Genomic DNA, 57,671 nt, shown 5'->3' on the forward strand with positions numbered 1-57,671 from the left:
TAGTGTATCGTCTAAATCCAGTGCTAAACATTTTTTGTTCAACCCTAACAACGAACGGGAAAGCTTTAATCCCTCCTTGGCAATAGCAGCCAACATTTCATCACTCATACTCATGCTGGCATAATGCATAAACCTCGGATCACGGTACAGAGAAATGTCTTGCATTAATATGCTAAGATCCAGTGTGACCACTTGTTTATAATGGTCCGAAAGCTTTAATAATTTCGCTTCAAATAACCGCCATTCTTTGCTTAAATTTGCTTTCGATTTATAGTCAATAATCGATGCGTGTTGGTCTTGGGGAAAAGGTATAGTATTTGTCACAAACACCCCATTGCAATAACGTTGAAATGTTTCGATTAATTGCTTCAATTCCCTTAGCTTGTTTTTGGTGCTCTGTTTAACATCAGCTATTGTCCAATCATCTTTCCGACATTCTTCAAAGACCAATACTTCGTCCAATAAGCAAAACGTGATGTCTGGTTGAAAACGGAATAAATTGCTGTTTTCATCAATAAGTTCATACACATATTGGTTATATGGAGCAACATAGAATTCCTGCCATATCCCTTCTTGGATAAGCATAGCACGCAAATATCGATCAATAGAGTCCGAAGTGAAATTACCGATGACCGCGATTTTTATTGGGGTTAGGCCAATCTTTTCTGCTTCCGCCCAGTCTTCATAACACATATCCCGAAGAATATATCCGGCTTTTTCGATAGACGAAGTTGAGGATAATTGGTTCATCCATTGGATAACTTGAGGCAAAGACTTCCCTAGCTTACTCTCTTTTTTCATTTGCTTTAGGGCAACAATGATTTCTTTTTCATCCATCAATCTAAGAGCCCCCTTACTCTTTAATTAGCGCAATTCCGGTTTGAATCCATTTAGATGATTCAATGGCAGCACCTACTGCTCGCTCTCCTGATTTCATTTGTTGCGATAAAGCCTGCAATTGGATGTAGGGAAGGGCGTTCCCATTGTTTCCGGTTTCGGCTACGCAATTAATCGCTTTCAAAGGATCAATTTCAAGTCCCTCTACAATTTTATTTGTCATATTTCCGGAAAGTTGCGGTGGCAAAAAATAATCAACTTCCCCCTTAATCCAATCTTCAGCTTGTAACTGACCGTCTATTACTTCTTTTGACATTACAGGAACATGTTCTTCGATAGCCTTGTAATCTTCTTTTGCCGATTGAAATTTTTTACGCTGCTCTCTTTTACCCATGTCAGAAACATTTTCCGGAATGAACCCAAACCAATTCATGACCTGACCTGGTTTTCGGTCTAATCCAACAAATTCATTTATTATATTTTGAATTTTAATTCCGTCACAATCGGTCTGTGTTGATAACACAACCGCCCCGGCACCATCTCCAAACAGTGCATAGTTAATCAGTTCGGATGATCGCAGTTTTTTAAAATCACGGTTTAAATCCATATATTTATTACAGACATCTCCACCGATCACAAGGGCATTTGAAAAGGCACCACTCTTTAAAAATCGATAGGCGACTTCAATCCCTTGTATCGCTCCCGAACAACCAGCCTGTATTTCATATGTCGGAACGCCATTTAAACCTAACTGATCCGCAACAAGATTAACCGTTGCAGGCATCAAATGGTCTGGTGTTGCTGTCGACATTACCACCAAATCAATTTGCCCAGGTTCTATCCCTGACTGTTCCAGTGCTTGAGAGGCAGCCTCTTTACAGAGATCCTCCAATTGAAAAGTCACTTGTTTTTTAGAAAAATCAATTGCGAAATGACGTGTTTTCGTACCAATTAATTCATCGATCCAATCTTCACGGATGAATAAGAATTCTTCCATATCTGCATTTGTAACAGGCTTACCAGGTAAATATGTACCAACTCCCAAAATGTTTACATCCACGTTTTTTCCTCCCTCTATATAATTAAAATATCTTCAAAATGCTCTTGTTTTCTTAGAATTTCTCAACCACCAATTTAGGAGTATTACAGGGGGAAGGGGGGCATAGCTCAGAATACTGAAGATTCTAACATCCTCTAATCCATCCTAACGACTAAACTGGTAGTATTTGGTTAAAATAGGTATAACCATGCTTTACTTCTCCACACTACTTATGATCGCTCACCCTCCCATGTATCACGGGATTTTAATCCATACATTCCCTCGTCCTGCGTATCCACAAGGTGGAGGTCGGAAAAGCTCCTTAACTGGGTCGTTTGCCCGAATGGAATAAATAAGCTCCGACTCTGCATTATTGGTGTTTGTTGATTCCAGAAATCAAGTACATTTATTCATACATCTTGTTCAAAAAGCTTAAGCAGCCTGTAATGAATCGCTTTGCGATATACCCTGTAATAACTTACTCCCATCAAATTCACATTGTTTTTGTCCGATGGCGAACAATACACGTACTAACTTTCCACACAACGCAATAAGTGATTGCTGTTTCTTCAATGGACGATCAGGGCGGGTTGTGTAATGCGAATGCAACGCCTTAAACGTTGGGTTTTTGGCGACTAATGGCCGCACAGCCAAATATAAGGCTTTTCGCAGTTTCTTTCGTCCACGTTTGGTTATTTTCGTTTGGCCTTTAAATTTGCCGGAACTATGCTCCCGTAACGACAGTCCTGCCATATTTACGAGTTGTTGGGGGTGCTTGTATTTCGTGATATCCCCAACTTCTGAGAAAAAGGTGGCAACTGTCGTTGCTCCAAGACCTTTAATGGCTATCATTTCTTTAGCCCCTGGTATATCTTCCATTAGATCCGCTATTTCCTGTTCCAGTTCTTCCAACTGGTCATGGTACAATCGATATTGCTCCAAAAGGCTGTTTAATTCCTTCCTGGCAAAGCGCAACCCAATTTCAATACCAATGCTTTTGTTGGCTTTATCAACTAGATTTCTTGCTCTCTTAATTCCGACCCCAGCTTTCACGACGGTTTTCCATTGAGCTAATACTTCTTCCGGTGTCATGTCACGAATATCAGAAGGAAATGGAAAGTGACGTAATGTGAAAAAGGCTGTTTTTCCATCCCATTCTTTAAAGACATCGTCGAACTCCGGGAAGTATCGCTGAATGCTGTTCTGAATGCGTCCTTCAATGATCATAAGCTGTTTGGTTAGTTGATCTCTTAATTTTATTCCTTCTCTTAATTCGGCATAAATGCCTTGGAGAAGGTTCGGTACAGAGTATCTACCATCCTTCACAAGCTGTGCGATAACGCGCGCATCCTTTGTGTCGTTCTTGGTTGGGGAATTGTCATCGAGCTCTTTGGACTTCTTCACGTGCATGGGATTGACCAGCACAAAATCATTGTCCTTGGCTATAAGATAATAGGCTAGGCCTAGCCAGAAATGCCCGGTTGGCTCCGCCCCAAAAATGACATTCGTTTTTTCATTGTCCTTCTGAAGTCTGAAAACCCAATCTAGTAACTGTTGAAAACCATGTATTCGATTGTCAAAGACCAGTCTTTTGCCAAATTCATACCCTCGATCATCCTGGGCGCGTGCCACGTGTTTGTCCTTGGCAATGTCAATTCCTACAATTAATGTAGATGGAGTGATTTGCGATATTTTGCGATTTTGATTATAATTCATGTCGAGTCCTCTCCTTGGTATTTATCTATTTCGGGGTCAATGCGCATTGACAGCCCGTACTATACCAAGAGGGCTCTTTTTTGTTCAATCCTCAAATTTCTTCATTACAGGAATGCTCCTTATAAGCTCGTTTCAATTCCGGTACCAATATGAAAATTTTCTCCTCCAATATTTTTTACAGGTGGATTGATAAGTATATCCAAGGCTGGAATCATCTCTTTTAAATGAAGAAGCGCCGGTTTCAAACTAAATATTTCGACCATTTTTTTTGTTTTTCTTTTTTGCAATCGATCCGACTCTTTTTCATGATATCCAAATGTCATGACATTCACATTGATCTTAAAAGCGGATAACTCACGGGACAAACACTTCATCATCGAAATTTTCCCTTGATTTAATACTGGAGAGCTTGCATAGTCCGCATAGTATAAGGGATCATAGATCAACGGAAAGATAATTTCACCCGACTTTGCCCTTATCATCAATTCCGCAGCCATCTTATTAAAAAGATAAATCTGTTCGAATTGAGAAGAAATACAATCTCCGAAAGCTAAATCGTTATTTTCAAGCCATTGCTCTTCATTAACCATTTCATTTCCATGAATCAATATATCCAGCCCATCCATCCTATCTTCTATGGCCTTTTGAATCTGCGATAACGATTTTTCATTGGTATCTGGAATAATCATTGGGTGGTATCTTTCTTGCCATTCCGAATGAATAGAAGAAAAATACTGATCACTAACATCTTTGTTTTCAAAACATGTCATGACCTGATGGCCTTGTTCTAGTAGATACGATACGATCAACTGGTTAAACGGCTTATCTCCCTCCGTAATCATCACTCTTTTTTCCAAAGCATTCTCCTCCTTATCGTAAAAATCCGCCATCCACTTTTAAAACGGTATCATCAAGGTACCCACATAAATCTGATGATAGGAATAAAACCGCATTCGCCACTTCCTCTGGTTCCCCTAATCGTTTTTCGTTTGTAAATCGTAAAAAGTTATCAATTTTGCTTTGCGGGACATGTTTAATCATTTCCGTATTAATCATGCCAGGTGCAACGGCATTAATTTTCAACCCTTTACGTGCATACTTCCTTGATAAAAGGCGTGTCAACCCCATGATAGATCCCTTTGACGCGCCGTAGTTACTTTGAGCCTCTCGCCCAATCACTCCGGTTGTCGAAACGAGATTAACAATATTTCCTTCATTTTGCTCTTCCATATACGGAAGAACCGTTGTCGCGCAGATATATGTACCGAGAAAGTTCGTATCGTATACGTGTTTCCACTGTTCATTTGACATTTGAGTAATGAAGCTATCACCTGTTACTCCGGCATTATTGACGAGTACATCAATTTTGCCGTAACGTTCATTAACACTGTTCATAAGACCTTCAATAAAACTGCGGTCTGTAACCGAACCTTTGTATAATGATCGCTCGATCCCTTTTTCGTTTAAATCCCTTTCAATTTCGTTCGCTGCTTGATCATTACGAGCATACACACCTACAACATTGGCACCCTCCTCAGCTAATCGATAAAAAATCGTTTTGCCAATACCACGTGTGGCGCCAGTAACAATCACCGTTTTATTTTTTAATAACATCGCACGTTCTTGCATCTTGTAACCATCACTCCTTTCAAAGGAGTGGCCTAAAGAGCGAAAACTCTTAGACCACTCTTTTTATTTACATAGACACAGCATGTTGGGAAACTACAAAACTAGCAAGCGTTTCAACAGAATAAAAGTGTTCACGAGTTTCTTCTTCACTCATTCCTTGGAGTTTCACGTCAAACTCTTCCTCGAGTCCTGCAACAACATCCAGCGCTTCTACAGAATCTAATCCAATTCCATCACCAAACAATGGCTCTTGATCTTCAATTTCTTCAGGTGACAAGTCTTCAATTTCCAATCTTTCAATTAAAATGTTCTCTTTGATAATTTGCTTGATTTCTTCCATATTTTGCATGGAAAATACCTCCTAAAATGTTTTATAATTTTATTTTAACTATCATAAATGATAGTTAATTCACATCTCCAACAACCATTGCTATAAAATTACCATTAACGGATGAGCTGACAACTAACCCTTGATTTAACCCCTTATTGAGGGGGGGGCTTTCTATTGAAGCCGCTATTTCCCTAGAACAATTTGGGACATGCAAACCAGAATAAATACATTCAGCAGCAAGGTATAAGTGATTTAAAGCACTCGTAGATTCACCGTATCCGGTGTGGCGATTAAAGCAGATAACTTCATTGTCACTAAAAATTTCGGATAACCCTGTTTGCATGTTTTTCATTTTTTTCTGCCGCCCATCATTATTGTAAAAAACAAAATTAATCTCATCTTTCGTCGTACCAGCTCGATCCAAGGCTTGGTCAATCGACGCCTCTAACGGTTCATTACTAAATCCATCTTTCCTGTCGTCAAAAGCGAATCCAACCCCTTTAAGTTCAGCATAAATCTTGCTACCAGATGTTTCGGCTTCATTCAAACTGGCTAAGGTTAGGAAAGAACTTCCCTCCGTGAGTGGGAATTCACTATTGTCAAGACCGTATGCCTTATCAATTGCACTTGTTAACTCCGAGTGTTCATCCCCAGCGCCGACAAGACAATGATTATGAATCCTGTTTTTTACAATCTCATAACCATAAAAGGCACTCATAAGTCCATCATTTCCTCCAGTACTTAACGAACTGCTATAGCCTTTAATTTTAAGTTTTTTACTAATCTTTCCGGCCGTCGAGTTCAAAACCATGTCCGGGAAATATATTCCACTCGCGTGTGCCGGCGAATTTTTAAATATCTTATCTCAATACTTTTCGGAGCTTTGTAATGTTCCTCTTGATGTTCCATAAACCAGCCCAACCTTATATTCATTTTTCTCTGACATCACAACATTTGCATCTTTTAAAGCAAGATCGGCAGCACCAATACTAAATTGTGATAATCGGTTCATTCGGCGCTGGTACAGCGATTTATCGTATTCTTTCAAGGAAAAAGTACATTCATCAACGGGATCCATAGAACTGATAATACGTTCTAATGCCCCTCCTTGAATCTTTTCCTTTCCATGGACCATTCCTAATCCGGTAATGACAACCCGCTCTTCCTCATGACTTTTTGTAGAAGTCCTAGACTGACTTTCTTTCCAGTTTCGCGACACAACAGAGACATTATGGCCACCGAAAGCGGAATTATTGCATAGGAAATAAGCTGGCGAAGCCTTTTTCATCTCGTTCGTGATTAAATTATCATGGTCGCAACCCTCTCTAGGAGTTTCAAAGTTCACAGTTGCGGGTAATAACCCTTCCTGCATAGCAAGTAATGTAGTTACATACTCAATGACCGCTGCAGCCCCTAAATTATGGCCAAAATATGCCTTACTGGAGCTAAAATAAATAGTTGAAAACAAGTCTTCACCAAACAGTTTTTTCAACCCATTTAGTTCAGCCACATCATTTGCTTTTGTTCCAGTACCGTGCGTATTAACATAGCCAATTTGCTTTTTGTCTACATTCGCATGTTTTAGAGCTGAACTAGCAGCAAAGCGGATTCCTTCCCCTTCTGGATCTGGGGCTGTTTCGTGATACGAATCATTACTTAATCCATAACCACATATCTCTGCATAAATAAATGCATTCCGTTCTAGGGCTTTACTTAGCGGCTCAAGAACCAAAAAAGCAGATCCTTCCCCAAGGCTTAATCCGAATGCATTGTTATAGGGAGAACATGGCTTGTCATTCAACGATTGCAACACATTGAATCCTGCATATACAGTCGATGACATTGAATCTGCCCCACCAGCCAACATCGCATCCGCATACCCCTGTGTGATCATGTCATGGGCAAAGCCAATTGCATTACCACTTGCAGCACAAGCGGTATTGAGTGTATTTACCGGACCATTCAAATTGAAATATGTTGCGACATCATCACCTTGCTGATAAAAGGGATAACGCGCGGTATATTCATTATCTAAATGATGAACATCACCTTGCTGTTCAATAGAGTTGATACCGCCATTACAAGTTCCAAATGCAACGCCAATTTTTTGCCGTTTATTTTCTTTCAGGTTTAAGTAACTATCCGTTATCGCTTCTTTAGCAGAGATAATTGCATATTGCGCACAACGATCATACTGTTTTTGTTCCGTCTGGGAAAAATACTGATTCGGGTCGTAGTTTTTTAGTTCTCCTCCCATTTCACTCATAAATTCATCTGTCTCGAATCGAGTGATTTCTCCGATCCCTGTAAGACCTTTTTTCATATGGTTGAGAACTTCTTTTTTATGGTTTCCTATTGAACTTAAAATCCCGATTCCCGTGACTACACATCTTTCTTTTCTTTCCAATTAACCCACTCCTTGTTTAAAGTTCGAACCTTCCTTTTTACTATCTCAACTGTTAATAACCATCTTAAAGTCCATTTAAAAAATAACATCTTGCTTTTTTGTTGACGCATCACACTTAACGGAATATACTTCTGAATTTCTCCCATATGGTGTGGGGATCCATGTACATCATCAAACTCGATGAGTTCCAACTGTGACACATTACGTTTTAAATATTGCTTCTCAGAGCTGGGAATAATTTCATCACGTTCACTGAATATGTAATGCAACGGGATTTTTAATCTTTTAATTTCCTTATTATCGATGGCAAAGGAACGAATCGTATGAAACAAACAATCCGTATTGACCTGGCATAAATGAGCTAGTGTATTTTTCGTTGTATCAGGAACATTTTCAAACCAACGATCATTGGTATAAAAATGATTAACGGGAGCTCCGACGGTCGTAATTCCCCTGATACGGTCGTCTTGTAGAGAATATTTAATGCCGAGGTGTCCCCCAAAACTCATCCCAACAAAATAAGTTTGATCAACATCCGCACAATCAGCGAATGCATTTAATATGGCACCAATCATATGTTGGGATTGTTCATCATACGTTAGAGGATTCTCTCCCACCCCCGGGCACTCTGCAACAACAACAAAGAAGCCAAGTCTTGGACATTCGAGTAAAAATTTGTACCATTGCTCTTTAATGGAGACAATCCCTCCGATGACAATTAACAATGGACGTTTCTTACGGTCAAATCCAGATGCATATACTGGAATTTTTTCTTCTCCAAAACGGATATTCCGTTTTTCAATTACCTGGTTTTGTTCCATTATCCATTGTTCAAACACATTCACACATTTTCGATAAGCTTTTTTACGTTCTTTAGAGTTTACATAAGGAAATCTTGCAAAGTTGTAACACTGTATCGCATGAAGTTTTTTGTTGTCACGTAAGTACTGGTCGCCTAAAGCCGTCCATTCATAGACCCAAGAACCAGGAACATCTCCCTCTTCGCTTTCCATTCGGTTCATGACAGATTGTATTCTTTTCGCATTAAAGTTTTGGGATTGGACATGAAGGCCGACTAAGTCTTTCAATTCATTTAAATAATCGCTCATTGTAAGACCCCCCTTTCCACTGATCACACCATGGGCCCATAACTTGAATCAATCGAAGCTTTTGGCTCCAGCATCTGATTAATAATTTCTACGATTGTATTCACATGCTGTTTAATGAAAAAATGTCCTCCACTAAAAGTATGGATCGTACATGTTTTAGAGGTGATCGATCGCCATTTTTCCAAGTTATTTGTAACAAGTTCATCCTGATCCCCATGAAAAATGGAAATATCAGTATCTAACTTTGCATTATATTTGCTGTAGTCGAAGTTTTCCGACATCAAAAGGTCTGAACGCAACACAGGCAAAAACAGATTTAATAGCTCGCGACGTTGTAGAAGTTCCTTCGGTATCCCGCCCAATTTGAATAATTTTTCATCTGTCCATTTACTGTTAATCTTCTTATCATTTTTTTTGGTTGCAGTTAATGGAGCATTTACTCCTGAAAAATAAATATGAACCGGACTCTTCATACCCATACATTGCATACGATGTGATAATTCGTAAGCCATCATGCCTCCCATACTATGACCAAAAAAGGCATACGGGGTATAATTGTCTAAGTTTTCTGTTATAATTCCGTATAAATCATCCACCGCTTCTTCAAATGTTTGGTAAAGAGGCTCGTTTGCCCTACTCCCTCTGCCAGCAAGTTCTATTGGATACAATTCAACGAAATCTTTGATTTTTTTTTCCACGGTGTAAATACCCTGGCGGCCCCTCCGGCGTAAGGGAAACAAAAAAGCTTAATTTTTTTCATTATCTCCCCCCCTAACCGTTACAAATTAAAAGTTCCTTTTGGATAGTGAAAGAATTAGGTTTATATATGCAATTGTTCTCTTAACCAATCATATTGTTTGTGTGGGTAAGTCACCTCATTTCCATGACAAACACACAATCTCTCGGGTTTTAGATTTTTAATGATTTCCCCGCTTTTTATCGCCTGAGTCATATCAGCTGTAAATATTGACATTGGTTTTTGAATACGGTGTTTTTTACTTGTGAATAGATCGCCGCCTAGTAAAACGTCATCTTTTTGATGGTAATAAACGACATGTCCTGGTGAGTGTCCTGGTGTGTGGTAGGGTAGAAGATCTCCAACCTGTTTTAATTGATCTCCATTTTGTTCTAATGGTTTTACAACAGAAGGTTGTATTAAAGTTTGTGCTTTTTTTCTACGGGGATATGGTAACTTACCTTCCATATACGGTATTTCTTCCGAATGTACATAAATAGGAATATTTCGTTTGGATCTTATCCTTTTGATTGAACCAACATGATCAGCATGACCATGTGTTAATAGAATACGTGATAATGGCCCAATATCTAACTTATGAATCGTCTTTAAAATGCCATTGGCCATGTTTGGCATGCCGGCGTCAACCAGAGTCACGCCATCTCTATCCTTGACTAACCAAACATGTATAGGGATAATCATCCAAATTTTGATGCTCCAAATATGGCCTGAAATTTTTCTAACTTTCATCTTGGTCACCTCCTACGTCCATTCCTGCAATAAGAAATGCAACTGATTTTTCTAAAATCGGCATAACTCTTTGGTATAACTGATCAATCGACTCCTCTTTATAAATATAGGTCATGATCAGCCCATGCAGATTAAAGAAAAATATTCTCGAACAAAGCAGTTTTTCATTTTCATCTGTAATCTGAAGGCAGTTTTTCACTGCAGTCTCTAAGTGTTTAAAAAGTAAATTTCTCGCAACATTCATTTCAAGATTCGGATTGACATCAACACGTTCTGCACCAATAGTAATCAATATAGAATACATACTTCGGTTATTTAATGCAAAATCTACGAAATCTTTACAAACGCCTTTTAATTTTTGTAACGGTTTTAAATATGGATCCTGCAGGGTTTCTTCCATTTTCTTGCTTAATCTCAAAAGTGGTGGCAAAGTCAATTCTTGTAATAAATGCTCCTTATCTTTGAAATAAACATAAATGGTTGAGTGGGAGTATCCTGCCTTTTGAGCAATATCCCTAATCTTAACAGACTCATAACCTTTGACAGAAAAGAGTTCTTCAGCCGCCCTCAGAATTACTTTTTTTGTGTTTTTTGCTTGTTGTTCTTTTTTATTCATTTTGTCATTTCCTTATATTAACCATTGGTCATCAATTCATGTCTTATGATAACCAATGGTTAATGGTTTGTCAACCTCTCGTTCGACAAACTTTTACTTTATAGCGATTTTTTCCCCAATCCTCGAAAAGATACATTCCAAAACATTAAGAACTAAATTATACTCTGTCAAAGTAATGGCAGTTGCCCTAACGATTAAGTTAGGGCTTTTGTGTTTATGGTTGTTCCCACTTTGGACAGAAGGTATTCTTTTATACTTAGAAGTATATAAAAGTAGCAGTGATAAAACTTAAGTTGAAGTGTTAATGATGTATTGTTTAGATTAAAGAAGGGGAAACATCAACCCAGGCTAACTGGTAATCATCTTGGCAGATCAGTTATGTCTTATTCTTGAATAAGATGGAATTTGCCTCGATGATATAAACGGAATTGAAGTGACAAACGTATATTCATATAGCAGATATGGGGGCTACTATGGAAGGAGACAATACATCAACATTATATTTCTATCCATCAAAGGTCAAAAATTTCTTTTTGTTTGTGATGGGATTGGCTTTTATAGCGTTCGGCGCTTTGGTATGCGGCGCCGCTTTCTACGAGGGGGATTATGGTGTTAGTGTGGTTGGCGCATTATTAGCATTGTTTTTTGGCATCATGGTCTTTGCTATCGGTAAAGGAATACTAAGTTCTAGACCTTATCTTATTTTAACGAAAGAAGCATTAATAATTAACGCTGTAGCTAAAAACAATGCATTTTCCATTGAATGGGATGACATCATAGGGTATAACATTCGAGATGTGAATTTTAGTAAATTTATAGGAATCATACTGTATGATGAGGAAAAATATCGTGCTCGTAGTCATTCACGTGAAGAAAATAATCGTTCTAATTCGCTAGACTTGGGGCTGTTCCTCCACTCCCATTACAGGAGATTCGTCAGTCGTACCCCTACCTTCGCAAGGACAAATGTATTTTAGCTTTCGCCTTATTACAAACGTTTCAGATGACAGTCCTTATTTCAACGTTCCTTACTTCCCAAGTACCTTACAACGTAGCTATCCATTCCAGACGTAGGTGCTTTCCTTTAAGCCTGCGAGCTTGATACCGCCATTGTCCGGTATAGCGTATTTCAGAGGGCGCAGTTTTACTTTACACCACTCGCCCCAACGTTAGTTGGGACATAGCTTTACACTATGTTGAATCTTTAGACCCTTACATTCGGAAGTTTGTCAGTTCGCTTCTAATGGAACATTCTCACCATATCTAGTTTTTCAGCCATCCGGCATATCAGTTAACATACCTTTTCCAATAGGAATGGCTTTAGCCTTCCTTCTGCCGACTCTACCTGTGCTTCGTACCCCATGAACTGTCATTCATGACGCACGCAGGAATATTGATGGGATAGTTTCAGAAAACTTGGTTCCATCATTCCTATCCTCCGTTGCAAAGTTAGAATCTATCAGAATGAATTCCCTGCATTTCACGCTGTGAAGCGCTTATAGCAGAACTTGTCGCGCGCGCCCTATTCTTGAATAAGGGAATATCGGATGTACTTTTCTAAGAAATGAATCGGAACTAACATTAGAAGTGATATACAGATTGATATAACTAAAGGTGCATACAAGCTTTTGATCATTAAAATCATAAACAATGCAGTTGGTATAACAATCATATAGTTTCCCAATGATTCCTCTGATTCCCTATGTTTAAAAATAAGACTTACCCATACAATCTGAAACAACGCAAGGATAGACCCATAAAAAATATATTCCGGTTCCCAAAGACTCAATCCCCATAACGTTATAGCCAAGCCAATGGTTAAAAATATATACGCTAATAAAGACCATTTTTTAGCATTCATTTTACGTGATTTTTCCATTTTCGTACCTCCAATGTTTAAGAGAAAGATGTTCCATATTCTGGTCCTATTATGGCACAACGTTGTACGACAATTGTCAGCAATAGGTAAGCCTTTGAAGTTATCTCCAGCTTTTCCCCTGCTCCACACAGAGCGTGCAGGTTTCCCCGCACTCCGCGTTCCATCTACCAAAATTACTCGATTATAAGTTCCTCGTTACTTCATATTTGAGATTTTCACACGGATTCAAGCTTACACTTTTCGCGGAATCGATTGACCTTTTGAATCATTCCGCTAGTAAGTTGAAATTTCCTTTTGAGTTCATCAATCATCTCTTTATCCATAGTATGAATCAATCGATGCACGTCTTCATGGATAATGCGAAGGTTATTAAATTGATCACTTCCTCCAAAATTTAGCGGCAGGTAGTGATGACAATGGACATCTGAAGCAGGTAGCTCCATACCTGTAATTTCGCATTTACCCATTTTCATGCTGTACCGGCTGATTCGATTATCCAAATATTCAACGCTTCGGTTCGGAAGTGTTGATTTCATCAACTCACCAACTTCCCGTTGGATATCCGGGCGCAACTTTTTGTGTATTTTATCCCTGCCTTCTTTGGTAAAAGGAGTCATTTCCGGACTGAATCCCATGGTGTTAACCGTTTTAACATCCGCTAGCGGGAATAAATATACACCAGCGATTTGAAATGTTTTAAAGCTACTGTGATACAGCTTTTTATAAGTTGGCGGTGGATTAGCCGGACGACCGTATTTACCTACTGGTCTGAGATGATTATATATGAACGCTCTTAAGTCATAGGCAAGACGTGAGAACTCCAGATTGACCTTAGTAGCCCTTTTGAAATAATAATGTATTCCCAGAACAAAACTGTTAAAACGCAAAGCATTAAGAGCCGAAGGCGACGACCTGATTCTGCGAATCAGCTTCCGTGCTTCTTCCTTGATTTTACGCTTTTTATCCGGTTTAATACCGGTACGTGCGACTCGCTTTTTACGCTTTTTATTGGCACGAATAGTGAAGCCTAGAAATTCGGATTCCCGTTTCCGAAGATTCACGATTTGTGATTTTTCCGGCGATATATCCAATTTCAAACGGTCTTTAAGGTAAAGCCTTACAGCGTGGTACCATTTCTGAGCTGTTTTGCCGTCCTTACAAAGTATTTTAAAATCGTCCGCGTAGCGGACGAGATATCCTTCTTTTAGGTTCGTTCGTTTCTTGGCATGCCTTGCAGAATCATCTGAGCTATATGGATTAGTAAGAGGAAACGTCTCCCATTGTCCAGCAACCCATTGGTCAAGGTCATTGAGCACTATGTTTGCCAATAACGTTGATAATAATCCGCCCTGGGGTACGCCCCCTGTAGGTATGCCTTCCCCATCAATTTCAGCTTTCAGCATTTTGTCAATGCAGGCTAATACCTTCCGGTCTTGAATCCCCATGTTCCACAGTTGCTTTATAAGCAGCGTATGGTTAATATGGTCAAAGAAACTTTTAATATCAACGTCAACCACAAAGTGAAAGTGGGATAGATTAATAAGTTGTTGAATTCTTGCCATCGCATGGTGCGTCGAGCGGAGAGGCCTAAATCCATAACTATGCTTATAGAATCTGGCTTCCGCGATTGGTTCAAGTACCTGTTTAAAACTTTGTTGGATAATGCGGTCTAGGATACAAGGAATACCTAGAGGTCTCCACTTTCCATTGCCTTTATCTACCCATTTCCGTCTGACTTTCTTTGGGCGATAATTTTCTAATTGCCTTCGAATTTCCATTACTAGTTTTGTTTCAGGCCACTTTTTCATGTCATGGATAGTATTCCCATCGGTTCCAGGTGTTTTGGAACCCTTATTCGATTTAATGGTACGATAAGCTAGTAAAATATTTTCTCTTGATGTGATAATGCCGTAAAGATGAGAAAAGGGTTGTTGTTTTAAGCTTTTATCGTACAAGTCTGAAAATGTCTCCGTCATTTCGTAGTAATCCCAATATCGTAAAGCTTGCACTGTGGCACCTCTCCTTTCGGAGTGATGTTCCCACGTTCTTACCCGACCGGTGCAATACACGAATGGAAAATAATCTTTCAATTTCGCTAGACTTGGGGCTATTCCTCCACTCCCATTACAGGAGGTTCATCAGTCATGCCCCTACCCTCAAAAGGATAAATACCTTTCGGCACAAGCCTTATAGTAACCGTTTAGGGTGACAGCCCCTGTTACAACGTTCCTAGTTTTCCAAGTCCCTTACAACCTAGCTTTCCTTTCTGAACTTAGGTGTTCCCCTGTAAGCCTGTGAGCTGGATACCGCCTTTGTTCGGCATAGCGTGTTTCAGAGGGCGCATTTTTACTCCACACCACTCACGTCATCGTTAGATGACCTATAAGATTTCCTTATAGTCAATCTTTAGACCCGTATGTTCAGTTGTTCGTCAGTTTCATTCCGCTGAAACCATTCTCACCTTATCCAGTTTTTCAGCCATGCGGCATATCCGTCAGCATACCTTCTCCTTGGGAGTGGCTCCAGCCTTCGTTCTGCCGAATCTACCTGTACTTCAGACCCCATAACCTGTCAGTTATGACGCATGCAGGAGTATTGATGGGATGGTTTCGGGAAACATGGTTCCGTCATTCCCATCCTCGGTTGTAACGTTTAGATAATAATCTTGTATAATCTACTGCCTTTCACGTTTGAACACGTTTATAGCAGAACTTGTCGACCGGCGCCCGATTGCTTAAGATTGTATTAGTATGATCACTATCCCTAGAATACTATTTTGAAAACAATTCTTTTACAAAGTCCTGATGTTCTTGCGGAATCCATTTTTCAATCTGCTCATTGGATGGTGCAGCAATCACCTCATAAGCCATATTATGCTTTAAGGCTATTTCATCAATTCTTTCAATACTATCAAAATTGCCGTCCAATGAATTTTCCCAGATTTCAACATGCTTACCATCCGAGAAATGAAAAGTGTACATTCCACTAAAATTATCAGAGGTGTCACCCTTATCAAAATAACTATAATCCAGTGTGATCTTTTTGACACCTTTATCCCAGCTATACTTACCATCGCCTACCGTCCAATATCTGGAGTATCCAACCCCTTCTTTTGTAACAGAAATATAATTGTCCGCAGCAAAAAACATAAATGGAGATGAGACAATTACAAGCGCTATAAAGCCATATAGCACCCCCGAACCATACTCTTTAAATTCTGCGAAATGATACTTTTTAAAAAGTAAGTTTTTAACAAGAATCAAAAAAATTACGGTAAGAATCCCTAATCCCATCGAAAAAAATATGACTGTCATTGCTCCACCCATCGGAAGACTAAAATAAACAACACTTTCATCAGTATGTATAACCTTCATAATATACCGTATAATTCCGATCCATCCAAAAATACAACCTAAAACGAAAGCTACTAAGAAAGCAGTATTAAGTTTTGATTTCCAACCACTAGTCTTATTATTTTCTTCCATTTCCATTTCGTTTTTCTCCACATTGTCCCTCCTACGATTTAAAGTAATTCAAAAACCCCTGCCATTCATTACAATAATTTTTGTATTAGCTATTTTCCTTTATTATAATACTTTGGTAGATTAATTCACGTTAAAAATCTGACTCCCACAAATGGTTATACGGATGTAGGATATCTGTAGTTTCAAGATATTATTTTACTGTACCCCGCGTTATACATAAGTAATTATTTCAAAAAATAAGAGATAATCCGGTCGACTCAATTAACACAAAGGACGCTTCCTCTATTAAGGATTAGCGCTCCGTTTGCTTAAACCATAATCAATACAAAAATTATAAAAACAATTACTGGGAAGATAATAAAAAACCAGTTTAGGCACTGTAGCAACCATAACAAAAACTTATTCTTTTTTATTGCATATTGTCTAATGTAAGAAAAAGAAATTAAACCAAACACAGGTGTTAAGAATATTAGTGGTCCACCGTAGTTTGGAGGAGAGGCGTCTATTAATTCCTCAACCATAAAACCCACTGAAATAATGTTAAGGCCCAGTAGCAATAATGGGATCCATAAACGAAACTTTTTCGAGTTGTTAGGCATAAAAATGCTCCCATTACCCTTGTGTATTAAACGGACGCTACTCTTATTCAAGAATGGCACCCGATTGCAGCATACTCAACTCACTTGTTTATAAGTATTTTTCGCGTTAAAACTTCCGGCCCTTCTTCCTTAAGAATAGTATTGTACTATCCTTAAGACGCAAAAATTTGGTAACCGAAAAACATAATAATGAAAAAGCTAAAAGACATAATCAAATTCAAAATGGTTAAGATAACACTCTTACCCAAAACGCCTAGGGCCATGCCGATTGGACCAACAATATAGACTAACATCCAAAAAGGACTGCTGATTTGGAAAACGACATTAGGGATCCAAAGTAAAAGGCAAATAATGAAACAGAGTAATGACCACTTCTTTAATTTAGGATTCACTCTAAATCAACTCCATTCCTATGGTGTAACTTTAAAGCATCTATTCAAAAAAACCGAATACAGCTGCCAATGAAATGATGGTAAACGCAACCTACAACGGCTAATTCATATTATCATCTTGTTTATAAGTTGAACTTAAGGGAAAGGATCCAGTTCAGAAGCACGCTTTCTTATTATAGTGATAGGTAAGCCTTTGAAGTTATCGCCAGCTTCCCCCCCACCTCACACCGCACGTGCAGCTTTCACCGCATACGGCGTTCCAACTAGTCCAATTTCAATTAATCATCGGCACTTTGTGTGCCTCAATTCTTCCGTTTCAATAAGTCGGTGCCGTCCAGTGGAAGGTGAACCTCTATTAGTCTTACAGGAACCTTATTGTCCGTTAAAGATTTGCCTTGCATGATTAAATGTTTCTTCATTAGTCTAGTGGCTTTCCCTCCATGTTAATTAGACATTTCATTAGTACTATGCCACCTCTTTCACCGATATAAAGACAAGTTATACAGTCACTATTATCATGAATGCTTTCCTTGTCACCGTTTCAATGGCAGTAAGTCCTCCACGTTATCAGCTTACCACGTTGAATATTATCTGTTATGGAACAGACTTAGGCGCTTCCTATGAGCCTGTTAGCATTGCATGTGCCTATAACACAGGATGGACTTTTATATTCCGGATTCTTACTCATCCATAGCTAACCCTACATTTGGTAGTATATACATTTCTGTATAACGCGCATCTAGACCCGTACATTCAGAAGTTCGTCAGCAATACATTATATTGTATTTAATTTGCATCCTCGCCTTACCAGTTCAACCCAAGCACCATGATTTACACCACCCCATCGGGTAGGCTTTCAACAGCCGGACTGTTACGGTAAATTCTCACGCCTATTAGTCGAGCTTATAACACGCGTTTCCTTACTTAACCGCGTGCTATTCGACGCAGGGGAAGCCTTTCAGAGCGTTACCTCCTCATTCGACTTCTCGACATAATCCTTCAGTAAATTAAAATTAAACTGCCTGACCTTTACCGAAATTGTGTAATCACATTTCATTTGAGTCAGGAACGTTTCACACCCAGTAATGCGCCCGATTCAAGAACACCGTTCTCCCTAACAAATTACGATATGCCCTCATTCTGATTACTTTCCCGTTCATTTCAGGGCCGATTTCATTCATACCCATTTTACGATAAAACCATACTGCAGAGACAATAGTCGGGGAGACCCTTAGATGGTATTCACCAACATTATTTCTTTTAAAAAACTGCTTTGCATAATTGTATAATTCTTGCCCCTTATCCTTTCCACGCTTATAAGGAGTTAGGTAAAGATCGCCTGTTTGTTCAGTTTTAATCTATCGTCTTTCAGCTGACGGAGAACGGCCAAATAACTTATGGGCCCTTATAGTTTATCAATCCTTGAACATCAATGGTTCCAGCTATACTAATGATGCATCAAATAAATGAAAAAAAGAATCCGTTTCTGTTAAGTTTTTTCCGTTTTTTACAAATCCGCACGCGAAATAAATTTGGGCATCAACAATTCTTGAACTTCTGGCGCAGAACCATGAAACGGTTTGATTTCGACCAAGCAACTATGGGCGGTTGGCCCTTGCGCTAGTGAAGAAGTACCTTTGTCGGCTGTCAAGACATTCGGGTTGCCGTGGTACTCCAGGCTATTAGATCCCTCGGTATCGTCTGGACAATACCATGCGCCTGTAGGCAAACTAACGACACCTTGCATAATGTCGTCTGAAAGTCTCGCTCCTGTCAAGCAAGCACCTCGATCATTAAAAATCCGTACAAGCATTCCGTCCGTTATCCCACGCTTACATGCATCAGCAGGATTTATAGTAACCGTCTCCCTCCCCGCTGTTTTATCCTTATGGCTGAAAGCTCCGAAATCGAATTGACTATGAAGTTTATTCCGTGGTTGATGAGAGATCATGTGTAATGGAAAACTACTTGCCCGAGGCGCTCCTAACCATTCATTTTTATCAAACCATTTCGGATGCCCGGTACAGTCAGCATATTTAAAGGATGCGATTCTACTCGAGAAGATCTCGATCTTCCCGGAAGGTGTCGACAGCGGCTGGGCCTTAGGATCGTTGAGAAAGCGTGACATAAAGTTATTTCGTCTCGGCTTCATCTTAGGCTCTGCATATAAAGGCTCGCCCGTCTCCCAAAACTCATCAAAGGGAATCAATTCGGCACCTGCCTGTTTGGCGTTATTCCTACTAACTTTATAAATGTTTTTCAGCCACGCCATCTCATCGCGACCTTCTGAAAAAGCTTCAAGCACACCCAGTCTTTCAGCCAACCCGCAGAAAATTTCATAATCAGTTAGAGATTGCCCGTAATTCTCTAGCGCCTTTTTCGACGGAGTAATATGATAATCATCTTTGCTGCAAATAACATCATTACGCTCAAGGAAGGTGTTTGCCGGGAATACGATATCCGCGTGACGTGCTGTAGCTGTCCAAGTCGAATCATGAACAATCACGGTTTCCGGCTTCCTCCAAGCACGGCGGAGTTTGTTCAAATCTTGGTGATGATGAAATGGATTACCGCCAGCCCAATAGATTAGTTGAATATCAGGATAGGTTCTATTTTCTCCATTGTATGCGTAAGGGCTACCTGGATTCAGCAGCATATCAGCAATTCGGGCAACAGGGATCGTCTGCTTGATTGGGTTCCGGCCTTGCGGAAGACTGCCCCATGAAAAAGGGTTTTTATGATAGTAACCTGAACCATTACTACTCCCCCATCTAAGTCCAAAACCGCCACCTTTCTTTCCTATCGATCCCAGCATAGCGGCAAGCACGATGGCGAGCCAGAAGGGTTGCTCGCCATGTTCTGATCTTTGTAGTGACAGGCTGACCGTTATTAACGGACAACGTGCATTGGCAAGTTTTTCAGCGAGACGTATAATATCTTGTGAAGGAATATTAGCGATGGAGGATGCCCATTCTGGATCCTTCATAACACCGTCAGACTTCCCCAGCAGATATTCCTTGAACTTGTCATATCCGACTGTGTAACGATCAAGGAACCTAACGTCGACCTTGTTGTTCACTTCAAGGTAATGGGCAATTCCAAGCATAATAGCAACGTCTGAGCAAGGTCTTGCAGCAATCCATTCAGCCGCAACATCCCTTGGTATATCGGATTGAATGGGGCTGACCGAGATGACTTCGGTTCCCGATGCCGCAATCTCTTCTATCACATTTCTTTCGTGGTGGTCAGTGACCCCACCTGGTTTTACTTGGTTATTATACTGATTCAAACCTCCGAAGGCAATGAGCAAGTCGCAGTTCTCGATGATCTCGCCATATTCTACCACATCGTCTGCAGTTCCATAATCCACACCAATTACATGGGGAACAATAACTTGGCAAGCGGCCGCAGAGTAATTGTTCACCGATGCGACGTACCCGCCGATAGTGTTCAAGAATCGGTGGATCTGACTTTGGGCATGATGGAATCTCCCGGCACTGCCCCATCCATACGATCCACCATAGACTCCGGAATTTCCTGCCTTTTCCTTTATGTCCTTTAATGCGGATGCTGCCAGTTCAAGTGCTTCGTCCCAACTTACCGGTACAAAAGGTTCTTTTCCGCGGGATTGACGATGATTTTGATCACCTCGTAAATATCCAGCTCTAACCATAGGTTGAGCAATACGGAAACGGTTATCCATCGCATCATACAATAGTTCTCCAATGGGGGATGGATTAGAGTCCGTCCGCGCAGGCTGTACATCAACAATAGCACCGTCAGTAGTCTCAACTTGATAGATTCCCCAATGAGTACCAACCATCGCCTTTTTGTTCTTTTGCATTTAAAGTATCATTCCTTTCGCTGTGCTCAGGGCACAAAAATGTAATGAGAGAAACTCTCCCTCCAATCCAGAAGACTAGTGGAGAACTACTGTTATTCGAGAAGGCTTATTTTAAGTACTATCGCTCGATATCATAATGCGGAACCATTCCACAATACCCTGTCACACTAACTCCTGCTAAACAAAATAAATCGACCAGAATACACCGCTAACAACAAATAAATGTACAATAGTGAGACCCCGGTAATCGGCAGCAGACAACTGAAGACTGCGATAGCTGGTACGGTTTTTCCCTTTTCCATATACACGCGAGTCAATCGCTTCCGCAAGTGTTTCCGCTCGTTGAATTAAAGAAAAAAGCAGCGGAATTAGCATGGGTAAATACAAGAACAACCTTTGAATCAAGGAGCGCTCTTTGACATCGATCCCTCTTGCTTTTTGCGCAAGTACAATACGATCAAATTCGCTCACAATCGTCGGGATGAAACGAATTGCAATTGTAACCATCAGGGAAAACTGTTCAACAGGAATACCCAAACGGGATAATGGCTTGAGCAGTCGCTCTAAACCGGCAGTTAACGATAGTGGCTTTGTGGTGAATGTAAGTATAGATGCCATTAAAATAAGCAGTACAATCCTCCATGCAAACCGGATTCCCTGATATATTCCTTCCTGTGTTAAATGGAAGACAGACCATTCCCACAGGACAACCTCTCCTTTAGTAAGAAACGCATTGTACATAGCTGTAAACAAAAGAATAAACAGAATTGGACGTAAACTTTTCCAATAGTATCGTATCGAAACATTTGAGATGAACAGAAGGAAAAAAGTAAAGACCGTGGCCAGCATATACTCCATCACTGACTGAATCACGACAAACCATACCATGATACTGACCATCGAAACTAGCTTTGTACGCGGATCAAGCCGATGAAGTATCGATTCCTTTTCAATATACTGCCCCAGAATAATTGCTTCAGACAAATTGTGCACCTCGCTTGGCCACTACTTTGCGAACCGCTGCTAAAATATCCGCTTCTCTGCAGCTGGTGATATCTACATATTCTTTCGTCAGTTTTTCTACGCAATCTTTCAGCTGAACAGATGGCGGAAGAATCATCCCGCTTTCTTCCATAAGATTTCCATAATGCAAAAACAAAGCTGTCGCATCCATATGTGTGACAATTCTGCCACGCTGCATAACGATCACACTATCTGAATACTCGGCAACATCCTCCATTTGATGGGAGACAAAGATAACAGTATTGCCTTCTTCTTGCCAGCGTTTGATTCCTGCTACTATTTTCTTTCGACTTATGGGATCAAGCGCTGCTGTTGGTTCGTCTAACAGCATAATCTTCGGTTTAGTTGTCATGACGGAGGCAATCGCAAGTTTTCTGCGCTGTCCGCCACTTAGTTGAAATGGGGATTTAGCAAGAAATTCCTCGGACAGATCAAAAAGCTGCAGTATTTCTGAGATGGTATCATTTATCTTTTTTTTCGAGTACTTTTTTTGTTTTAAACCTAGCGCAAGTTCTTTATATACTGTTGTCTGGAAAAATTGATGTTCAGGATATTGAAAAACATATCCCACTTCGGAAATAAATGTCGTACCAATACTTTTTTTTCGTACAATCTGCCTATCGTCGAAAAAATATTCTCCACTGTCGATAGTAACTAATCCCTTTAGCGTTTTAAGCAATGTTGATTTTCCTGAACCGGATGTTCCAATAACGGAAATCCATCTCCCTCTAGGAATAGAACAGGTTATATTATGTAAAATTTTTTCTTTACCGATACAAACATTTATATCTTTTAATGTAAAAATCATAAAGATTCAACCAACTTTCTCCAATCCAGAGAGGAATCGACAGGTGTATTTAGTGTCTCGGATGCACGGAAGACAAAAGGTTTATCCAGTCCGTAGTCAGTTACGGGAATAGTTGTAAAAAATTGGAATGGAGAACCGTCAAATCGCAGTTCACCCTTGTGAACAAAAAGAATACGTTTCGCTTCTAATGCCTCTTCCATATGATGGGTAATATGAATAATCGTTATCCCAAGTTGATTCAACTGGCGCATTATGGCGAGTATATCTTGCCTCCCCTTTGGGTCAAGCATAGATGTCGCCTCATCAAAAAGAATATAGCTCGGTTCCATAGCCAAAATAGCTGCAATGGCAATCTTTTGTTTTTGCCCGCCGGATAGGTATTGGGGCATCGCATACCTGTATGACGACATTCCAACCATTGCTAGGGTCCTGTTAATACGCTCATCCATTTCCTCTTTAGGAACCTGAATATTTTCCAGACCAAACACGATTTCATCTAAAACAGATGTCGTAATAAACTGATTTTCCGGATTTTGAAAAATATATCCAACATGCTTTCGAATAGATTGAATATATGAATTATTAGCTGTTTTCATTCCAAAAACTTTAACAGACCCTTTTTTGGGAGTAAGAAGACCATTCATCAATTTTGTAATGGTTGATTTTCCACAGCCATTTTGACCGACAAGGGCGACATATTCCCGTTCTTTTATGGAAAGATTGAGATTGGAAACAATCGGATTGTTATTTTGATAATAAAAGCTAACCTGATCAAACATAATCATAAAATATCACCTTTCTGCTGGTCGCAAATTCATAACCGTGTAACATCTAAAACACCTTTTGCCAATAGCTCGGAATCCTCGCCTGTCACAAAAATCTCAATGCAATCCTTCGTCTCCACAAAATCAAACCATACATTAGAATCAACATATACCGGGTTATGAAATGTCATAGTGCAAGATTTTGCCCACTTCCCCGCGTGCTTCATGCTGTACAATGACTGTGCGAGTCCCATGATATACGCTCCATGGGCAATAGCTTTTTTAGTGGTGCTTTTATTGTCTCCGATTTCTTGTATATGAATAGAGGCATTATCTTTTGAAACATTTGCATAATGCTGAACTGCTTCTCTCGTAATCTTTCTTTTTTCCATATTACTCACCTTGTATCATTAATGTTGTCTTAGCGGTCGCTATAACTTCATGTTGATAGAAACAAGTTAAAAGATAAACTTTATATTCATCCGAACCAACTTTTCTTTGTTTTTGTAAGGTAAGCGTACAATCCAGTGTCATATCGGATGTAATTGGACAAACGTAATGATATGTCTGTTTCACATGCAAAAGGACTCTATCTTCCTGCTTCCATGTATCAAAAAATTGCCAAAACAGCAGAATCATCGTTGGCGGCGCAATGTATTTACCATTTACTTGTGTTAATGGTGCATCAATAGATTGTGCATATTGCCTAACCCATTCCGCTGACATAACAACTTTACGGGGTTCATTCACTCATATCGCCTCTACTAGTACTGCCAGTCCCATTCCCCCGCCTATTCCAAGGGTTGCAAGACCTCTATTATAGTTTCCGTACTTCATCTCTGTCATTAATCGTGTCATCAAAATAGCTCCGGATGCCCCGTATGGATGTCCTAATGCTATAGCCCCGCCATTCACATTCACTTTTTCTTCCGGTATTTTGAGTTCTTTGAGTGATGCAAGCACTTGTGAAGAAAATGCTTCGTTAAATTCGACGATATCAATATCCTCTATCGTTAATTGTTGTCGTTTTAATAGTTTTTTCACCGCTGGAACAGGACCAATGCCAAGTAAGGCTGGATCTACCCCTGCCACTGCAGCATCCACAAAACGCACAGCCGGTACCAGCCCAAGTTCTTTGCATTTTTGGCTCGACATTGCTAGCACTAATGCTGCACCATCATTAACCGGGCAAGCATTTCCGGCCGTCACACTTCCGTCTTTGTGAAATAATGGAGGCATTCGTCTCAGGATTTTCTCCAATTTTGAGTGATCACGTGGACATTCATCTGCGCTCACCAGTTGCCCTATAACTTCCAATGGAACAATTTCATCCGAAAAACGCTTTCTCCTTATAGCATTAATCGCTTTTTTATGACTTTTTCCTGCGTATTCATCTTGTGCTTCTCTTGTTATCTGATATTTTTTCGCAACATTCTCCGCAGCAACCCCCATATCAGGATCACCATAAGAAGATGGTGTGAAAGGGGCACGCTCATATAATGTGGGTGTGCCTGACATATGCTTTGGTCTTGCCAGTTTCCACGGTGCCCGACTCGTGCTTTCTGTACCGCCCGCCAGATAAATATCACCCGCACCGCTTTGAATATGACGTGCTGCAACTTGAATTGCCTCAAGTCCGGACCCACATTGCCTATCAATTGTTACACCCGGTACAGTAACAGGCAGCCCGGCATTAAGTAATGAAACGCGGGAAATGTTTCCCCCTGGACCTACCACATTCCCAGCAATGACATCAGCTACTGATTCAGCAGCTAGTCCACTTTCAGTCATGATTCTCTCGATGAGTGGCGATAGAAGGTTTTCCGGGTCAAGTGACTTCAGTACTCCTCCTTTTTTGCCGATCGGGGTTCGTTTAGCTGTAACAAAAACACATTCTGTCATGTTAGTACATCCTTTATTCGGTCTTCCATCACCTTACGCGCTACCTTCCCACCGCCTGTATAGACAAATGAATCAACCGTCACTACTTTTTTCGGAATTTTATAAGTTGCCAAAAACTCAGAACAATATTTTCTCAAACTAACAGAGGAAAGTTTCCTTTCACCTTTCCAGGAAACAACAGCAACAACTCTCTCACCCCAGTGCATATCGGAAATGCCAAACACCATAGATTCCTTAATTTCCGAAAGTTGCTTAAGAACAGTTTCCACTTCTTCAGGAAAAACATTTAACCCGCCCGTAATAATCATGTTCTTCTTTCGTCCGCTTAGATATAATTTATTATTTTCATCCAGATAGCCATAATCTCCTAATAAAAGCCAGCCATCATGAAAAACAGCTTTAGTCTCTTCAGGCATATGATCATAACCAGTGAATACCATCTCACTTTTTATCTTTAGTTGTCCGACTTCCCCTCTATCGCGCTCCCATCCATTTTCATTACATACAGAGATTTCAACACCAGGAAAAGGTTTCCCTGCAGAATGTAAGTCGGTTTCTTCTGATACAGTAAGATAGCTAATATAACTTGCCTCCGAGGTACCATAGAACTCAAATAACTTTGTTTTGCCAAATCGTTTAATAGCCTGCTTCTTCATAGCTGCAGTCCACTTCGAACCCGAACTGATTAATCCCTTAATATCCGCTTCATTTATTGTACTCTCGATTAATGATTGAATCATCGTAGGAACAACAAATAAAATAACCTCTTTGTACTGATTGCATATAGCAGCCACTTTTTCCGCATTGAATTTTGAAACCACATGAAACGTGCCGCCTAGATATAAACTCTGTATGAGCACAAACAGTGACAAAGAATGAGCAAAGGAACCCGGCGCTATAAAATGATCGTTCTCTTTAAACCTGAATATGTCTATACCTGATTCAAAACTTTTAATCCATGATTGGTGACTTCGCATAAACCCTTTTGGTTTCCCGGTTGTTCCAGAGGTATAGCCTATGAATAACATTTCATTCGTTTCCATGACAGTGTCTTCTTTTTGTGAAGCTACCCATGTACTATAGGAAGTGATATCCTTATCTTCTTGAAAAGAAATCTTTGTTTGCATGGTTTTATCAGGGATTTTCATAAGCTTATATTTGTCCCCAAAAAGAAGTGAAGGATTGTTATTGTCTAATACTTGAATCATTTCTTTTTGACTCCATTTGGGATCAAGCACCACTGGGATACAGCCGGCATAGATTGCACCAAGGAATACTTCCGCATACTCTATACAATTATTGGACATAATCACAACTCTGTCATTTACTCCTTTATTTTTCTTTAACCCACAGGAAACTTTTCTCACTTGATGAAGAAGATCGGCATATGTACATGTTTTCCCTCTTTCACAAATCGCAATTTTGTCAGGTGATTTTTTTGCTTGTTGAATAATAGCATCCATTACATTCCATGATTTCATTTGCATACTTACACTCCTTGGGTTTTCTCTTCAATTGGACTGACCGAATTTAATTGCACTGCAATGAAAGCAGCAATAACTGCTTTCAGGCAGTCCCCGGGCAGAAACACCGTTGCGCCAACAAGCCCTGCCCATACAGAAGTACCTGTAATAATTGCCATAACAGGCGCACCAATTAAACTGACAAGTATCACACCAAAAAAAATGTTAATAGCAATTACCTTCCACACAGCTAATTTACTCCAAATCTTTTCAACAAAGTAACCAATTAGATAAGCTGCAATTGGCCAGCTGAGAATATAACCGGCAGAAGGACCGACCAGCACAGAAAAACCTCCACGTCCACCTGTTAACAGCGGTAAGCCAATCGCAATTAAAACAATAAATAACACTAAACTTAGCGCTCCCATTTTCCTTCCTAAAAAGCAGCCTGCCAGCATGACACCCAAAGTTTGTGCAGTAATTGGCACAGGAATAAATCCTAGCGGAATCGGTGGAATTATACCCAGCACACCAATCAACGCGGCAAATAACGCTATGTAAACCATTTCTTTTGTAGACATATCTTCTCCCCCCATTTAGAATATAAAAAGATACTATCTATTGTATTTAGTAATCACCCATTTGTAAACCCATTATTTAATGTGGTTTACAAATGGGTGTTATAAATGCTTTAGAAGACTCGTGAAAAACTACTGTTTTAATGGAGGTACACAGTGCCTGCTCCTACATGCAGTCCGGCCCTCTGCTGTTGGCACGGTCTAGCATCAGCGAAGCCATGTTCACGCTGAACACGCTTGTTCTGGATGTCCTAGTAGTTGCCGTCAAAGTGGGATAAATTGATAAGTTGTTGGACTCTTGCCATGGCATGGTGTGCCAAGCGGAGTGGTCTAAACCCATAACTATGGTTATAGAAACGAGCTTCCGCAATCGGTTCAAGCACCTGTTTGAAGCTTTGTTGGATAATGCGGTCCAATATACAAGGAATGCCAAGCGGTCTAAATTTTCCATTCCCTTTATCGATTCATTTTCGCCTGACTTTCTTGGGCCGGTAATTGTCGAGTTGCCTTCGGACTTCCATCAATAATTTTTTTCAGACCACTTTTTAATATCGTTAATCGTTTTCTTATCGGTTCCGGGCGTCCCGGAACCTTTATTTGATTTGACAGTAGGATAGGCTAACAAAATATTTTCTCTAGAAGTTATGACATCATAAAGATGAGAAAAAGAATGATGTTTCAAGCTTTTGTCGTACAAATTTGTGAAAATCTCGGTCATTTCATAGTAATCCCAATATCGCAAAGCTTGCACTGTGGCATCCCTCCATTTGGAGTGATGTTCCCACGTTCCTACCCGATTGGTGCAATACACGTTTGGAAAATAACCTTTCATTCCGCTAGACTTGGGGCTTTTCCTCCACTCCCATTACAGGAGGTTCATCAGTCATCCCCCTACCCTCACAAGGATAAATGCCTTTCAGCTTAACTTTATAGCAACCGTTTTGGATGACAGTCCTTATTTCAACGTTCCTTGTTTTCCAAGTCCCTTACAACCTAGCTATCGCTACTGAACGTGCAAGGAGGTTGATGAGTGGACCAGGGAAGGTAAGGTTCCGCCAAGGTATATCGGCGACTTGCGGCATGTAGATTACCGGAACGTGCTGAAATACAGTGTCAGGACAGGCTGCCATGGTTCGCATATGTCACATTTATTTAGTGATGCAGCGGATGTCATTGACTGGAAAGACGGGTTTGAGATAGTTGCCCCCGGTGTTTCCAAATGGGCTGCCATTCAAGTGCTTATTAGAGTGTTTGGCATTAATCCGGAAGAAACAGCAGCCATCGGTGACGGCCAGAACGATATCCAAATGCTGCGTTATGCCGGAATCAGCGCCGCAATGGCAAATGCTGACCAAGAAGTGAAAGCGGCCGCAGATGTTACAACCGGTCATCATGAACAGGATGGTCTGGCTGAATTTATTGAAAAATACCTCGTTCAGTCATTTGTCGTCTGAGGTGTGACTGAACTAAAAAACGATAAACGCGAAGAAATCATTTAGCAGATGATCATTCCCATATAGGTGGTCCTCTTTGTACAACCTCCAATCATTCTCCCTAAACCGAACCACATCAGTCTAATCGTCATGATTGAATGCTATATTGCTAATTATCATACCATTTGTATTAGATTCTTTGTTAAGCTAACGAGCGCAAGAATGGAATAATATACGACTTTTCTTGGCTTCTCAGGCCATTAAATACTATTGATTATGACATCCAAGTTGAAGAAAAAAGGAGAGAATGCTATTTGATAAGTCTTTGCAGCCGGCGTTGATTTTAGGAGTTAACTTTACAAGCAATACCTTTGGATGTTGTAGATGATTTTGATATGATATACGATGTTAATGTTTTTTATCACTACCATTAAACGTGGAAAACGTTTGGAAAATACACAATAGACTCAGGAGTGAATAGACATGCTGCTACAACATTTTTCCAATGGTTATGTCGCAAAAACCCTTTTTCAAAGCAGTTTGCCAAAGGTGCAAGATGATGACCAGGCTGCAACGCAATTTAAAGAAGGCTTTAAATTGTCCAGAAAGACAATGAAGTTTGCAGGCCTTCTTGAATTGATTGGTTCCATATTTCTATTTATCTCAATAATATCCAAATCCGGGAAAAAATTTACGAGAATCGGTGCGCTAATGATCAATATTGTTCTTGGCGGCGCCATTTTCAAACACCTTGAAGCCGGACATGGCGTGGATGGCTCAAAAAAGGCATTAAAATTGTTCGGTTTAAATACGCTTAATTTTATAGAAACCATGCGTAAATAAACTATTCATAAGGATGCAGAAATCACCTACTTGAACGAAATAAGTGGGTGATTTTTATTGAATTCTATTCATTATACTTTCATCAATCAATCGAGCGCACTAATCGAATATGATACGTAAGCAAACTGAGTCTGATGCCGATTTAAAAAGTTCAGGGGGAACAGATTTCTTAATAGTAAATTTTGAATGGTATGTACTTCCTTTCGTGGCTCATCGGGGCCAAATAATGAAATAATGTCTTGTGAAAATAGTGTGTTTATATGCTATAATTGGTACCAGGTAATAATATTAACTCTTAATTTGAGGTGAATTACATGAAAGGGGCAAGGGTTACAGCTATTGGAAGCTATGTACCAGAGAAAAAACTAACAAATTTTGAACTTGAACAAATGGTTGAAACAAATAATGAGTGGATTGTCCAAAGAACTGGAATTCAAGAACGCAGAATTAGCCGTCCCGATGAATTTACAAGCGATTTATGTGTATCTGCTGTAAAGGATTTAATGCACAGATATAATAAAAATATTGAAGATGTTGATATGATTATTGTGGCAACAAGCACACCAGATTTTCCATTTCCATCAGTCTCAAGTATCATTCAAGACCGATTAAATATATCACAATCAGGGGCTGTGGATTTAAGTGCGGCTTGTGCAGGGTTTGTTTATGCGTTACATACAGCACATACCTATATCGCATCCGGACTTCACAAAAAGATACTTGTTATTGGTGCGGATACGCTATCAAAAATCACTGATTATACGGATAGAAGTACATGTATTTTATTTGGTGATGGGGCTGGTGCAGTTTTAGTTGAACAAGATGAACAATCAAAAGATTTCATCGGATTCGATTTAGGAAGTGATGGAAAAGGGGCGCAACACGTATATCGTCTTGGACTTTCAAAAAAGGTCAATGGAATTGAGCTAATCGATACTCAATATCTTGTTCAAAATGGCAGAGAGGTTTTTCGATGGGTTATAAGGAATATTCCTGATAGTATTAAACGAATTTTAGGAAACACGCAAACGAGTTTAGAAAATGTTGATTGGTTTATCCCCCACAGTGCTAACTTGCGAATGATAGAACCAATTTGCGAAAAGTTAGAATACCCGATGAAAAAAACACTATATAGCTTGGTCAAGTTTGGAAATACCTCGGCTGCAACTATTCCACTAGCTCTGGACCTTGGAATCCGTGAGGAATAGTTAAAAATGGAGAGAGAGTTCTTATGCACGGTTTCGGATCCGGTTTGGTTTATGCAGGCCAACTTTTAGAGTTGAATTTTGACGAACAAATTAATAATCCTGCACCGTTGTAGAATAAGATTGTGAAACAATATAAATTAACAGGCGCATTTACGGAACATCATAAGCCTAATTCCTCACTTAAAACACGGAGGGATTAGGCTTTTTATCTTCGAAGGCCCTTAATTTTATATAAATGGTAAATAGAGTTACAATCGTTGGTAAAAACATTCCAAAAGGGGTACATTCATATGACCATTTTAAAGATTACGGTAACGATTCACACACTTTCCTATCTCCGTCCGTGCCATCCAATCGGTGCGGGTCTTGTTCGGGACCACCTGCTTTTTCATAAAACTCCTGTGCTGCAGCTTGCGTATCAAAGTCACTGCAGTCCCTATCAGGTCCGTTGGGATCAAACCCCGAAGACGCTCTTTCTGACTGCGGAGATTTGGTTGTATCTGTATCGCCTGCATCCTCCGGTTGAGAAACGTAACCATCCGATGTCACGTAACCCTCCATACTCCAAATTCCCAGCTGATTGTTCCGGGCAGAATCCTCAGCTTTTTGCAACGCCTCTTGATGCGTGTACGGTGGATCATATACATATGCGTATCGGGCCAGCCCCTTTTTTAACAGCTGCTTATTAAAATTCTTGCCGTCATCCCAAATATAACCGAGTAGCCTGTCGTAATGGTCACGTTTCGGCCCATCAAATTCAATATAAACTGTTTCGCCTTGTTCCAATTTCTCTTTGGCAAAATTCGATGCTTCTGGACCAAACGGTTGAACCGGTTTTGACGGATGAACAGTTTCCGGTGTATCAACAAGAAGCAGTCGAACGTCCTCAACAGATCCATTATAATTGATTTCTATCGTATCACCGTCCACCACCCGATTTATTGTTGCCTTTTCAGCGTGATCAGGGGCGCCTTGGCGCACCTGCTTCTTTTCTTTATTCCGATTACTGTTTGGTTGTTCATTTGAACTTTCATTTTCTTTGTTGCTTTTGACCTCGGATTGGGCTTCATTTGGTTCTTTAGCTTCAATGTCTTGATTAACATTATTCGATTTCTCCATTTGAACCGCTTGTGTTTCTTCTTTTTGCTCTTTAGATTCAGTGTTTTCTGCTGAGCAGCCGATCAATGTAAAACCAATAATCATAACCAGTGGGATAAGTTTGATTGCTACCTGTTTCTTCACCAAGATAAACGCTGCCAACATTATAAAGCTAATCAATAATATGGTTTCCAATATGCTATGAATCCCCCTAACTACTAACATACATTTTTGAATTAGGTTTACACTATTACACTGATTCAGTACATCCATTCAGGATTAAAATACTATTAATCTCTCACAATAACAAAAAACATCGCACAGATTACACTACATGCGATGTTAAGACATTACTATTATTTTTCAAACATTCCCAAGCGAATGGACAATGACGGCATAACTTTGAAGGATGGGCTGGAAATAGCATTCCAGCATTATCGGGATGCCTTTTTAATAAAGCTAGTCTACCATTTATCTCATTGGCAGTATCTAATGCCCATTGCTTTGCTTGTTCCATGTCTTCTGGTGTGAACACATGGCTTCGTTCTTGACGAAAACGTAAAAAGTAATAACTACCCTCTACACTTTGTAGTCCTTTTAATTGACTGACTGCCCAAGCATAAAGGGCTAACTGGTGATTATCCAGTGTCTTATAAGGAACACGATTCGTTTTCCAATCCGTAATTCTGCCATTGGGCTGAATCAAATCAATGAATCCTTGTAGCTGCGGTGCATTGGCCTCGTCTGCCAACTCCAACTTAAAATACGTTTCGGTGTCCCCCATACCTTGATGGATTGGCGCTTTTAGCACTAAATTATCTATTTCCGACTGCGTTAATTTTTCATAAAAATTAGCCTCTGCATAACCGTTTAATACCGCTTCACGATGAGGTATGCCATTAATTTTATCCTCAATTGCCTTATGAACGGCTTTTCCTAGAGCAAGTGGCTGTGTCATTGGTTCGTCTTTTTCAAGTACATACTTGTTATAAAACCGATACGGGCATTGTTTATATAGGTTTAACCGACTGAACGAAAAGATCATCGTTTCACCTGCTTTCTTCATGTTTTTAAAAAAAGAGAGATGAGCCCATGCCATCTCCCTTCCTAGCCGTATTTATTTAGAATGGCAAATCCTTATCATCCACTTCAACGGGTTGCCCCTGGAACGGGTTAGGCTGCCCTGACGATTGATTAGACGGACTACCTTTTCCCTGTGATGTTTTGGAATCCAAAAATTCTACTTGGTCACCAACGATTTCGGTCATGAACACAGGCTTTCCATCCTGTCCTTCAAAGGAACGTGTTTGAATGCGACCAGTGACACCAACCCGTGACCCCTTTTTGCAGAACTGTGCGGTGTTTTCCGCAAGTTTGCGCCATACCTGACAGCGAATGAAGTCAGCTTCACGGTCTCCGTTTTTATTGGTGAAGGGACGATTAACTGCCAATGTGAAAGTGGCAACTGCCACACCATTCTGCGTATATTTCATGTCTACATCTTTGGTCATGCGTCCAATTAATTGTGTGTTATTCATCGTATGAAACTCCTTTATTGTTGAATTTTATCATCTTGCTTGCTATGCTGATTCAAGCAAGATTAACCCCCTATAGGGACACCTTCCGTTATTGGAACGTGTCCTTTTTTATGCTCGGTTTTTCGTAAGTATTGCAAAAACACAATATTGACGAAAAGTGTATCCATATCAAAATCAATCGTTTCTAAACAAGTACCCCAGGCAAGGCGTCCCAAAATGGTACCTTCCACAGCCCATTTTTTTGGGCCTTGTTCCTGTCCTTTTAAATACTCGTCCTGAATACGGTTATACATATTTGGAATCGTGGCATGCCAACATTTGTATATCAACCACACGAGCAATTCTTGTTGCCGTTTTTGCTGATTTTCCAAATGGGCAATACAGAGGAAAATCGCATAGTGCAATGCTAATTTTTCATGTGTGTATTGCTTCCAATCGTTTAATATTTGCCTTTTATGCATTTGAAACTGCCTAAAATCGTTGCGCTTGTATTCTTTCCAGCCAATCCGTTCCAGCTGATACGGTGTCAGTCGGTAGGCCGGATGAAGTGATTGACGGCATGTACCGAAATAGTTTTGCTTGATCTCTTGGTATGGTTTGCCGCTTAACTGCACTTCAAAGTCAAGAACGCCTCCTGCCTTTTTGCAGTACCAGCACTTGTACAGCTGCTCTTCTGTATTTAAAGAAAGATAGAATTTCCTTCGTTTACCGGCATCCTCTTTGCAAAAGGGGCATTTGGCCAAACTTTCTTTTTTCCCGAACGATTTCGACTGGAACTGAAGATCATATTTTTGTGCAACATCAAGAATATTTGGCAACATGGGCATCACCCTGCCTGTTGATTATTGTCCATGACTTCTACTAAAAACCAAAAGCCATTTTCTTTCTTTAAGGCAAGGGTGACCTGGTCACCTTGTTCTAGTTGTTCAGCCTGTTGCACTTCTTTCTCTCCGCGCGCAATCATTAGCGTTGATTCACCGTTGATCTCCCCGGCAATTTTGGCAAACTTAGCGTCATTCTTTTCGCCAATAGTTACATTTTTAATCATGACACTGTACGTATCATGAATGGATTGATCTACATTCACCGATGGTTGTTCGCTGGACGATGATTCCGCTTGCTGTTCGTTTTCTTCCTTTTTCTCCGTGGAAGGCGTTCGCATATCATGCAGGAAGTAAAAACTGTTTTCCTGATAGATAGCTAGATTCAATATTTCCCCTTCTGTAGTCTCTTTTAAGGCGCTCATTAGGTTTTTATCACGAACCAGTACGTTAACGGTTTGATTCAATTCTTTTGGCTTCACCGTCAGCAGACCATATTGTTTATTGGAAGAACTTGTTTTGATTGCATAAGACTGCACAATCATTTCCCGGCTGGTAATAGATTTAGCAGCCGGTGTTTCTTCATGAGATGGTGTGTTTTCTTTTGGCTGTTCTTTTTCACCTTTTTGCGTTTGACTTGGCTGTTGTCCTGAACGATTGTCGGTTCCCTGCAGATTATCATCCAGTCCCATTTCTTCCTGAGTATACAAACCACCTAATGGAAACTGCCTGCGCAGCACAAACGTTTCAGCGATTTTCACAATCATGGCGCTCGGAAGTGTATCCCATACGTTGGGATTTCCGTATTTGGAGTTCACTTTGCCGCTGTTGGCATTGTAATATTCAGCAAAGTCCACAAACACAGCAACCGGGTGGTGCTTTTTATGCTTCATGATGGCATAGGCGCCAATAATCTTGCCCCGTTTGGTGCCAAATTTATGTTTGACATCTCCTTCACTTGGAAGAAACTCAAACTCATCGCCTTCTTTGACCACGTTGGCATTAGGTGGACCTACATAGCCCGGTTGACGAGTGGCTACACGGAGAAGCCCGTCCCGCGTTGTGATAAACTGGGTTTTCGCTCCACGTTTCGTTTCATAGCGTTGAAACACTACATCTCCTAGTAATGGATTGAGCCCGAAGTTTTCACACATTTCCACAAAGTGCTGCGCTTCTGCATCACTTCCATTGACTGGCTGGATAAACCGGCTCCAAATTAACGACTTTTCTTTGTCTGTGAATTGAATTGCTTTTTCCATTTTTATCGCTCCTTTAGTAAATAATTTTGGATTCATTCTTTAGAAAATATTTCATCACAACATAGAATCACCTCCTTAACGAGAATTTTTATCCATTAAAAAAAGCCAGTAAATCTCAACTGCATGAGATAAACTGACTCTTAATAAGCAATAGAAAAAGCGTATAGCAAACGCCATACACTTGTTTAATTTCTTGATTATGAACACAGGTAATGCGTGTTTTTTGTGTGAACGTACACGAGTCTTTTCTTTCCTAAAATATCAACGGAATTTAAAGACAAGAATACTTTATGCCGAATCTTCCTCGTAAAACGAGGAGGTGACGACCTTCACCCAATGGTGACGAAAATACAAAATATCTATAAATCTAAAATAGCAAAATATCAAGATTACGTCAATGTACTCCAAATTCCATTTTGATTGAAACTATTCAACCTATCCAGTTTTTCATCCATGCGGCATATCCGTCAGCATACCTTCACCTTGGGAGTGGCTCCAGCCTTCGTTCTGCCGAATCCACCTGTACTTCAGACCCCATAACCTGTCAGTCATGGCGCATGCAGGAGTATTGATGGGATGGTTTCGGGAAACATGGTTCCGTCATTCCCATCCTCGGTTGTAACGTTTAGATAATAATCTTGTATAATCTACTGCCTTTCACGTTTGAACACGCTTATAGCAGAACTTGTCGATCGGCGCCCGATAACAGAAGAACTAAAAATGATTAGCTTGCAAGGGGGGATACTTATATCGTTTTTGTTCAAACAGAAGAACGGTTTCTGGACGTTCCATATCATAAATGTCGAGCAGGCCTTTTACAACCGTTAATCTAATATTCACCTTAAATAACAGGGTTTAACAGGGTTAATTTTTTATGATAAAGCGTAAAATAAATGATTAAAAAATGAATTTTTGACTATGAAACCTGTCCAATCCATTTCCTTTAATTATCATATTATGAAATGAAAGAAGGGAGGGTAATTCAATGTGCTATTACGATCCTTGTAAAAAGAAAGATTATTATTGCGATTGTTGTAAAAAGAAAAATCAATATTATAATTGCTACGACTACAATGACCCATGTAAAAAGAAAGATAAGAAGAAATATTGCTGCCATTGTGGCCGCTGGTATTATTAAAAGAGAAAATTTTTATGAAACTCCCTTTGGGAGTTTCATAAAAATTTAAAAGTCCCTTATGCCACTATAAGGGTACAGTCAGGAAAATGCGGATAGTATTCTGAGGGGTTAAAATTGCTGACTTAGCAACGATAAGAGTTTTGAGACAAGTCATATGGGAAACTTACAAACCCTATTTTTTGTATTATTTACTTCGACTCTAGATTAGACACTATTGATCCAAAGCACATAGACCTTGATATGATAGCATTTATAACATTACCATTGAACCCTGACGCTACCCCCATTTTGTAAAAAAGGGGGAAATATTTCACCAATGCAGGGGGGTATTTTATTTATGGACCCGCATTTTGCAATGTTATAGTGCGTCATTTCATTTCGCCTGAAATCCCGAAGTCCAGAATGTGTCTCCTCTCAACATCCGCCCATAAGGTAAACACCTATGTGCGCATTACATATAGCTCAAAATCAGTTGCAGTTGCCCGGAATAACAAAGAATACTTTTTCACCGCACTTTTAGACAATTCTCTAACTACTGCTATTCAATGTCCGTTTCAGAAGGACACACTATTCGATTAGTGCGCCCCATTGCTTAATTTACTCTACCCTTTTTCAAATTAACAATTAGCCATACAATCTGAATAATTAGTGGGATTATAAATACAGCCAATAATACTATAAATGCCACTAATTTAAGCTCAGGTGTTTGAGTAACACCAGCGCCGTCAACCTCTCTTGTCCAGACAACAAAAGTTCCTGCTGCAAAAAGGACAACCCAAATAATGTTAGCAATCCACCAGAAAAGCCATCTTTGTTTCACATTATCACTCCCCCATTCCCCTAACATTCTGGCCCGGTTCAGGCATACAATTAATCAATTAAAGCGCTCGATTGTTTAATAGCTATTTTTTTCTTTTCTTAAGTAAATCAATTATGTAAAAAAGCTGTGCGATTATAAAAGCTGCTAATATTACTAAAGATGTTCCCAGAAATGAAACAAAATCAATATCACTTGAAACCTGCCAAATAAAAATTGGAATAACAAAAAATAGCAAGCCTACTACAAAAAGCGTAAGAATGAAAATGCCTATGTATCTCCCCATATATATCCCCTTATATTATAATTTACCTGCTTAACAATTATTTCAAATCCACGTCAGTCTCACAATACGTTATTCAAGATAATGGCCCTTATATGCGATATTGGCGCGATTCCTTGTTAGTGAATCGCGCCCGTTCGTATTATATGGTTAGTCAGTCATTGTACTGGCTGACCTATTTTAATAGGTTTTATCCTTGGGGAAGCCGGGGTAGGACGCTCGCGCCCGTGGGACACTGATCCCGTCCGTAATACTGTCCACCCCTTCCTTATAGAAACATGTTTGAGGCTGGTTGGGACATGATCCCGTATAACACACGAAGCTATGAAACTATAAGTGAAAGAGGGGCGCACCGGCGAATTTATTAAAGGAGTTGTGATTTTCATGGATCCTGTTATTGGTCTGGATATCGCTAAAGGCGAAAGCCAGGTCCAAGCCTTTTTAAAAAGGAAACAAACTTATAAGCAGAGCTTTAAATTTGCTCACGATCTACAGGGACTTCATGCTTTTTATCGATTTTATCAAGAAGTGGAACAGGTTTCTGGCCAAACACCAGCTGTAATCTTTGAATCTACTGGACACTATCATGAGCCTGTGCTTCAATTTCTTGAGAATCATGATGTAACGTATTATTTAATCAATCCGGTGGTTTCCTATGAAGCCAGAAAAACGAGTCTACGCAAAGTGAAAACGGACAAAATTGATGCTTTCCATCTAGGGGAGCTGTACTACAAAGAAGATTTGGAAGTTTTCCAGAGAAAAACAGAGCAGTATTTAAATCTGCGGCAGTTAACCAGACAACATAGTGCTTTAACAGACAGCTATGTCGAAATCAAACTTCAGTTTCAGGCTGCTCTGGATCAGATTTTCCCGGAATATCATGGTGTTTTCAGTGATCTTTATGGCAAGATGTCGCTCAACACCTTACTGCATTATCCGACTTCTGTGGATGTTCAAAAGATCTCGCAGGAAACCTTGGCCACCGAAATGCGTCAATTTGGAGCCAAACGTTCTGATGCATGGTTTAGGAACAAAGCTGCTCAATTAAAGGATGCGGCGGATCGCAATCCATTTCAACAGCCAGTCTGTCATGGTCATATTGTCAGCATACAGATGTATATTCAAATGCTCTTTCAATACCAGGAGCACCTATCTAAGTTACAAAAAGAGATAGACGCCCTGGCTGAATCCTTTTATGATTATGAATTGATCCAATCCATTCCCGGCATCGGAGGCAAGATTGCGGCAACAATCCTCTCTGAAACAGGTGGAATGAATCAGTTCGAACACCCCAAGCAACTAGCTGCCTATGCGGGTGTAGACCCTTCCGTTTTTGAATCCGGGAAGTTTAAGGCCTCCATCAACAAAATCACAAAAAGGGGGTCATCAAGATTGCGTCAGACTCTTTATACGGCTGTACAATGCGGTCTCGCCAAAAATCGGAACAAGAAGCTTATAGCCTTCTATGATCGCAAACGAAACGAGGGTAAGCCACACAAAGTCGCTGTAATCGCTTGTGCTAATAAACTAATTCATTGGATTCATGCCATGTTGAAACGGCAAGAAGTTTTTGTAGATCAATAATATAGAGTTTGATTTATTGCCAATTTTCAAAACCTTATTGGCCTCACAATAAGGCTATTTGGATTGTTTAATTTTAGTCTGACATGTTTTTTATAACTTTTTTAGACCGAATTGTTGACAGCTATTAGCTGGTATCGTATTGAGGAAATGTTAATTTATTCTTTTTAAACCAGCTTCATTTATCGAATCACCAATGATCTCAAAAAAGTATTCCTTGTTTGTTGCTAATTCAAGTGTTATTTCTTTCAATGGTATCTTTTGTTCCATTTCATTTATCAATGTAAATTTAAATGTTTTCTTGCCTTCTAAGTTAAAGTCTTCTTGATCAATATATTTTTTACTAAGTGTGTCCCCTTTTCGAATTTCAGAGCCATCAGCATAACTTATACCGCCTGTGATTTCACCACCAGTACTGATTTCTATCGAATTAAAGTCAATATTAGCGTTGTTTTTTATGTGAATAACCATACTATTCTCATTTGGTTTTATTAAAGCACCAGTATTATTTGTACAAGCAGATAAAAATACAAATACTAAAACAAACATTGATAACAAGGTTGCTTTTTTCTTCATAAGCTCAGGCCTCCCTTCGGATACATAATAAAGGTGTATCATATGATTAATACACCTTTATTATGTATTATATGATTAATACACTTGAAAATCAATATTGGTGATAATCCTTATTAGAGAAAAGTCAGCAATAGGTAAGCCTTTGAGGTTATCTCCAGCTTTTCCCCTGCTCCACACGAAGCATGCAGGTTTCCCCGCACTCCGCGCTCCATCTAACGAATCTACTCGATTATAAGTTCCTCGTTACTTTGTGCTTGAGATTTTCAAACGGATTCAAGCTTACATTTTTCTCGGAATCGATTGACCTTTTCGATCATTCCGCGGGTAAGTTGAAATCTCCTTTTTAGTTCATCAATCATCTCTTTATCCTTCGTGTGGATCAATCGATGTACATCCTCATGGATAATGCGAAGGTTATTAAATTGGTCACTTCCTCCAAAATTTAGCGGTAGATAGTGATGACAATGGACATCTGAAGCAGGTAACTCCATACCTGTAATTTCGCATTTACCCATCTTCATACTGTACCGGCTGATTCGATTATCCAGATATTCGACACTTCGGTTCAGAAGTGTTGATTTCATTAACTCACCAACTTCTCGTTGGATGTCCGGACGCAGCTTTTTGTGTATTTTTTCCCTACCTTCTTTGGTAAAAGGAGTCATTTTCGGACTGAACCCCATGGTGTTAACCGTTTTAACATCCGATAGCGGAAATAAATATACACCTGCGATTTGAAACGTTTTAAAGCTACTGTGATACATCTTTTTATAAGTTGGCGGTGGATTAGCCGGGCGACCATATCTACCGACTGGTCTGAGATGATTATACATGAACGCTCTTAAGTCATAGGTAAGGCGTGAGAACTCCAGATTGACTTTAGTAGCCCTTTTGAAATAATGATGTATTCCCAAAACAAAACTGTTAAAACGCAAGGCATTAAGAGCTGAAGGCGAAGACCTGATTCTACGAATCAGCTTCCTTGCTTCTTCCTTGATTTTGCGCTTTTTATCCGGTTTAATACCAGTACGCGCTACTCTCTTATTACGCTTTTTGTTGGCACGGATAGTAAAGCCTAAAAATTCGGATTCTCGTTTCCGCAAGTTCACAACTTGCGATTTTTCCGGTGAAATATCCAATTTTAAACGGTCTTTAAGATAAAGTCTTACAGCGTGATACCAATTCTGTGCCGTTTTGGCATCTTTACAAAGAATTTTAAAATCGTCCGCGTAGCGGACGAGATAACCTTCCTTAAGGTTCGTACGCTTTTTAGCCTGTCTTTCGCCACCTTTAGATTGATAGGATTTGGTTAACGGGAAAAATTCCCATTGTCCGGCAACCCATTGGTCAAGGTCATTGAGCACTATGTTTGCCAATAATGTTGATAATAAGCCTCCTTGGGGCACGCCCTCTGAAGGTGTGCCTTCCCCATCAATTTCAGCTTTCAGCATTTTTTCAATGCAGGCTAATACTTTCCGGTCTTGAATCCCTATGTTCCACAGTTGCTTTATAAGTAGCGTATGGTTAATATGGTCAAAGAAACTCTTAATGTCAATATCTACCATAAAATGGAAGTGGGATAGGTTGATAAGTTGTTGGATTCTTGCCATCGCATGGTGCGTCGAGCGGAGAGGCCTAAATCCATAACTATGCTTATAGAATCTTGCTTCGGCGATTGGTTCAAGTACCTGTTTAAAACTTTGTTGGATAATGCGGTCTAAGATACAAGGAATACCGAGAGGTCTCCATTTTCCATTGCCTTTATCTACCCATTTCCGTCTGACTTTCTTTGGGCGGTAATTTTCTAATTGCCTCTGGATTTCCATTACTAGTTTTGCTTCGGACCACTTTTTCATGTCATTGATAGTATTCCCATCGGTCCCAGGTGTTTTGGAACCTTTATTGGATTTGATGGTACGATAAGCGAGTAAAATATTTTCTCTTGATGTGATAATATCGTAAAGGTGAGAAAAAGGTTGTTGTTTTAAGCTTTTATCGTATAAATCTGAAAATGTCTCCGTCATCCCGTAGTAATCCCAATATCGTAAAGCTTGCACTGTGGCATCTCTCCTTCCGGAGTGATGTTCCCACGTTCTTACCCGACCGGTGCAACACACGTATGGAAAGTAATCTTTCATTTCGCTAGACTTGGGGCTATTCCTCCAATCCCGTTACAGGAGATTCATCAGTCATGCCCCTACCCTCAAAAGGATAAATACCTTTCGGCATAAGCCTTATAGTAACCGTTTAGGGTGACAGCCCCTGTTTCAACGTTCCTAGTTTTCCAAGTCCCTTACAACCTAGCTTTCCGTTCTGAACTTAGGTGTTCCCCTATAAGCCTGTGAGCTGGATACCGCCTTTGTTCGGTATAGCGTGTTTCAGAGGGCGCATTTTTACTTCACACCACTCACGTCATCGTTAGATGACCTATAAGATTTCCTTATAGTCAAACTTTAGACCCGTATATTCAGTTATTCGTCAGTTTCATTCCGCTGAAACCATTCTCACCTTATCCAGTTTTTCAGCCATGCGGCATATCCGTCAGCATACCTTCTCCTTGGGAGTGGCTCCAGCCTTCGTTCTGCCGAATCCACCTGTACTTCAGACCCCATAACCTGTCAGTCATGGCGCATGCAGGAGTATTGATGGGATGGTTTCGGGAAACATGGTTCCGTCATTCCCATCCTCGGTTGTAACGTTTAGATTATGATTTTGTATCATCTACTGCTTTTCACGTCTGAGCACGCTTATAGCAGAACTTGTCGATCGGCGCCCGTTTGAGGAATAGTTGCAATCAAGTATTTATTACTTTTGAGTGGTTTTTGATCGGTCAGGAACTCCCCATTTAACAATCAATCCGGTATATGTGAGTCCCCCGCCAAATCCATACAGGATAACCGTATCATCATAATGTAATTTATCTTCTTTTATTCCGAGGTCGAGTGCTAATGGTATCGATGCCGATGAAGTATTTCCCATATTTTCAACACTGTATAATGTGTTGTCCATACTAATATGTGATTTTTCACCAATAGATTCAATCATTCTTAAATTTGCGCTATGAGGTACAAACCAATCAATGTCTTCTGTTTTTAAATTTGCTCTTTCTAACAATGTCTGGAGACCAATTGGAACCATTCGTACCGCCCACTTATATACTTCGCGCCCATTCTGAACCATATTTCCATTCCCAAGCAAATCCATACCATTCATTTGCTTTGACAATCCAGTACGATAAAGATGGATCCCACCTTCCCCATTCGTCCCTAAAACAGAAGATATAAAACTGGGGTTTTGTTCATCATATTCAACTAATACCGCGCCAGCCCCATCGCCGAACAGAACACATGACGAACGATCAGTGTAATCCGTAACTTTCGATAACGTCTCTCCCCCAATTACCAATATTTTTTTGTGAAGTCCGGAGGTAATTAAACCATTGGCTACGTGTAACCCATATGTAAACCCAGCACATGTCGCATTCAAATCAAATGCACCAGTACTTTTCAAGTTAAAATGTTCTTGAACTTGACAAGCTACACTTGGAAATGCGTAATCTGCTGTAGAGGTGGAAACAATAATTAAATCAACATCGTCAAGATTCTTATTATAATCTTGTACTATTTTTTCCACCGCCTTAATACATAAATCGGATGTAAATTCATTTTCCTCTGTTATGCGACGTTCTTTCATACCTGTTCTCTGAGTGATCCACTCATCATTTGTGTCAACAATTTTTTCTAAATCAGCATTAGATAATATACGTTTCGGTACATAACTTCCAACGGCTGTAATGCGAGCTTTTGATTGAGTCATTCATTTCACTCCTTACCTTATTCTTATTCCACTTTAACACATGATATTATTACCTGGTACTAAAAATGTACCCTTAAGAAGGACGCCTTCTATTCGAGAAGCGCGCCCTTTAGCTGAAGAATACTTTTATCTTAATACCATTCATCGTAAATTTCTTTTAGAAAACCTTCCGTAATGGTTATTGTTGTTGTTTAACATAAAAGTCAGTCATATAACAATAAAGTTGGTAGCCTTAAAATATTACTGAAATTGATTACCTATCTTCCGCAACGGGCGACGCGACAAGTTCTGCTATAAACACTTTGAGGCACGAAATGCTGGGAACTTTCAAATGAATTCCAACTTTACAACGGAGGGTGAAAATGACGGAACCACGTTTCCCGAATTCATCTCGTCAACAATCCTGAGTGCATCTATTTTTGAGGTATGAAGCCAGTTGATTCGGCAGAACGAAGGCTTGAAGCCTCTCTTCGAGAGAAGGTATGTCGACGGATATCTTGAACGGCTGAAGAACTGGATGGGGCATCTACCAGAATAACAGTAAAATATACAGTTTGTGAGTATAATGGCGTTATGAAAGGTTTTTAAAAAGTCCGTAACCATTATTATTGGAATCAATCTTATGAAAAGCCACCTTTTTGTAGGTGGCAAAGGCTTTAAATCTGTTAATCAACACCAGGGAACCATCCAGGGGTGTGGATAATCGCTTTCCAAAGAGGATTCGGTACGACCAGCCGATCTTGACCATTTGTATCTAAAATCGTCTCAATATCGGAAGCCTTTCCTTGTTCGATTTTGCCTACCCAGTCGGGATCTATAATAAGTTCGCGTCCTAAAGCTAGCAAAGGTACATCGCTTTGGATTGCGGATCGGGCATCCTCGGCTGAGTAGATGGAGCCTACTCCGACAACAGGGACTTTGTTCCCTACACGATCTTGGATGATGTCTAAGCGTGAACGTGTATCTTCCAAGCCTCGTCTAGGACGGGACCAAAAATTCATTAGTGAAACATGAATGTAATCCAGTTCCTGATCGGCTAAAACATCGACGAATTCCAACGTGTCCGCCATTGTAATACCTGGAGTTTGGGGTTCTTCAGGAGAAAGCCGGTGCCCCACGATGAATGGATCTTTTGCGTGGTCACCCACGGTTTTCTGGATCTCATTGATGACAGCCAGTGGAAAGTTCATTCGTTTTTTCAGGCTTCCACCCCAGTGGTCGTCACGATGATTTGAATGAGGAGAAAAGAACTGATGGATCAGGTATCCATTCGCTCCATGGATTTCAACCCCGTCGAATCCGGCTTGAATGGCTCGACGGGCGCCCTCCCCATACGCATGAATGATTTCCTTGATTTCGCCATCCTCTAATGCACGGGGAACCGGTTCGTTCTCTCCTGCCGGAACTGCACTAGCACTGACAATGTCCCCATTTGGGACTAAATCCGGTGGACACAACCGTCCGCCATGATAAATTTGCAAGACCGCTTTGGCGCCTTGATCTTGAATCGTTGTCGCCAACCTTCTTAATCCCGGGATCATATCATCATTGTGCACGCCAATTTCGCCGGAGAAGCCTTTGCCGCCTGCTGTCACATTGGCACAGGCTGTGACGACCATGCTGACCCCTTTTGAACGACGTTTATAATATTTCACTTCATCATCAGAAACCGTTCCGTCCGAATTTGAGGACCAGTTGGTCATGGGGGCCATGACCACACGATTCTTCAATCGGGTACCATTCGGAAAAGAAAAGGATTCAAATAATGGCTGGTATTTTTCATTCAACGTTTTTGCCTCCCCTTTATAACTTCAACCTTAAAAAAGATTATTTTACAAAAATTTCCTATAATAAAAACAACCTATCGCATATCATATAAATACTTTCATTACTCGCAAATTCCTTAGATATTCCTTAGTGCCTCTTCAATCAGAACATCGCCTGAGAGAATTTCAAACACCCGATGGGATGTATTTTCTGTATCTAGTGAAGTGACAGCAACCTGCGCTACATCAGCACGCGGAATGCCATTGGAACGGTCTTCGATATGTTCCGCCGCGGTAATGGTCCCATTGGCAGGTTCGTTTAATAACCTTCCGGGACGGAGAATGGTATAATTCAAATGGCTGGATTGCAGGTTTTTGTCCGCATCGCCTTTTGCTTTGAAATAATATTTCATGGACTCCGGACCATTATCAGGGGTATCAGCATTCATTGAACTGACCATGATAAAACGCTTTACATGATTATTTTCTGCCTCGTTCACCGCCTTCATAGCACCTTGGCGATCCACCAATTCCGTTTTTTCAGGACCGGTATGGCCACCGGAACCAGCGGTAAAAATCACCGCATCGCAACCGTCAAAAGCATAAGAAAAATCCTGTTCTAAATCGGCAACAACAACCTCCGCCCCTAAATGTTCTAGTTCATTCGCCTGATTTTCGTTGCGAATCATCGCCTTTGCTTGATGTTCGCTCTTGTCCAGGACAGATAAAATATGTTGTCCAATTTGTCCATATGCACCGATCACTAATACTTTCATATCAACAGCTCCTCATCTACTAATTTCACAGCTTTAACTGATGGTTATTTTTCATCCCCAATATTTAAATTTATCTTCTCTAGTAGGATTAAACAATCGAATCAATTCCATTAAGCAGTCTCTTATACGCTATCAATACCGAATTCATCAAGTATGGATTCGATATTGAACTTTTATTCTATTTTACCACGCTAGCCCTTAATCAAAATAAGACCATAATCGCGTCTTTCGTGTTGGACAGATACCCATTGTACTGTTGTGAATTCGTCAAGAATCCAGTCCCTATTAAATCGACCAAGACCTGATTCTTTTTCCCCGCCAAACGGGACGTGGGACTCGTCATTAACGGTGATCATTGACATGAACCATACCGATATGAAGTCTTCTAGCGATGTTTACCCCATGTTCTAAGGAATCAGAATGGAAGGCTCCGCCTAAGCCATACGGTGAATCGTTGGCGATGTCACTCCTTTGCCATGAAAAAAATCGTTAGTAAAATCTGTGCACTTTCCTTACCTTACCCCACTCGGAGGACAATTTTTCCTTTGGCATGATGTGTTTCACTTAATCGGTGGGCTTCTTGAATCTCCTCAAGTTTCATAACTGTCCCTACATTTGCGCGGATCTTTCCTTGTTCAATCATTTCCCCGATCTTGGCAAGCTGTTCACCATCAGGTTCAAGGAAAACATAGCCCGCTTTCACCTTTTTCGTTTGGGATAATTCCTGATCAGGCTGATCAGCAATAGAAACCAGAACACCTTCTTCTTTTAAAACATCATAACTTTGCGTCTGGATGTCACCGCCAAGCGTATCAAACACAATGTCCATATCGGCAAGAACATGTGTGAAATCTTCGTTGCGGTAATCAATAACTTTGTCTGCCCCCAGCGATTTAACAAATTCAACATTTTTCGTGCTGCATGTCGTTGCCACCCAGGCACCCAAGGATTTTGCTAGTTGAATGGCAAAACTTCCAACTCCTCCTGATCCAGCGTGAATTAACACTTTGTCACCTTGTTTGATGTCAGCAAAGTCATCAAGACATTGCCACGATGTTAATCCAACAAGCGGAATTGATGCAGCTTCTTCAAAAGATTGATTTTCCGGTTTTTTTGCAACAAGGTTTTCATCAACAGCTACATATTCCGCATAAGTTCCATTACGGGTTATATCCGGCCGGGTAAATACCTTGTCTCCGACCCTGAATTTCGTCACTTTTTTTCCTATCTCTTTTATTGTTCCTGCGGCATCCAAACCGAGAGTAAGCGGAAAGTTATAATCCAGCATTCCTTTCAGATACCCCTCACGTATTTTCCAATCAACGGGGTTTACGGACGTAGCTGCTATCTCAATCAAGACGTCATTGTCTTTCAATTTTGGTTCGTCTACCTCCGTATACTTTAACTCATCGATGCTGCCGTAATTTTCAATAATAACTGCTTTCAATTTGGGTCCTCCTTCATCATGTATTTCCTTATTTCTAATTCGTTATTCCTCATCGACTTTTATAAGTTGCTTGCCAAGATTTTCACCTTTAAACAACCCGAGAAAAGCTTCTGGTACGTTCTCAAATCCTTCCACAATATTTTCTTCATATTTCAGTTTCCCCTCGGCTAACCAGCTTGAAAGATCCCGGATACCTTCACTGAAACGGTCAGCATAGTCACCAATGATAAAGCCTTTGATCAATCCACGGCTCTTAATGAGTTTTGTCTGAATTCTTGGACCTAAATCACCGTCCGTCCGGTTATAAGACGAAATTGCACCGCAAAGAGGGATGCGTGCAAATTCATTTAATAGATTTATCGCTGCGTCAGAAATTGGTCCGCCGACATTGTCAAAATATATATCTATTCCATTTGGGCAGGCTTTCTCAAGCGCCTTTTCCATATTTGGAGAGGTTTTATAGTTAATCGTTTCGTCAAAGCCAAGTTCCTGCTTTAAGTAGGTTGTCTTTTCATCGGAACCAGCAATTCCGACAACTCGAGCTCCTTTAATTTTGGCAATCTGTCCAACGATCATACCAACCGCTCCTGCTGCACCGGATACAACAACTGTTTCCCCTTCTTTTGGCTGACCAATATCAAGCAGACCAAAATAAGCAGTCAAGCCAGTTAAGCCAAGGACACTCAGGTATGCGGTCAGAGGAGCGATTGTTTCATCAATTTTACGTACCTTAGATTCTTGAATAACGTTATATCGCTGCCATCCGAGCGTCCCGACTACTTTATCACCGACGCTTAACTGATCTGAATCAGACAAAACGACCTCTCCAATAATTCCGCCACAGATCATCTCATTTAATTCGAAAGGTTTCACATACGATTTTGCATCATCCATCCTGCCTCTCATATACGGATCAACAGATAAATAGATTGTTTTAACAAGAACCTCTCCTTCTTCCGGTTGTGGTACAGGACTGTCTTGAAATGTAAAATTCTCTTTTGTTGGCAGCCCTTTTGGGCGCTTTGCCAATAGAATCTGACTATTTTTCAATTTTTCTTTTAATGTCATTATCTTTCCACCCCTTTAGCCTTCAAGTCGACTGCAATATTATCCCTGGTTGCTTTGGAGTATGGACAGATTTGATGGGCGGATTCAACAAGTTGTTCAGCTACTTCTTGTTCAACTCCCGGAATTGTAACATCCAATGCAACAGTAAGAGCAAAACCTCCATCGGTATCTTTTCCTATTGATACTTGCGCTTTCACCTCTGTTTCGTCAATTTTAATTCGTTGCTTTCTGGCAGCCAGATTCAACGCACTGTCAAAGCAGGCCGCATACCCAGCGGAAAATAATTATTCCGGATTGGTCCCTTCTCCCCCTGCACCGCCAAGTGATTTAGGCATTACTAATGGCATATCAATTATCTTATCATCTGAAATCACACGTCCATTACGTCCACCTCTGACAGTGGATGAAGCAGTATATAAAGCATTCAAGTTTATCACCCCAATTTAATTTTGTGCAATTTAATTGCGCGATACTTATTAAACCATAAAAATTTCTTCTCGTCAAAAAACCAGTTTGACATTTTATGAACTTCCATATAGTTTAAAATAGAGAAGGACTGAAAGGATGATAATTAATGGAGAAAGATGAAGCAATAAAATTAAACAACCAACTGTGTTTTTCTATCTATTCATTATCAAGGGAAATAAATAAATTGTATCGTCCGTTTTTGGAAGAACTCAATTTAACGTATACACAGTATCTTGTCATGCTTGTTTTGTGGGAAAAAGAATCCTGTACAATGAAGGAGTTGGGAGACAGTCTTTTTCTCGATTCCGGAACACTTTCCCCAGTGCTCAAGCGCCTTACAGAAAGAGCGTTAACATACCGAAAACGAGATCCCGATGATGAAAGACGTGTATTAATTTCCTTAACTGAAGAAGGAAAACAATTAAAGGAAACGGCAGCGGAGATTCCCGGTAAGCTTATTAAAAAGAGTGGTCTCACTGAAGAGGAATTTTCGAGAACCCTTTTCGACTTCACAAATTTATTACAGCATATTCAGCAAGCGAATACAGAGTAAATCATGTGCCTCAGCAAAAAGGAAAGAAAAGGTAACAGGCCCCTCTTTCCTTTTTACAGTTTAAATGCCTTTCTCTTACTAGAATATTCTTGTATCCGGGATGGCTGATGCTCCTGAAAAAAATCCAAAATCAACCATAAAAAAGGTGACAACCTCACCTCCATAAATTAAACTACATTTTTCTTCCTCAGCTGTGCCTTTGTAACTCCTTTTTACAAATCTCCCCCATCTCCCTCGATCCCTTATCCCACTTGACCTCAACCCTTGTTTCATCCATAGAAATCCCGTCTTTCATCCCTTACATGAAGGAGATTTAACTCTTATTTTTACTATTTATTTTAAGAAATTTAATACAAATAACCAGGCAGTTTAGTCAAAAAAATAATAGTTTGTCGCTCTTGGTTTCTTCTTTTCAACAGTCGAATATTGGGATGAACACTACAATGATTGGTCAAAGGATAGAATTGACCACGTCAAGACATTCGTTCAATTACGCAAAGGTTTTCAAAAAACGTGGGTTCGTAAATTGTGACACGTGATTCGCAAAATGAATAAATTCCCCCACAATGCAAATAATAAACCTATCCCTAACAAAAGAGGTGAGTCACCCATGGAACGTTTAATGTTAAAAGGCCTGTTGGCCGCGTGTGTCGGAATTTTACCCTTCATATTCAAAAAGGGACCTTTACCAATTTTAATCATTGCCTTCCTTTTTAAATAACCATATCCCCAATAACCAAGGTGTAACAAAACCACCCAATATATTTACCCACATAATTATCACCTGTTATGATATTTTGTGTAATTAAATACATAAATATGCTTAATTGAATTATTCTGTTAGTTAGCTTAAGTACATTTTTCCCCATCTCTTCGCTACCTGTTATTCAAGAATAGTCAGCAATAGGTAAGCGTCTAAATTTATCTTCGGCTTTTCTTTTGCTCCACACGAACAAACTGTAATATTGGTGAATCCAACAAAAATACCCCTCTCTTTTATTCCGTTATCTGACCCTACAATGTCAATTTAGGCGCTTTTTCCGGATTAGCCTCCGTTAACGCAATAAATTTTAGTTTAATTTTTTTGATAGTAACATAAAAATGTCAACTAATACCCCATCAATGATACCTATAAAAACCCAAACGTACTAAAGTCATTCATCAAATTAGGTAAGTTAACAATCAAAAATAAACCAAATATAATTCCTAAAAAAAGAGAAAAAGCAACATTTTAATCCCCCCTTGTTAAAAATTCCTGCCCTATTGTTTAGTAAATTTACTGAAGTCCATGATTAAGTATTTGGCTTCTTATAACTTCATTCCCAAAAGTAAACCACAAGAGTAATAATAAAACTATAATCCCCATTATAAGGCTGAACCAAGCAAAGTATTTATTTTCTTTATTTATCAATGGATTAAAGTACAATTAATAATACTCCAAACGCGAGAGTAATTACTACCGAAAGTTGTCTTGATAAGGTTTCAAAGACCATTGCTCTCACCCCTTTAAAGAATTTTAATATCAGTATGTCACTCCTTGCTAATTAGATTAGAATAATGAGAACGTATTTCACTATATAAGTACCAAAAACTTTGTCAACAACACTGCACCAGGATGCCAAAGTGCCGGTCAACGATCAAGTCCTTTTTTAGAAGTATCTAAAAGCTAGATTATATCTTCATTACTTCTTAAACTCATTAGCTGCGTTACCTTGCAATATGATCCTTCAATAACAATCTGAGTACAATTTTTTAACCCGCAAAAGCGCCGTTTGCTGAACACTGGATAACAAAGAAAATAATAGCCAAAAAATAACGTCTCGATTAAAGAAGGTTAAACAGAGACATACGGTATATGCGTTGATGCATAAAAACTTATAACCAAAAGTACAAGAACATATAATATAAATGTATAGTCATACGGGGAATAACTAAAGTTATAGTAGTAGGTACGGTTCTTATCATCAGAAAATTGCTTCGCCTCCATCGCTACTGCAATCCGATGGGCGCGTCGAATACTACCTGATAAAAGCGGGACAGCATAGGATTTTATCTTAAAAAAGATGGACTTGAGACCTTTTTGTTTTTTAACACCTCGAACTTTCATGGCATATCGAATGGTTTGAAATTCTTCCTTCATAATCGTGATTAGTCGTAATGCAGCCATAAAACTATACGCATATTTCGGCTTTAATTTTGCTTGCTGCATTAACGAATAGAATAAATTCACTGGTTTTGTTGTTAATGCAAAGGTTAGACCCATCATTGCAAAGATAAGAGCACGAAAATCAACTAGTAATCCCGTAAAAAAGCTCTCTTCTGTTATATGAACAAGTCCCCACTTAAACCATGTCGTCTCCCCTTGTCCAAACATTACCATGGCTGATGATGTTGATATAAAAATGAAACAGAACGGAACGACTAAAAGCAAAATAAATTTAAGCGGATAACCAGTAAACAATAAAAATAGAATGAGAAAACCAACACTTAGATTCATCATATAATTTAGATTATCAATAAATAAGACGGCAATGCAGAGTATACATACAACCAAAAGTTTTAAACTGGGATTCACACGATGGAGCCATGTTTCCTTTCCCAATAAAGTCATCTGACTCCTCCTTTTAAAGAACCACGCCTGCTTCAAGACTGGACTTTTTGAATTCCGTTTTGTTCTGGCGTTCAGATTGTTCATCTTTCATTACTTTACCGTTTTCTACCGTCCAAATTCTTGTAGCGAAATACTTGGATATTTGTTCGTCATGGGTAACCATTATAAAGGTTGTACCTTGACGGCGATATTGTTCAATCCATTCCAATAAAGCAAATGTATTTCTGGAATCCTGTCCAAATGTCGGTTCATCCAATAGAATAATCTGCTGCTCCTTAATTATTGATGCAGCAACACTTAACCGGCGCTTTTGTCCCATCGATAGCTGAAAAGGATTTTTATCCTGATGATTAGCTAGTCGAAAAACATGAAGAAGTTCAGCGACACGCTGTTCAATTAGATGTGGATCGGTATTGTCTATTCGCAACGAATAAGCAATTTCTTCATAAACAGAATTCGCTACAAATTGAAGTTCTGGATTTTGAAACACAAATGTCATTTGTTCATGTAAATTTTTTACTTTTTTAATTGGTATTCCCATTAATTCGTATTTTCCCGTCGTTTTTATGAACTGCATCAGCGCATGCAAAAATGTACTCTTCCCAGCGCCATTATCCCCACGAATGACAATCCACTCACCGCCAGAAACCTGTTGTTCATCAACGGAGATTTTAATTTCCTTGTTTCGATAGCCTTTAAATTGTTGTAATCTTAAAAGGTTATTATTGTTGACACTTACTTCACGCTGAACGGGATGTTCTGCAAGATAATCATCCCAGACGCCCGGAAACCAAATTCCCTGTCTTTTCATCTCCTGTTTATAATTAGAGAAAATCATATCCTTTGGTCCATCAGCAATAATCTCTCCATTTTCGTTAAATAGGATAATCCGGTCAATAAATTCCAGCACATGATCAATTTTATGTTCGACGACAAGTACAGTCTTATTTTCACTAACATTTTTTATAACATCCCATATATCCTTCGTTCCAACTGGATCAAGCATCGCTGTTGGCTCATCTAAAAATAAAACGTCTGGATTAAGAGTAAGAACGGATGCAATAGCAAGCCGCTGTTTCATGCCTCCTGATAAAGATGCTATGGGTGTATGAATGTCCTGCAACTCCAATGAAACCTCCTTAAGCTGCCGATTAATTCGCTTCTGCATTTTCTCCCTTGGTATTCGGAGATTTTCAAGGACAAAAGCAATCTCTTCATCGACATACGGCATGCAAAACTGGCTGTCTGGATCCTGAAAAACATACCCCCATGATGAAGGGCGCTCTAGTTTGTCAGCTTTTAACGGTACTTCATAAGAATTTGGAATGAGTCCGCTTAACAGCTGCAAAAGCGTTGATTTACCACAGCCAGAAGGTCCTAACAAAAGAACCTTTTCACCTTTTTGAAACGAAACGGATAAATCCTTAAATAAGAGCGATTCGTCACCAGGAAATTTCAGTCTTAAATTCTCAACACGTGTCATTTGTTCCATCTTTATCATCCTTATCTTTCATCCACATCCAATGCATCATAATCTTCTCTGGATGCCGGACGAACAAGATTCGTAACTCCTGTCGTTTCAAGTGCTTTGACAAGATAATAAGCTAAAATACCAGCAAAGAACAGTGAACCGATAGATCGAGCAACTAAATACAAGATTAAGTTCCAAGTCGACAGGGCTAAAATTTCTCCATAAAAACTATCCATAATAACGGAACCTATACATGAAGAGAGACCTGCTAATACAGCTATTGATAAATCAAATCGTTTATAGCGAAATGCCATAAACACGAGTTCTGCAAATAATCCTTGAACCACTCCATATAATAGAACCGTCAATCCCCAAGGTGATCCGAGTAAAAACTCACCAGACGCAGCAGCAATCTCTGCCAATAACGCAACTCCTGGCTTTCGAATGATTAAATAGACGACAGGTGCTGCGATAAACCACATTCCATAAACGAACTGATCAAGGTGCAGACCAATAGGGGTTAATGTATAATATAGCGGGCCCCATAAGATATAAACAATTCCAAATGCAATAGCAATCACAATCGTTACTAGAATATACGTTAATTTCAATCCTTTTGCCATGTATTTTTCTCCTCCTCTAGTCTTTTCCACCTAATGGACCATACTTCTTGTTTGTAAGCCATATTCCAAAATGATAACTCATAAGATAAAATGCTCTTTATTCGTTCTCTATCATCTTCTGAAACTTTTTTCAGCTATGTCATCTCCTCCACTAATAAATGAATGATGAAAACTTGCTGCCCTAATTTCATCTACAGCTTGACGTACTTCCCCTGAAAATTTCATTTCTTCCCCCCCTCCCTAAATTTATAAATAAAAATAAAAAACCACCTTCTTATTACAGAGAAAGTGGTTTTAATTGAAAATAATACATATGTATTGTTTGCAACTAAACGCCACTTCCCTCCGCTGGTATGATCCAGATCAGGTTCTAAGGGTCTTAAAGTCATACTTTAATCTCAGCTCTATGGTGAATTGATCACCTTGAAAGCTCCCCTAGTGGTTTTATTCGTTTATTTACTTGTATCATACTATGTTCAATATATTTGTCAAGGATTACTCAAATATGTTTTTTAAAGAATTACTTTAATTCATATCTATTCTATTCGTTAGTTTATGATAGGTATTTATTTACAATATTAACGGCAGTTCCAAGTGCATATTCTCAACACAATATGCTGTTTTCAGCAAATGTGAGGTTTTAGTCTTTTAGAATTTGTTAGTTAATGACAGCTACGTGAATATAAGTTATAATAAACAGGTTCTGAATCACCTTTCATTTAAGGGAAGGGGGTTTTTTATGATTACTATATATAATGTCAGCAAATGGTTCGGCTCGTTTGAAGCAATTCAATCGGTATCGTTAAGTATTAAGTCGGGCGAAATTCATGGTATTATTGGCGCGAGTGGTGCAGGGAAATCAACGTTACTGCGAATGATGAACTTATTAGAGCAGCCTGATGAAGGAGAAGTTATCATAAATGGTGAAACGCTGAACCATTTAAAAGGTAAGCGAATTCGTCACATACGTCAGTCGTTAGCTATGATCTTCCAAGGGTATCATTTAGTCGGCAATAAAACGGTTTTCGACAATGTCGTCGTGCCGCTAGAATTAGCTAAAGTTCCGAAAACAAACCGGACAGAACAAGTAATGAAGAGTTTGCGTTTTGTGGGTCTCGATACGTTAAAAGATCAGTACCCGGGGCAGCTAAGCGGAGGGCAAAAGCAACGCGTCGCTATTGCGCGAGCGATTGTCAACCAGCCTCAAGTGTTGTTATGTGATGAACCAACGTCATCACTTGACCCGAATACAACAGCGGAAGTGCTCGAAGTATTAAAGCGAATCAATCAAGAATTTGGTGTCACCATTGTCATTGTTACCCACGAAATGGAAGTAATCAAAAGTGTCTGTGAACGAGTGACGGTTATGGCAGATGGTCGCATCTACGAAGAAATTAATATCGATCCGACAGGAGTACATAAAATTGAACATAGCGCCGAAGGTTTTGTCAAACGTTTGAAATCAGGTGGTGACGTCAACAATGCCTGATATATTAGTTGATTATCAAACTGAGATTTGGGTGTCAATTGGCGAGACATTTATTATGGTTGGTTCTTCAATACTAGCGGCATTGTTAATCGGGCTTCCAATTGGCACCTTTTTATTCCTGTGTCGCAAAGGGCAATTGCTTGAAAATCAATTTGTTTTTTCATCCTTGAACTTAATCGTGAACATTATTCGTTCGTTTCCATTCTTGTTACTCGTTATCTTTTTAATTCCGTTCACGCGTTTTATTATTGGAACGGCGATTGGTACAGCAGCTGCGATCGTCCCGATGACCGTTATTGCAATCGCGCACTATTCTCGTCTGGCAGAGCAATCGCTTCTCGATGTCCCTAAAGGCGTGATGGAAGCGGCTGTTTCGATGGGCGCGTCAGTTAAAGATATTATTTTCAAATTTTTGTACGTTGAAGCACGCTCAGCACTCGTCTTAAGCATGACGACATCGACGATTAGTTTTATTTCTTACTCGACGATCATGGGTGTTGTCGGTGGTGGTGGTATCGGTGACTTTGCCATCCGTTATGGTTACCAACAATTTCGAACTGATTTGATGATTTATATCATCATTATTATGGTGATATTTGTGCAACTCATTCAATATGCCGGCATTACATTAGCAAGAAAAATAGACAAACGATAAGGGGAGATTATTGATGAAAAAATGGATTATAATCATGATGGTCGTCCTAATATCTGTGCTAGTCGCATGTAGCGGCAGCAACAACAGTGAGAAGGCAGAAAAATCAAGTGATGACAATAATAATGGCGAGGATAAAGAGCAAACAGTAAGAGTTGCTGTCGTTGAATCACCTATGTTAGACGTTGTAGAAATTGCACAGGAAAATCTCGCCGAAGACAATATTGAAGTAGAGATTGTTGAAATGGGTGACTATATTCAACCAAACGAAGCGCTAGCAAACGAAGAGGTTGATGCGAACTTCTCACAACACGTCCCATTTATGAATCAGTTCAACCAAAACTCAGACGCTAATTTAACAGAGGTTCAGCCAATTTATTATGCTAATTTCGGCCTTTATGCACAAGAATACGCTAGCGTGGAAGAGTT

51 protein-coding genes, 4 pseudogenes and 1 riboswitch (2 of these 56 running past the window's edge) are annotated in these 57,671 nt (G+C 39.7%); of the genes and pseudogenes, 10 read left to right on the forward strand and 45 right to left on the reverse strand.

From position 1 onward, the window contains the following. From FFL34_RS01190 to FFL34_RS01240, 12 genes are all read right to left on the reverse strand, one after another. Positions 1–837, reverse strand: the start of a protein-coding gene (locus FFL34_RS01190; protein WP_234031542.1) for an HAD-IIIC family phosphatase. It extends 1,065 nt beyond the left edge of the window; 837 of the gene's 1,902 nt are visible here — the first part of the coding sequence; its start codon is at positions 835–837; its stop codon lies off the left edge, out of view. 16 nt (positions 838–853) lie between these two features. Then, positions 854–1,897 (reverse strand): ketoacyl-ACP synthase III, encoded by a 1,044-nt coding sequence (locus FFL34_RS01195; RefSeq protein WP_234031389.1) that lies wholly within the window; start codon positions 1,895–1,897, stop codon positions 854–856. Between the two features lie 411 nt (positions 1,898–2,308). Next, positions 2,309–3,592, reverse strand: coding sequence for an IS110 family RNA-guided transposase (locus FFL34_RS01200; protein WP_138600615.1), 1,284 nt, complete (start codon positions 3,590–3,592; stop codon positions 2,309–2,311). Positions 3,593–3,711: 119 nt separating this feature from the next. Next, entirely contained in the window at positions 3,712–4,449 is a 738-nt protein-coding gene (locus FFL34_RS01205; protein WP_171046235.1) for an SDR family NAD(P)-dependent oxidoreductase, read from the reverse strand. Between the two features lie 13 nt (positions 4,450–4,462). Continuing rightward, complete coding sequence (locus FFL34_RS01210) at positions 4,463–5,221, reverse strand: SDR family NAD(P)-dependent oxidoreductase (RefSeq protein WP_234031390.1); 759 nt, start codon at positions 5,219–5,221, stop codon at positions 4,463–4,465. Between the two features lie 67 nt (positions 5,222–5,288). Next, entirely contained in the window at positions 5,289–5,570 is a 282-nt protein-coding gene (locus tag FFL34_RS01215; RefSeq protein ID WP_138600619.1) for a phosphopantetheine-binding protein, read from the reverse strand. Between the two features lie 55 nt (positions 5,571–5,625). Continuing rightward, the gene (locus FFL34_RS18500) at positions 5,626–6,270 is read right to left on the reverse strand and encodes a hypothetical protein (protein WP_234031391.1); all 645 of its coding nucleotides are present in this window, start codon (positions 6,268–6,270) and stop codon (positions 5,626–5,628) included. 147 nt (positions 6,271–6,417) lie between these two features. Beyond that, positions 6,418–7,959: a beta-ketoacyl-[acyl-carrier-protein] synthase family protein gene (locus FFL34_RS01220; protein WP_234031392.1), complete on the reverse strand. Its 1,542-nt coding sequence runs from the start codon at positions 7,957–7,959 to the stop codon at positions 6,418–6,420. Next, positions 7,935–9,068 carry an alpha/beta fold hydrolase gene (locus FFL34_RS01225; RefSeq protein ID WP_138600621.1) on the reverse strand — a complete coding sequence of 378 codons (1,134 nt, stop codon included), beginning with the start codon at positions 9,066–9,068 and terminating at the stop codon, positions 7,935–7,937. The genes FFL34_RS01220 and FFL34_RS01225 overlap by 25 nt, the downstream gene beginning before the upstream one ends. Before the next feature lie 23 nt (positions 9,069–9,091). Next, positions 9,092–9,766 (reverse strand): thioesterase II family protein, encoded by a 675-nt coding sequence (locus FFL34_RS01230; protein ID WP_171046236.1) that lies wholly within the window; start codon positions 9,764–9,766, stop codon positions 9,092–9,094. Between the two features lie 122 nt (positions 9,767–9,888). Next, on the reverse strand, positions 9,889–10,554 hold the full coding sequence (locus FFL34_RS01235) for an MBL fold metallo-hydrolase (protein WP_138600625.1): 666 nt from the start codon (positions 10,552–10,554) through the stop codon (positions 9,889–9,891). Beyond that, positions 10,544–11,170 carry a TetR/AcrR family transcriptional regulator gene (locus tag FFL34_RS01240; protein WP_138600627.1) on the reverse strand — a complete coding sequence of 209 codons (627 nt, stop codon included), beginning with the start codon at positions 11,168–11,170 and terminating at the stop codon, positions 10,544–10,546. The genes FFL34_RS01235 and FFL34_RS01240 overlap by 11 nt, the downstream gene beginning before the upstream one ends. Before the next feature lie 473 nt (positions 11,171–11,643). Between FFL34_RS01240 and FFL34_RS01245 the strand changes: the two genes are divergently transcribed. Continuing rightward, the gene (locus tag FFL34_RS01245) at positions 11,644–12,147 is read left to right on the forward strand and encodes an STM3941 family protein (RefSeq protein WP_138600629.1); all 504 of its coding nucleotides are present in this window, start codon (positions 11,644–11,646) and stop codon (positions 12,145–12,147) included. Between the two features lie 545 nt (positions 12,148–12,692). On the opposite strand, the gene FFL34_RS01250 is transcribed toward FFL34_RS01245, so the two are convergent. From FFL34_RS01250 to FFL34_RS18885, 15 genes are all read right to left on the reverse strand, one after another. After that, positions 12,693–13,049 (reverse strand): hypothetical protein, encoded by a 357-nt coding sequence (locus FFL34_RS01250; RefSeq protein ID WP_138600631.1) that lies wholly within the window; start codon positions 13,047–13,049, stop codon positions 12,693–12,695. A 215-nt stretch (positions 13,050–13,264) separates the two neighbouring features. Continuing rightward, positions 13,265–15,058 (reverse strand): group II intron reverse transcriptase/maturase, encoded by a 1,794-nt coding sequence (ltrA, locus tag FFL34_RS01255; RefSeq protein ID WP_138600633.1) that lies wholly within the window; start codon positions 15,056–15,058, stop codon positions 13,265–13,267. A 762-nt stretch (positions 15,059–15,820) separates the two neighbouring features. Beyond that, positions 15,821–16,555, reverse strand: coding sequence for a hypothetical protein (locus tag FFL34_RS01260; RefSeq protein WP_138600635.1), 735 nt, complete (start codon positions 16,553–16,555; stop codon positions 15,821–15,823). Between the two features lie 2,043 nt (positions 16,556–18,598). Continuing rightward, the gene (locus FFL34_RS01270; RefSeq protein WP_138604633.1) at positions 18,599–18,883 is read right to left on the reverse strand and encodes a GNAT family N-acetyltransferase; all 285 of its coding nucleotides are present in this window, start codon (positions 18,881–18,883) and stop codon (positions 18,599–18,601) included. 149 nt (positions 18,884–19,032) lie between these two features. Continuing rightward, positions 19,033–21,348: a molybdopterin-dependent oxidoreductase gene (locus FFL34_RS01275; RefSeq protein ID WP_138600639.1), complete on the reverse strand. Its 2,316-nt coding sequence runs from the start codon at positions 21,346–21,348 to the stop codon at positions 19,033–19,035. 198 nt (positions 21,349–21,546) lie between these two features. Then, positions 21,547–22,353: an energy-coupling factor transporter transmembrane component T family protein gene (locus FFL34_RS01280; protein WP_138600641.1), complete on the reverse strand. Its 807-nt coding sequence runs from the start codon at positions 22,351–22,353 to the stop codon at positions 21,547–21,549. Continuing rightward, positions 22,346–23,200, reverse strand: coding sequence for an ATP-binding cassette domain-containing protein (locus FFL34_RS01285; protein WP_138600643.1), 855 nt, complete (start codon positions 23,198–23,200; stop codon positions 22,346–22,348). The genes FFL34_RS01280 and FFL34_RS01285 overlap by 8 nt, the downstream gene beginning before the upstream one ends. Next, positions 23,197–23,985: an ATP-binding cassette domain-containing protein gene (locus FFL34_RS01290; protein WP_138600645.1), complete on the reverse strand. Its 789-nt coding sequence runs from the start codon at positions 23,983–23,985 to the stop codon at positions 23,197–23,199. Before FFL34_RS01290 ends, FFL34_RS01285 begins: the two co-directional genes overlap by 4 nt. Positions 23,986–24,014: 29 nt before the next feature. Further along, the gene (locus FFL34_RS01295; RefSeq protein ID WP_138600647.1) at positions 24,015–24,356 is read right to left on the reverse strand and encodes a MaoC/PaaZ C-terminal domain-containing protein; all 342 of its coding nucleotides are present in this window, start codon (positions 24,354–24,356) and stop codon (positions 24,015–24,017) included. 1 nt (position 24,357) lies between these two features. After that, positions 24,358–24,714, reverse strand: a complete 357-nt coding sequence (locus FFL34_RS01300; protein WP_138600649.1) for a hypothetical protein — start codon at positions 24,712–24,714, stop codon at positions 24,358–24,360. Beyond that, on the reverse strand, positions 24,715–25,866 hold the full coding sequence (locus tag FFL34_RS01305; RefSeq protein WP_138600651.1) for a thiolase family protein: 1,152 nt from the start codon (positions 25,864–25,866) through the stop codon (positions 24,715–24,717). Then, positions 25,863–27,353 (reverse strand): AMP-binding protein, encoded by a 1,491-nt coding sequence (locus FFL34_RS01310; protein ID WP_138600653.1) that lies wholly within the window; start codon positions 27,351–27,353, stop codon positions 25,863–25,865. Before FFL34_RS01310 ends, FFL34_RS01305 begins: the two co-directional genes overlap by 4 nt. Before the next feature lie 2 nt (positions 27,354–27,355). Further along, positions 27,356–27,910: a biotin transporter BioY gene (locus FFL34_RS01315; protein ID WP_138600655.1), complete on the reverse strand. Its 555-nt coding sequence runs from the start codon at positions 27,908–27,910 to the stop codon at positions 27,356–27,358. A gap of 248 nt (positions 27,911–28,158) precedes the next feature. Further along, positions 28,159–28,323: a hypothetical protein gene (locus tag FFL34_RS18880; protein WP_325053259.1), complete on the reverse strand. Its 165-nt coding sequence runs from the start codon at positions 28,321–28,323 to the stop codon at positions 28,159–28,161. A 104-nt stretch (positions 28,324–28,427) separates the two neighbouring features. Further along, the gene (locus tag FFL34_RS18885; RefSeq protein ID WP_325053260.1) at positions 28,428–28,658 is read right to left on the reverse strand and encodes a hypothetical protein; all 231 of its coding nucleotides are present in this window, start codon (positions 28,656–28,658) and stop codon (positions 28,428–28,430) included. A 322-nt stretch (positions 28,659–28,980) separates the two neighbouring features. Here FFL34_RS18885 and FFL34_RS01325 point away from each other — a divergent pair, with 322 nt between their 5' ends. From FFL34_RS01325 to FFL34_RS01335, 3 genes and pseudogenes are all read left to right on the forward strand, one after another. Beyond that, on the forward strand, positions 28,981–29,361 hold the full coding sequence (locus FFL34_RS01325; RefSeq protein WP_234031393.1) for an HAD family hydrolase: 381 nt from the start codon (positions 28,981–28,983) through the stop codon (positions 29,359–29,361). Positions 29,362–29,823: 462 nt separating this feature from the next. Beyond that, a complete protein-coding gene (locus FFL34_RS01330; protein WP_138600659.1) occupies positions 29,824–30,183 on the forward strand; it encodes a DoxX family protein in 360 nt (119 codons plus the stop codon). A 314-nt stretch (positions 30,184–30,497) separates the two neighbouring features. Continuing rightward, a pseudogene (locus tag FFL34_RS01335) lies at positions 30,498–31,504 on the forward strand (beta-ketoacyl-ACP synthase 3). Positions 31,505–31,697: 193 nt separating this feature from the next. Here the strand turns inward: FFL34_RS01335 and FFL34_RS01340 are convergent. The 5 genes from FFL34_RS01340 to FFL34_RS01360 all read right to left on the reverse strand — a co-directional run bounded on the left by FFL34_RS01340 (position 31,698) and on the right by FFL34_RS01360 (position 36,107). After that, complete coding sequence (locus FFL34_RS01340) at positions 31,698–32,684, reverse strand: thermonuclease family protein (protein ID WP_234031394.1); 987 nt, start codon at positions 32,682–32,684, stop codon at positions 31,698–31,700. 130 nt (positions 32,685–32,814) lie between these two features. Beyond that, on the reverse strand, positions 32,815–33,588 hold the full coding sequence (locus FFL34_RS01345) for a RecB family exonuclease (protein ID WP_234031395.1): 774 nt from the start codon (positions 33,586–33,588) through the stop codon (positions 32,815–32,817). A 22-nt stretch (positions 33,589–33,610) separates the two neighbouring features. Continuing rightward, entirely contained in the window at positions 33,611–34,027 is a 417-nt protein-coding gene (gene ssb, locus FFL34_RS01350; protein ID WP_138600661.1) for a single-stranded DNA-binding protein, read from the reverse strand. A gap of 62 nt (positions 34,028–34,089) precedes the next feature. Continuing rightward, positions 34,090–34,848, reverse strand: coding sequence for a hypothetical protein (locus FFL34_RS01355; RefSeq protein WP_138600663.1), 759 nt, complete (start codon positions 34,846–34,848; stop codon positions 34,090–34,092). 5 nt (positions 34,849–34,853) lie between these two features. Further along, a complete protein-coding gene (locus FFL34_RS01360; RefSeq protein ID WP_171046237.1) occupies positions 34,854–36,107 on the reverse strand; it encodes a RecT family recombinase in 1,254 nt (417 codons plus the stop codon). Positions 36,108–36,844: 737 nt separating this feature from the next. Here FFL34_RS01360 and FFL34_RS19100 point away from each other — a divergent pair. After that, a pseudogene (locus tag FFL34_RS19100) lies at positions 36,845–36,922 on the forward strand (VOC family protein); the annotation flags it as partial. A 915-nt stretch (positions 36,923–37,837) separates the two neighbouring features. On the opposite strand, the gene FFL34_RS01365 reads toward FFL34_RS19100, so the two are convergent. Further along, positions 37,838–38,065, reverse strand: a complete 228-nt coding sequence (locus tag FFL34_RS01365; protein WP_138600667.1) for a DUF3923 family protein — start codon at positions 38,063–38,065, stop codon at positions 37,838–37,840. Positions 38,066–38,729: 664 nt separating this feature from the next. Between FFL34_RS01365 and FFL34_RS01370 the strand changes: the two genes are divergently transcribed. Further along, complete coding sequence (locus FFL34_RS01370; RefSeq protein ID WP_138600488.1) at positions 38,730–39,929, forward strand: IS110 family RNA-guided transposase; 1,200 nt, start codon at positions 38,730–38,732, stop codon at positions 39,927–39,929. 150 nt (positions 39,930–40,079) lie between these two features. On the opposite strand, the gene FFL34_RS01375 is transcribed toward FFL34_RS01370, so the two are convergent. The 9 genes and pseudogenes from FFL34_RS01375 to FFL34_RS01415 all read right to left on the reverse strand — a co-directional run bounded on the left by FFL34_RS01375 (position 40,080) and on the right by FFL34_RS01415 (position 49,803). Beyond that, positions 40,080–40,502 carry a hypothetical protein gene (locus FFL34_RS01375; RefSeq protein ID WP_138600669.1) on the reverse strand — a complete coding sequence of 141 codons (423 nt, stop codon included), beginning with the start codon at positions 40,500–40,502 and terminating at the stop codon, positions 40,080–40,082. Between the two features lie 263 nt (positions 40,503–40,765). Further along, on the reverse strand, positions 40,766–42,559 hold the full coding sequence (gene ltrA / locus FFL34_RS01380) for a group II intron reverse transcriptase/maturase (RefSeq protein WP_138600671.1): 1,794 nt from the start codon (positions 42,557–42,559) through the stop codon (positions 40,766–40,768). Positions 42,560–43,307: 748 nt separating this feature from the next. After that, the gene (locus FFL34_RS01385; protein WP_010529128.1) at positions 43,308–44,318 is read right to left on the reverse strand and encodes a ketoacyl-ACP synthase III; all 1,011 of its coding nucleotides are present in this window, start codon (positions 44,316–44,318) and stop codon (positions 43,308–43,310) included. Between the two features lie 665 nt (positions 44,319–44,983). Then, on the reverse strand, positions 44,984–46,105 hold the full coding sequence (locus FFL34_RS01390) for an NADH-dependent flavin oxidoreductase (RefSeq protein ID WP_135111235.1): 1,122 nt from the start codon (positions 46,103–46,105) through the stop codon (positions 44,984–44,986). A 116-nt stretch (positions 46,106–46,221) separates the two neighbouring features. Beyond that, a complete protein-coding gene (locus tag FFL34_RS01395; RefSeq protein ID WP_138600673.1) occupies positions 46,222–46,860 on the reverse strand; it encodes an SDR family oxidoreductase in 639 nt (212 codons plus the stop codon). Positions 46,861–47,051: 191 nt separating this feature from the next. Then, a pseudogene (locus FFL34_RS01400) lies at positions 47,052–47,325 on the reverse strand (aldehyde dehydrogenase family protein); the annotation flags it as partial. A gap of 52 nt (positions 47,326–47,377) precedes the next feature. After that, positions 47,378–48,307 (reverse strand): NADP-dependent oxidoreductase, encoded by a 930-nt coding sequence (locus tag FFL34_RS01405; protein ID WP_010529125.1) that lies wholly within the window; start codon positions 48,305–48,307, stop codon positions 47,378–47,380. 42 nt (positions 48,308–48,349) lie between these two features. Further along, positions 48,350–49,375, reverse strand: a complete 1,026-nt coding sequence (locus FFL34_RS01410; RefSeq protein WP_010529124.1) for an NADP-dependent oxidoreductase — start codon at positions 49,373–49,375, stop codon at positions 48,350–48,352. Further along, a pseudogene (locus FFL34_RS01415) lies at positions 49,375–49,803 on the reverse strand (organic hydroperoxide resistance protein). Before FFL34_RS01415 ends, FFL34_RS01410 begins: the two are co-directional and overlap by 1 nt. Positions 49,804–49,949: 146 nt before the next feature. Between FFL34_RS01415 and FFL34_RS01420 the strand changes: the two are divergent. Continuing rightward, entirely contained in the window at positions 49,950–50,396 is a 447-nt protein-coding gene (locus tag FFL34_RS01420; protein ID WP_010529123.1) for a MarR family winged helix-turn-helix transcriptional regulator, read from the forward strand. Between the two features lie 1,834 nt (positions 50,397–52,230). Here FFL34_RS01420 and FFL34_RS01425 read toward each other — a convergent pair. The 3 genes from FFL34_RS01425 to FFL34_RS01435 are packed head-to-tail and all read right to left on the reverse strand — an operon-like array spanning position 52,231 to position 55,101. Continuing rightward, complete coding sequence (locus FFL34_RS01425) at positions 52,231–53,007, reverse strand: energy-coupling factor transporter transmembrane component T family protein (RefSeq protein ID WP_138600675.1); 777 nt, start codon at positions 53,005–53,007, stop codon at positions 52,231–52,233. Between the two features lie 13 nt (positions 53,008–53,020). Continuing rightward, positions 53,021–54,499: an ABC transporter ATP-binding protein gene (locus tag FFL34_RS01430; RefSeq protein ID WP_138600677.1), complete on the reverse strand. Its 1,479-nt coding sequence runs from the start codon at positions 54,497–54,499 to the stop codon at positions 53,021–53,023. A gap of 11 nt (positions 54,500–54,510) precedes the next feature. Further along, positions 54,511–55,101: an ECF transporter S component gene (locus FFL34_RS01435; protein WP_138600679.1), complete on the reverse strand. Its 591-nt coding sequence runs from the start codon at positions 55,099–55,101 to the stop codon at positions 54,511–54,513. Between the two features lie 323 nt (positions 55,102–55,424). Continuing rightward, a riboswitch (TPP riboswitch) is annotated at positions 55,425–55,548 on the reverse strand. A 292-nt stretch (positions 55,549–55,840) separates the two neighbouring features. On the opposite strand from FFL34_RS01435, the gene FFL34_RS01440 reads away from it, so the two are divergent. The 3 genes in view from FFL34_RS01440 to FFL34_RS01450 are tightly spaced (at most 13 nt apart) and all read left to right on the forward strand, a layout consistent with a single transcriptional unit that may run on beyond the window. Beyond that, on the forward strand, positions 55,841–56,590 hold the full coding sequence (locus tag FFL34_RS01440; RefSeq protein WP_138600681.1) for a methionine ABC transporter ATP-binding protein: 750 nt from the start codon (positions 55,841–55,843) through the stop codon (positions 56,588–56,590). Further along, positions 56,583–57,245 carry a methionine ABC transporter permease gene (locus tag FFL34_RS01445; protein WP_138600683.1) on the forward strand — a complete coding sequence of 221 codons (663 nt, stop codon included), beginning with the start codon at positions 56,583–56,585 and terminating at the stop codon, positions 57,243–57,245. The genes FFL34_RS01440 and FFL34_RS01445 overlap by 8 nt, the downstream gene beginning before the upstream one ends. 13 nt (positions 57,246–57,258) lie before the next feature. Then, positions 57,259–57,671: the 5' portion of a MetQ/NlpA family ABC transporter substrate-binding protein gene (locus FFL34_RS01450; protein ID WP_138600684.1), read on the forward strand. The gene runs 430 nt beyond the window's last position; only the first 413 of its 843 coding nucleotides appear in the window; the start codon lies at positions 57,259–57,261; its stop codon lies off the right edge, out of view.

This window comes from Lentibacillus cibarius (assembly GCF_005887555.1).
Lineage (GTDB): Bacteria > Bacillota > Bacilli > Bacillales > Amphibacillaceae > Lentibacillus > Lentibacillus cibarius.

Bases quoted from the DNA above. Each gene is read 5' to 3' on its own strand.
- FFL34_RS18500 (WP_234031391.1), bottom strand. From the start codon at position 6,270: ATGAGTGCCTTTTATGGTTATGAGATTGTAAAAAACAGGATTCATAAT.
- FFL34_RS01310 (WP_138600653.1), bottom strand. From the start codon at position 27,353: ATGCAAATGAAATCATGGAATGTAATGGATGCTATTATTCAACAAGCA.
- FFL34_RS01330 (WP_138600659.1), top strand. From the start codon at position 29,824: ATGCTGCTACAACATTTTTCCAATGGTTATGTCGCAAAAACCCTTTTT.
- FFL34_RS01410 (WP_010529124.1), bottom strand. From the start codon at position 49,375: ATGACATTAAAAGAAAAATTGAAAAATAGTCAGATTCTATTGGCAAAG.
- FFL34_RS01425 (WP_138600675.1), bottom strand. From the start codon at position 53,007: ATGACTTTATTGGGAAAGGAAACATGGCTCCATCGTGTGAATCCCAGT.
- FFL34_RS01200 (WP_138600615.1), bottom strand. From the start codon at position 3,592: ATGAATTATAATCAAAATCGCAAAATATCGCAAATCACTCCATCTACA.
- FFL34_RS01295 (WP_138600647.1), bottom strand. From the start codon at position 24,356: ATGGAAAAAAGAAAGATTACGAGAGAAGCAGTTCAGCATTATGCAAAT.
- FFL34_RS01345 (WP_234031395.1), bottom strand. From the start codon at position 33,588: ATGGCATGGGCTCATCTCTCTTTTTTTAAAAACATGAAGAAAGCAGGT.
- FFL34_RS01440 (WP_138600681.1), top strand. From the start codon at position 55,841: ATGATTACTATATATAATGTCAGCAAATGGTTCGGCTCGTTTGAAGCA.
- FFL34_RS01290 (WP_138600645.1), bottom strand. From the start codon at position 23,985: ATGATTATGTTTGATCAGGTTAGCTTTTATTATCAAAATAACAATCCG.
- FFL34_RS01285 (WP_138600643.1), bottom strand. From the start codon at position 23,200: ATGATTTTTACATTAAAAGATATAAATGTTTGTATCGGTAAAGAAAAA.
- FFL34_RS01355 (WP_138600663.1), bottom strand. From the start codon at position 34,848: ATGTTGCCAAATATTCTTGATGTTGCACAAAAATATGATCTTCAGTTC.
- FFL34_RS01360 (WP_171046237.1), bottom strand. From the start codon at position 36,107: ATGGAAAAAGCAATTCAATTCACAGACAAAGAAAAGTCGTTAATTTGG.
- FFL34_RS01430 (WP_138600677.1), bottom strand. From the start codon at position 54,499: ATGGAACAAATGACACGTGTTGAGAATTTAAGACTGAAATTTCCTGGT.
- FFL34_RS01245 (WP_138600629.1), top strand. From the start codon at position 11,644: ATGGAAGGAGACAATACATCAACATTATATTTCTATCCATCAAAGGTC.
- FFL34_RS01420 (WP_010529123.1), top strand. From the start codon at position 49,950: ATGGAGAAAGATGAAGCAATAAAATTAAACAACCAACTGTGTTTTTCT.
- FFL34_RS01375 (WP_138600669.1), bottom strand. From the start codon at position 40,502: ATGAAGAAAAAAGCAACCTTGTTATCAATGTTTGTTTTAGTATTTGTA.
- FFL34_RS01215 (WP_138600619.1), bottom strand. From the start codon at position 5,570: ATGCAAAATATGGAAGAAATCAAGCAAATTATCAAAGAGAACATTTTA.
- FFL34_RS01315 (WP_138600655.1), bottom strand. From the start codon at position 27,910: ATGTCTACAAAAGAAATGGTTTACATAGCGTTATTTGCCGCGTTGATT.
- FFL34_RS01435 (WP_138600679.1), bottom strand. From the start codon at position 55,101: ATGGCAAAAGGATTGAAATTAACGTATATTCTAGTAACGATTGTGATT.
- FFL34_RS01250 (WP_138600631.1), bottom strand. From the start codon at position 13,049: ATGGAAAAATCACGTAAAATGAATGCTAAAAAATGGTCTTTATTAGCG.
- FFL34_RS01305 (WP_138600651.1), bottom strand. From the start codon at position 25,866: ATGACAGAATGTGTTTTTGTTACAGCTAAACGAACCCCGATCGGCAAA.
- FFL34_RS01235 (WP_138600625.1), bottom strand. From the start codon at position 10,554: ATGAAAGTTAGAAAAATTTCAGGCCATATTTGGAGCATCAAAATTTGG.
- FFL34_RS01225 (WP_138600621.1), bottom strand. From the start codon at position 9,068: ATGAGCGATTATTTAAATGAATTGAAAGACTTAGTCGGCCTTCATGTC.
- FFL34_RS01275 (WP_138600639.1), bottom strand. From the start codon at position 21,348: ATGGTTGGTACTCATTGGGGAATCTATCAAGTTGAGACTACTGACGGT.
- FFL34_RS01370 (WP_138600488.1), top strand. From the start codon at position 38,730: ATGGATCCTGTTATTGGTCTGGATATCGCTAAAGGCGAAAGCCAGGTC.
- FFL34_RS01395 (WP_138600673.1), bottom strand. From the start codon at position 46,860: ATGAAAGTATTAGTGATCGGTGCATATGGACAAATTGGACAACATATT.
- FFL34_RS01385 (WP_010529128.1), bottom strand. From the start codon at position 44,318: ATGACTCAATCAAAAGCTCGCATTACAGCCGTTGGAAGTTATGTACCG.
- ssb (WP_138600661.1), bottom strand. From the start codon at position 34,027: ATGAATAACACACAATTAATTGGACGCATGACCAAAGATGTAGACATG.
- FFL34_RS01240 (WP_138600627.1), bottom strand. From the start codon at position 11,170: ATGAATAAAAAAGAACAACAAGCAAAAAACACAAAAAAAGTAATTCTG.
- FFL34_RS01210 (WP_234031390.1), bottom strand. From the start codon at position 5,221: ATGCAAGAACGTGCGATGTTATTAAAAAATAAAACGGTGATTGTTACT.
- FFL34_RS01445 (WP_138600683.1), top strand. From the start codon at position 56,583: ATGCCTGATATATTAGTTGATTATCAAACTGAGATTTGGGTGTCAATT.